Source organism: Streptomyces fragilis (genome assembly GCF_003112515.1).
Lineage (GTDB): Bacteria > Actinomycetota > Actinomycetes > Streptomycetales > Streptomycetaceae > Streptomyces > Streptomyces fragilis.
The window spans coordinates 57,672-115,342 of sequence record NZ_BEVZ01000009.1 but is presented as its reverse complement, the minus strand read 5'-3'; the positions used below and the strand labels follow the sequence as shown (position 1 = coordinate 115,342).

Here is a 57,671-nt window from a genome sequence, read left to right as displayed (position 1 = left end):
CTGCCAGTGCGCGGGCAGGAACTCGCGCCACCGGCCGAGCGCCTCCACCTGGTCCAGCACGCTGCCCGCGATGGTCAGGCCCACCGCCCCGCCCACCGCGCCCAGCGGCGCGTCGGTACGGGTGGAGAGCCAGAACGCCAGGCCGGCGGTCACCAGCTGGGACACGAACAGGTAGCCGACGACCACCGCCAGCCGCCACAGGGCGTCGGTGAGCGGCAGCGCGCCACCGGTGGGGATCCGCAGCGGGCCCCAGCCGTAGGCGACCGAGCCCACCGCGAGGGCGACCAGCGGCAGCCAGACCATCGCGGCCAGGCTCATGGCCAGCCCGACGGCCAGCTTGGACCACAGCAGCCGCATCCGGGGCACCGGAGCCGCCAGCAGGTAGCGCAGCGAGGACCAGTTGGCCTCCGAGGCCACCGTGTCGCCGCAGAACAGCGCCACCGGCACCACCAGCAGCAGGCTCGCAGAGACGAACAGGCAGGTCGCGGCGAAGTTGGCGCCCGAAGCGGTCGCCGTGTCCATCAGGTTGATCCGGCGGCCGGGCCCGTCCCCGTCGTCGCCGCCGATCGCGAAGGCCACCGCCATCACCACCGGGAGGAGCGTCAGCACGGCGCCCATGGCGAGCGTCCGGCCCCGCTTGAGCTGCCGGACGAACTCGACGCGCAGCGGAAGGGTCCGCCCCGGCCGGTAGCCCTCGGCGGTCGCGGTCGACGCCCCGCCGGTCGATGCCCCGCCGGTCGGCGCCCCGCCGGTCGACGCCCCGCCGGCCGTCGGCTCCGGGCCGGACCCGGCGAGCGTGCTCTGCGTGCTCATGCGGAGTCTCCGATCAGGGTGAGGAACGCGTCTTCCAGACGGCGGTGCGGACCCACCGACTCCACCGGGACGTCGAGCCGGACCAGCTCGGCGACCAGGCGCCCGGGGGCGGTCCCCGCCCGCAGCCGGATCACCAGCCCGTCGTCGGTGACCACCGCGGTGTCCACCTCGGGCAGCGCGGCGATCTTGTCGGCCAGCGGGGGCGCCACCGGCTCGCCGGTCCCGACCAGCAGGGTGTCGCCGGTGCCGACGATCTCCGCCACCGGACCGGCCTGCACCAGCCTGCCCTGGTCCATCACGACCAGATGCGTGCAGGTCTGCTCCACCTCGGAGAGCAGGTGGCTGGAGACGATCACGGTCCGGCCGGCGGCCGCGTACCGGATCATCACCTCGCGCATCTCACGGATCTGCGGCGGGTCGAGCCCGTTGGTGGGCTCGTCGAGGATCATCAGGTCGGGCAGCCCCAGCATGGCCTGGGCGATCGCCAGACGCTGCCGCATGCCCTGCGAGTAGGTGCGCACCGCGCGTTCCAGGGCTCCGCCGAGGCCGGCGATCTCCAGCGCCTCCTCCAGGTGGGCGTCCTCGGCCGGCCGGCCGGTGGCCCGCCAGTACAGCTCGAGGTTCTCCCGCCCCGACAGGTGCGGCAGGAAGCCGGCGCCCTCCACGAAGGCGCCCACCCGGGAGAGCACCGGTGCGCCCGGCCGGATCGCGTGGCCGAAGACCCGGACCTCTCCCTCGTCGGGCCGGATCAGCCCCATCAGCATCCGCAGCGTCGTGGTCTTGCCCGCCCCGTTGGGACCGAGCAGACCCAGCACCTGCCCCTTCTCCACGCGGAAGGAGAGGTCCCGCACCGCGTAGCGGTCGGTGGAGCCGGCGTACCGCTTGCTCAGCCCGCGGATCTCCAGCGGCACCTCGGACAGTTCGGGCGAGGGCGCCGGCACGGCCGTGCGGCGGCGGCCGGCGAACAGCAGCGCCAGCGCGATCAGCAGGCCCGCCAGCGGCAGCCACCAGACACGGGCCGGCAGCGGGGCCTCGGCCGCCCGCACGTCCTTCGCGGTCGGCACCATCAGGTCGCCCCGCAGGGAGACCGAGTACGTCGCCGGTGCGGCGGGCGAGGAGTAGGCGAGGTCCGTGGAGGCCAGGACCAGACGCAGCCGGTGCCCGGCGCTGACCTCGTGGTCGATGACCGGCAGAGAGATCCGGACGTCCTGCCCGGAGGGCACCCGCAGCGGGGTGACCAGCTGGGAGGGCAGGACCTGCCGGCGGCCGTCGGGGCCGACGTCGTAGACCTTGGCGAAGAGCACCGCGTCGTCGGTGCTGGACTCGACGTGCACGGTGGCGGTGGGGGAGCCGGTGATCCGCAGGTCCTTCGTCAGCGGCCGCGAATCGAACGCGGCGAACTGGCCGGGGATGTCCAGGGAGGTGTCGACGCCCAGCGAGGAGAGCTGGGCCATCCCGCCGCCCGCGGCCAGGCCGGGCAGCGAGGAGACGGCGGGCGGCGCGGCGCCCGCCGGGTTGTCGATGCGCTGCTGCTTCCCGGCGAGCGGGAACCGCAGGAGGCCGGCGTTCAGCCCCGGGTACTCCTCGCCCGTCGCCCCGGTGTACCGGACGTCGCCGTCCCGGGAGTCCACCCCGCCGGCGCGGGTGACACGGAAGGCGGGCCCGGTGTCCGTCTTCCGCTCGCCCTTGAGGTAGCGGTCGAACCAGGCCTCGGTGCGGGCCTGGACCCGCTCACCCTCCGCGCTGCCGCCGTCGTGCCCGCCGGCCAGCCAGTCCACGGCCACCGGAGCGCCGTTCGCCCGGATGGCCCGCGCGGCGGCGTCCGACTGGTCCAGCGGGAAGAGCGAGTCGCTCTGGCCCTGCATGAGGAGCGTCGGCGCCTCGATGCGGTCGGCCACCGTCACCGGACTGCGCCCCGCCAGCAGTTCCATGGCCTCGACGTCCGGCTTCCCGGACTGCGCGACCCGCTCGTACATGCGGCACAGCTCGTCCTCGAAGTGGGAGCAGCCGCCGCCCGAGCTGATGAAGGTGCCCGCCCACAGCTTCTTGAAGACGCCGTTGGGAAAGAACGCGTCGGACAGGTTCCAGTAGGTGATCGCCGGGGCCAGCGCGTCGACGCGGCCGTCGTGTCCGGCGGCCAGCAGGGCGATCGCCCCGCCGTAGGAGGCGCCGGCGGCGCCGACCCGGGGGTCGCCCTCGCCGTCCAGCTGCACCTCGGGGCGGGTGGCCAGCCAGTCGATCAGCCGGGAGACGTCGGCGACCTCGGCCTTCGGGTCGTTGATCCCGATCTTCCCGGTCGACCGGCCGAAGCCGCGGGCCGACCAGGTCAGCACCGCGTAGCCGTGCCGGGCGAAGTCCTCCGCCTGCGCGCGCACCTCTCCCTTGTCGCCGCCGAAGCCGTGCCCGAGGAGCACCGCGGGGCGGCGTTCGCCGGACGGGCCGGCGGTGTAGTAGGAGGTGTCGATCCGCACCCCGCCGTCCATCGTCATCATCCGCGCGGTGTGCCGCACCGGGGGCGCGTCGTCCCCGGAGGCCGTCGCCGCCGTTCCGACGGCCGCGGCGCCCGCCAGCACGACGGCGGCCGCGGCCGCCGCGGGCACACGCTTCCGTGGCCACCTGGGCAATCGAAGATCCATGCGGAACACCCTACGGGTGGTTTCCCCGCGCCCTGCCCGCACCCGGTCACCGGCCCCCGCGCCACGGGTCGTCGCGAGCCGTGGTGCACGGTGGCCGGCCCCGTGGTCCGTGGGCGCGATTACCCTCCACCCGTTCCCCACAAACCCCGCGAAGCCTGCGCGGAAGTTGGCGCACGGGCCATCTTCACCCGCGGGGATACCGGCGGTAACCTCCTGGCCCTGTCCCCGTCGGGAGGAGCTGCCGTGAGACGGCACACCCCACGCACCGCCCCTGACAGACGAGCCGCCCGCAGGCTTCCGGTCCTGCTCACCGGCGCGATGATCGGCGCCCTGCTGGCCCCCGCCTTCCCGTCCGCCGCCGCCCCCGCCGCCCCCGCCGCCCCCGCACCCGCCGCGGCCGCGGCGGTGGCCGACCACTGCGGCGACGGCTGCTCGGACATCCTGCCGCCCGGCGCGGACGGCACCGCCACCCTCGCGGAGATCCTGCTCGACCAGACCGTCAACACCGTCCCGGCGCACAGCGACGACCAGCTCGGCCCCTACGCGGACCTGGCCACCGGCTATCCGGAGCTGACCGAGTCCACCATCGGGAAGTTCTTCAACGACGCCTCCTTCGGCGTCCCCGCCGACCAGGTCGCCTCCACCAAGCGGCCCGCCGGACGCACCGACGTCACCATCGTCCGCGACAAGGCCACCGGCGTCCCCCACATCACCGGCACCACCCGCTACGGCACCGAGTTCGGCGCCGGGTACGCCGCCGCCGAGGACCGGCTGTGGCTGATGGACGTCTTCCGTCACGTCGGCCGGGGACAGCTCACCTCCTTCGCGGGCGGCGCCCCGGGCAACCAGGCGCTGGAGCAGGAGTTCTGGCGCTCGGCGCCCTACACCGAGGCCGAGCTCCAGGCCCAGATCGACCGGGTGGCCGCCGAGAACGGCGAACGCGGCCGCCAGGCCCTCGCGGACGCGCAGGCCTACGTGGACGGCATCAACGCCTACGTCACCGCCTCCGACAAGGGCCGCTACTTCCCCGGCGAGTACGTGCTCACCGGCCACAAGGACGCGATCCTCAACCTCGGGAAGATCCAGCCCTTCAAGCTGACCGACCTGGTGGCCCTGGCCTCCGTCGTCGGCGCGCTCTTCGGCTCCGGTGGCGGGGGCGAGGTCGACAACGCCCTCTCGCTGCTCGCCGCGCAGTCCCGCTACGGCGTCCAGGAGGGCACCCGCGTCTGGGAGTCCTTCCGCGAACGCGACGACCCGGAGGCGGCGGTCACCGTGCGCGGCGCCCGCTTCCCCTACGCCGGCAGGCCCGCCGACCCGCAGGGGACGGCGCTGCCCGACCCGGGCTCGGTGACCCGCGCCCCGCTGGTGTACGACCGCACCGGCAGCGCCGCCACGGCGAAGGCGGACGCCGCCGCCGAGGCCGCCGCCAAGGCCGCCGTCGGATCGGCCAGGCGCGGCATGTCCAACGCGCTGGTGGTCAGCGGCGAGCACACCGCGAGCGGCCGCCCCGTCGCCGTCTTCGGCCCGCAGACCGGCTACTTCGCGCCCCAGCTGCTGATGCTCCAGGAGATCCAGGGCCCGGGTCTCAGCGCCCGCGGCGCCTCCTTCGCCGGACTGTCGATGTACGTCCAGCTCGGCCGCGGCCAGGACTACGCCTGGTCCGCCACCACCTCGGCCCAGGACATCGTCGACACCTACGCCGTCGAACTGTGCCAGGACGACTACCACTACCTGTTCCACGGTCAGTGCGTGGCCATGGAGAAGGTGGAGCACACCAATTCCTGGAAGCCCACCGTCGCCGACTCCACCGCCGCCGGCTCCTACCGGATGCGCGCCTGGCTGACCAAGTACGGACCGGTCGAGTACCGGGCCACCGTCGGAGGCAAGAAGGTCGCCTACACCAGCCTGCGCACCTCCTACCGGCACGAGGTCGACTCGATCGTCGGCTTCCAGATGCTCAACGACCCCGGTCACGTCACCGGCCCGGAGACCTTCCAGCAGGCGGCGCAGCACATCAACTTCACCTTCAACTGGTTCTACGCCGACTCCACCCGCACCGCGTACTACAACAGCGGTGACAACCCCGTCCGGGCCACCGGCGTGGACCCGGACTTCCCCGCCTGGGCCGACGCCCGCTACGAGTGGCGGAACTGGAACGCGGAGGACAACCGGGCCTCCTACACCCCGCCGGCCCAGCACCCGCAGTCCCTCGACCAGGACTACTACATCTCCTGGAACAACAAACTGGCCCACGGCTACACCGCCGCCTCCTGGGGCAACGGCTCCGTCCACCGCGGCGACCTGCTCGACGACCGGGTCCGGGCACTCGTCCAGGCCGGGAACGTCACCCGGGCCTCGCTCACCCGCGCCATGGCGCAGGCCGGCCTCGCCGACCTGCGCGCCGAACAGGTGCTGCCCAAGCTCCTCAAGGTGCTCCGCAGCGGCCCCGTCGACGACCCGGCCGTCACCGACGCCGTCGCCAAGCTGTCCGCCTGGAACGCGGCCGGCTCCCTGCGCACCGAGACCTCACGCGGCTCGAAGCGGTACGCGCACGCCGAGGCGATCCGGATCCTGGACGCCTGGTGGCCGCTGCTGGTCAAGGCCGAGTTCGGGCCCGGCCTCGGGGACGACCTCTACGCGGCCCTCGAGGCCAACCTGCCCGTCGACGAACCGCCGGGCGCCTCGCACGGACCCACCGGCGGGCACGCGGGCAGCGCCTTCCAGTACGGCTGGTGGAGCTACGTCGACAAGGACGTCCGCGCCGTGCTCGGTGAGAAGGTGGAGGGCGGCCTGGCCCGCGCCTACTGCGGGGCCGGCGACCTCGCCGGGTGCCGGGGCGTGCTCGCCCGCACCCTCAAGGAGGCGGCCGGACGCACCGCCGCCCAGGTCTACCCGGGCGACGAGCACTGCGCCGCGGGGGACCAGTGGTGCGCCGACGCCGTGATCCACCGGGCGCTGGGCGGCATCACCCACGCCCCGATCAGCTGGCAGAACCGGCCCACCTACCAGCAGGTCGTCGAGTTCGCGTCCCACCGGTAGGAGGCGGGGCCGCACCGCCCTGGAGGACGTACCGACACCCGGGGGCGGCGGACCGTGGCCACTGCCCCGGCCCGCCGCCCCCGAGGATCAGGACTGGTACGGCTGCTGCTGCGAGCTGCCCTGGACCGGGTTGCCGTGCCCGCCCGCAGCGCCCGCCTGCAGCTGGTCCGCCTCCGCGCTGCTCAACCGCCGCTGCGCCCCGCAGAAGGTGCACTGCGTGGAGTACTTCACCGAGACGGGGAAGAGCGGCACGAAGAACAGGGTGAACTTCGTGACGTGCTTGCGCAGCGCGTGCGCGGAGGGGTTGCCGCAGTTCCCGCAGACCAGCGTCAGCATGGCCAGCTGGTACAGGTAGCCCTTGGTACCGAAAATGATCATCGTATGGTCCTTCCCCCTGGCGGCGTGCGCTCACAGTACCCGCAGTGGCCGAACGTGTCCCTGGGGCCGCCGGGTTCCCCCGCTCACGGGCCCGCCCGCCCTCCGCGTACACCTACCGGGTCACCGCGGGAGCTCCACCCATGCACGGGCATGGGCCTGCGGCGCTCGGTGGGGGAGGGTGGGCGCCATGACATCGATCATGACAAGCCGCACCGCCTACGACGTCGTCGTGGTCGGCGGCGGCCACAACGGGCTCGCCGCGGCCGCCTACCTCGCCCGGGCCGGACTCTCCGTCGCCGTGCTGGAGCGCCTGGACCGCACCGGCGGGGCCGCCGTCTCCGCCCAGGCCTTCACGGGGCGGCCCACCCGGCTGTCCCGGTACTCCTACCTGGTGTCCCTGATGCCCGAGCGGATCATGGAGGACCTGGGACTGGAGCTCGAGCTCGCCTCCCGCTCCACCGCCTCCTACACCCCGGTCCTGCGCGACGGGCGGCCCGGTGGACTGCTGGTGGAACGGCCCGAGGGACCGGCCACCCGCGAGAGCTTCCGCCGGCTGACCGGGTCGGACGCCGAGTACGAGGCGTGGAGCGACTTCTACACCCGCCTCGGCGGCCTCGCCGAGGTGCTGGCGCCCACCCTCACCGAACCGCTGCCGAGGGAGGGCGAGCTGCGGCGGCGCGTCGATCCCGGCCTCTGGGAGGAGATCGTGCGGCGGCCGCTCGGCGAGGCGCTGGAGCGGCGGTTCGCCGACGGCACCGTCCGCGGAGTGGTGGCCACCGACGCCCTGATCGGCACCTTCGCCGCCCTCGACGACCCCCGGCTGATCCAGAACCGCTGCTTCCTCTACCACCTGATCGGCAACGGCACCGGGGAGTGGCGCGTGCCGGTCGGCGGGATGGGCGCGGTCACCGAAGCCCTGGCCGCCTCGGCGCTGCGGGCCGGCGCCGAGCTGGTGACGGGCGCCGAGGTCACCGCCGTGCGGCCCGCGGCCGACGGCGCCGAGGTCGAGATCGCCGGAGGGGCCGTCCTGCGGGCGCGGTTCGTCCTCTCCAACGCAGCGCCCTGGGTGCTCGACGGGCTGCTCGGCGAGACGCGCGACCCGGCGGACAAGCCGGTGGGTTCCCAACTGAAGATCAACTTCCTGCTGGACCGGCTGCCGCGCCTGAAGTCCGGGGCCGATCCCCGCGTCGCCTTCGCGGGCACCCTCCACCTCGACGAGGACTGGGACGACCTGGAAGCCGCGCACGCCGAGGCCTCGGCCGGCCGGGTGCCGCGGCGGCTGCCCGGCGAGGTGTACTGCCACTCGCTCACCGACCCGTCGATCCTGGGCGACGTCCCCGAAGGCACCCACACCCTCACCTACTTCGGCCTCCACCTCCCGGCCACCCTCTTCGCCGACCCGGCCACCCGCGCCGAACGCAAGGCGGAGGCCGTACGCCGCGCCGTCGCCTCCCTCGACCAGCACCTGCTCGACCCGATCGAGTCGGTGGTCGCCCGCGACGGCGACGGGCGGCCCTGCGTGGAGGCCAAGATCCCGCAGGACGTCGAGGCGGACGTCGCCATGCCGGGCGGCCACATCTTCCACGGAGACCTGGCCTGGCCCTGGGCCGCGGACGACGCCGACCTGTCCACCCCGGCCGCCCGCTGGGGCGTGGCCACCCGCCACCCCTCGGTGCTGCTCTGCGGCTCCGGCGCGGTCCGCGGCGGTGCGGTCTCCGCACTCGGCGGCCACAACGCGGCGATGGCGGTGCTGGAGCAGGCCTGATCACGGCGCGGCGGGGACGGAGTTGGGCCGTTTTTCATGAGCACGTCATTCCCCGGGGCCTCCGGGACCGGCAGAGTGTCCTGTGCACGCGTCGCGCACCCACGGGTGCGTCACATCCCTTCTCCGGCCGACGAGTTGAGGAGACCGCCTTGCCAGGACGACGCCCTTCCCCGGTCAGATCCCGCTCCGCCCGCCCCCGCCGTCCCCGCCGCGCGGGGCGGGCGCTCGGCACCCTCGGCGGCGCCCTCGTGCTGCTGCTCGCCGTCGCCGGCCCCGCCCAGGCCGCCCCGCCCGCCGCCCTGCCGGTGAACGCCACGTCGCTCGAGCTGCGCTTCCAGCCCGCGCTGGACTACGACAAGGACGGCTGCTACTCCACCCCGGCCATCGGACCCGACGGCTCGCTCAACGGCGGCCTCAACCCCACCGGCGCCCTCAACGGCAACTGCCGCGACGACTTCGACCTGGGCAACACCAACGCCTACTCCCGGGCCACCTGCAACAACGGCTGGTGCGCGGTGCTCTACGGCCTCTACTTCGAGAAGGACCAGGCCCTGGCCGGCACCAGCATCGGCGGCCACCGGCACGACTGGGAACACATCGTGGTCTGGGTCGAGCAGGCCACCGACACCGCCCGCCACGTGGCCACGTCGAACCACGGCGACTTCACCGTGCACAGCCGGGACCGCATCCCCTGGGAGGGCGCCCACCCCAAGGTCGTCTACCACAAGGACGGCATCGGCACGCACTGCTTCCGGGCGGCCACGGCGAACGACGAGCCGCCGGAGAACCACCGGGGTGCCTGGCAGTACCCGGCGCTGGTCGGCTGGAACGGCTACCCGGCCGGGCTGCGCGACAAGCTCGCCCAGGCGAACTGGGGCAGCGCCAACTTCGGTTTGAAGGACAGCAGTTACCTCTCCCACCTGGAGAAGGCGAAGCCCGCGGGCATCCCCTTCGTGCCCGCCCTCTGACCGGCGGTCCGGTCCTGGACAGCGAGGGCGCCCGTCCGCGTGACCGTGGACGGGCGCCCTCGCGGCGTGGTGTCCTCGGCGGCGGACGGGACCGGGGTCCGGTCGCGGGCCCCGGGTGACGCCGGGCGGCGGGCCGCTCCCGGGTCACGGTTCGGCGGCCCCTCGTGCAAGCGCTCTCAGTCGGGCGACCGGAAGCGCCTATCCTGGTCCGCGCCGGGTGACCGGCGCGGCATCGGGCGAAGGAGCCCGCGGACGCAGACAAGGAGCCCACCGTTGCCCGAGCAGACCATGGGACCCCGTCCGACGCTCGAGGCGGTCGCGGCGCGCGCCGGAGTGTCCCGGGCGACGGTCTCCCGCGTGGTCAACGGCGCCGTGGGGGTGCGGCCGCCGCTCGTCGACAAGGTCCGCAAGGCGGTGGAGGAGCTGGGGTACGTCCCCAACCACGCCGCCCGGTCGCTGGTGACCCGGCGCACCGGCGCGGTCGCCGTGATCATCGCGGAACCCGAGTTCCGGGTGTTCTCCGACCCGTTCTTCGAGCAGCAGATCCGCGGCATCAGCCGCGAACTCAGCGCACACAGCGCCCAGTTGGTGCTGCTGTGGGTGGAGGGCGCCGGCGAGCACGAGCGGATCGCCCGCTACCTGGAGGGCGGCCACGTGGACGGCGCGCTCGCCTTCTCGCTGCACAAGGACGACCAACTGGCGTCACTGATAGCCCGTACCAGGATCCCGGCGGTCTTCGGAGGCCGCCCCGCCCCGGGCGCCGGTCCCCTCGCCCCGTTCGTCGACTGCGACAACCGCGGGGGCGCGCGGGAGGCGGTGCGCCACCTGGTGTCGCTGGGCCGCCGCCGGATCGCCCACATCGCCGGCCCGCGCGACAAGATCGCCGCCCTCGACCGGATCGACGGTTACCGGGACGTGCTGGTCGACGCCCCCGAAGAGCTCCTGTGGCAGGGCGACTTCACCGAGGAGAGCGGCGCCCGCGCGATGGCCGGCCTGCTGGACCGGTGCCCCGGTCTGGACGGGGTCTTCGTGGCCAACGACCTGATGGCCGCGGGCGCGCTGCGCACGCTGCGCGAGCGGGGCGTGCGGGTGCCGCAGGACGTGGCGGTGGTCGGGTTCGACGACATGGCCGCCGTCACCGGGGTCACCGACCCGCCGCTGACCACCGTGCGCCAGGACATCGAAGGGATGGGCCGGCTGATGGTCAGGCTGCTGATGCGGCTGCTGGACCGCCCGGGCGACGAGGCGCCGGCGTCCGTGATCACCCCGACCACCCTGGTCCGCCGGGCCACCGCCTGACCGGCCCGCGAGACCCCGGGGGACAGCGGCGGGCGGCGGTCACCGGCCGGAACCGGTGACCGCCGCCCTGAACGCCGCGGTCGTCTCGATCTTCTCGATCTTCGCGGTCGTCGCGGTGTCGCGGTCCTCGCGACCGCTGTGATCACCGCGCTCGTCGCGCCCGTCAGCTGAAGGGGATCACCACCACGGAGGTGTCGGTGCCCGTCTGCAGCCGGGAGTCGGCGTTGCCGATGGCGCTCCAGACCTCCAGCCGCACCGTGCCGTTGCGCAGGTTGCCCAGCGTGCCGGTGGCGGACTTCAGGCCGCGGGTCTGGTCGTAGCGCTCCCAGCCCGTCACCGGGTCGGTGGCGAAGTAGGTGTACGTCTCCGTCCGGTCGAAGGTGCCGTCACCGGTCAGGTCGTAGCTGACGCGGGCCTGTTGGCCGAGCCCCACCGAGGTGCCGGCGTCCACGGCCAGGCGGAAGGAGGTCGAACCGCCCGAGGTGTACGTGCCGTTGACGTTCTTGACCTCGTAGACCAGAGGCCGGTACGGCGTGCCGTCGTGGTTGGCGCCGCCGGCCGACGGGATCGTGTCACTGGCCGCCGAGCTGCCGGTCGCCGTGGTCAGCACGCCGCCGGTCCGCAGCTGGAAGGTGTTCCCCGAGGCCGGGGGAGTGCCCGGGTCGGTACCGCCGCCGGGCCCGGTGCCCGTCGCGGTGGACCGCGCCGGCACGCTGAGCGTCCGGCCGTCGGAGAAGGTGACCGTGCGCGCGGAGGACCCGTGGTTGTGCGCCACGTAGGTGCGGGTCCCGTTCTTGGAGAAGACGGCCGAGACGGGGATGTCGCCGGTCACCGAGGTGTCGGGCGCTCCCATCGAGTCCAGCCCCACGATCCAGTGGTAGGTGTGGGCCTTCGACTCGCCGGCCTCCGGGGTGTAGCCGGCGTTCCCCGCGTCCCACTTGGACTTCGCCGTCGCCGGGTCGGCCAGGGACTGGAACTCCCACAGGATGTCCCGCCACTCGACCGCGGGACCACCGTTCTCCCGCTCCATCTCGGCGATGTTGCGCCGGATCGCCGCCTTGTGCGCGCCCAGGTGCAGCGAGCCCCCCGCGGTGACCGGGAGGACGTTGATGCCGTGGATCTCCTCGGGGTTGGCCGTCCACCAGGTCGAGTAGGCGGCGCCGCTGCCCCAGACCATGCCGACGGTGTCGTGCGTGTAGGAGCCGGGGAAGACCTGCTGGTCCTTGTCGAACCAGTACTGGGCGATCGCCTCGCTCTCCGTGGTGAGCAGGTACGTGCCCAGGTCGCGCAGCGAGTTGTCCCCGGTCGCCGAGCCGTACAGCACCAGGGCCGCGCTGAGGTTGGTGGACTCCGAGGAGGACTCCTGGTTGTTGCCGGCCGCGAAGCCCTGGTGGCCGGAGGCCCAGCTGTGCCCGGCGTACACGTCGAAGCCGCGCAGGAAGGGGAAGGAGCTGTCGGTGCGGCTCGGGTTGGCGGTGTCGCGGACCAGCGCCTTGACCATGCCGCCCCAGGCGGAGTCCGCGGCCCACGACGGGTCGTACTGGGCGACGATCGCGGCGGCGTGGACGTAGTAGCCGTAGTGGAAGTGGTGGTCGTTGAGCTCGGCGTCGCTGCCGTAGGAGGCGGGGTAGCCGATCAGCGTCCGCCAGTCGCGGTCGTAGGAGAACTCGCTCGCGCCGCCGGCGGTGAACCACTCCTGGAGACGGCCCTTCAGCAGGGAGATCAGGCGGTCGCGGACCGCGGTCTCACCGATCTGGTCGGCGACCGGGACCAGTTGCGCGAGCTTCCCGAGCGCCTTGCCGGTCCAGTACGTGTCGGTCGCCCCGGAGAACGGATCGGAGGCGTTCACGACGTCGTTCAGGTAACCGCGCAGGCGGGCGTTGTCGATCGCGCTGCCGCGCGGGAGCTGGGGCAGCACCGGGGCGGAGCGCATGCTCGTCGTGAAGGAGGCGCCCTCACGGACCTTCATCGTGCCGCGCGGCGAGACGTAGGTGTACGAGGTGAGCGCGTCCGAGGTGTACAGCCACTGGTGCCGGTACAGGGCCTGCAGCGTGCCGCGCTCGGAGCCCTCCTTGGCCTCGGTGGTCAGCGCGTAGGTGGCCTTGACCGTGCCGGAGGCGTAGCTCCAGTCGACCTTCGACCCGGTGACGAAACTGAACGCGTACTTGCGGTACGTCGCCAGCGCGTCGGTCGAGGGGAGCACGGCGAGGGAGAAGTAGTCCTTGCCGGCGAGACCGGCGGTGATCTCCGTGCCGGAGACGTTCCAGTCGGCGCCGGTCGGCGCGAAGAGGGCGTAGTGGTGGCCCCCGACGGTGATGCCGAGGACGTTGCCCTGGTCGGAGAAGACGGTGGGCGTCGACGCGGTGCTGATCCGGGCGTTGCCGCCGGACCCCTGGGCGTACACGAAGGGCATGCCGTGGCCGATGGTGGTGCGCAGGGTGCGCGAGCCGTCGGACCAGTAGGGGGTGACGGTCCAGTCGGACCAGGAGTCCGCCTTGGTGTCGGGGGAGTTGAGTCCGGTCAGGCCGAGGGTCAGGTCGCGCTTGTGGGCGAACTCGTACTGCCGGCCTTCGCCGACGATCGCCGCGCTGGTCGGGTAGCCGACCTCCAGTCCGCCGGAGACGGCCTGGTAGGTGAGCGGGTGACCGTACATGGGGGTCGAGTACGGGTTGTCGCCGTACCGCTGGAAGGCGAGCGAGGACCACCAGTCGTTGGTGGGGACCGGCTTGCCCTGGGCGGCGGCGGTCACCTTGGGCTTGACGGCGGAGCCGGTGTTGGTGGTGGGGCCGGAGGTTCCGGCCGGCCGGGTGTCGGAATAACTTCCGGCGCCCACGGGAACGGTGGCGGCCGCCGCGGGGGCGGCGGCCGGACCGAGCCCGACGGCGGCCAGCGACGCGGCCACGACCAGCACGGACGCCGGTCGCAAGGCCCGCGGGGGCCGAAGGGGGAGGGCTGGCATGGGGGACACCTCTTGTCATGACGGGGGGATCGTCGGGACGTGCTGGAACGGGGGGAGGAACTGCTCCGCGGAGGTTCCGGGAACGCCCTAGAGAGCGCTCTCAGGAACGCGGGAAACGTAGGGCCCCCCGAGGTGGGTGTCAACACTTGACGCACAGTCAGGCACCGTCGCGGCGTTGTCCGATGATGGTCCGAGGCGGATCCGAGAGTTGTCTGAGAGCGCTCTCAGGCTGGTTCGGGGGTCATCGGGCCGGTTCGCCCGCCGCGTACTCCGGCAGGGCGATGTCCCCCGCCTTCGCGAACTGGGCGGCGAGCAGGTTCCGCATCGGCCACCGGGTCATCCGGCGCATGGACAGGTTCCGGAGCCTGATCCCCGTCCGGCTCGACGGCGCGAAGCCCGCTGCGCCGCCCGGCGGGAGCTGCTGGGCCCGGGCGACGTAGGGCCGCATCACCTCGTCGTACCGCCGGAACGCCGCGCGGTGGTCGCCTGCGGCCGCGGCGATCTCCCCGGCGAGGACGTAGGCGCCGACCAGGGCCAGGCTGGTCCCCAGGCCGGTGAGCGGGGAGGCGCAGTACCCGGCGTCGCCCAGCAGCACCACCCGGCCCCGTGACCAGCGGTCCAGGACCACCTGGTCCATGGAGTCGAGGAAGAAGTCCGGGGCCGTCCGCATGGCCCGCAGCAGACGGGGGGTCTGCCAGCCGACGCCGGCGAAGCGCCGTGCCACGATCTCCCGCTGCGCGGCGACGTCGCGGCGGTCGTAGGCGATGGGCGCGGAGCGGAAGCTGAGACCCGCCTTGACCTCGCCGGGGAGGCGGCCGGGCCGTGCGGAGGCCACCAGTCCGCCCGGCGCGTTGTGCATCAGGTACCAGCCGTCGAGGTCCAGACCCTCGTCGCCGGTGGTGAACCAGGCGTTGTAGAGCCCGAGCGGGCGGACGCACTCCCGCTCGGGGCCGAAGACCAGCCCGCGCGTCACGGAGTGCGGCCCGTCCGCGCCGACGACCAGGCCGAAGCGGCGCGGCGCGGCCTTCTCGAAGGTGACGTCCACGCCGTCCGCGTCCTGGGTGATGCCCGTGACGGTGTCGTCGAAGAGGTACTCCGTGCCGGGCAGGGTCGCGTCGTACAGCACGCGGGCGAGATCGCCGCGGAGGATCTCGATCTCGGAGACGATTCCCTCCCCGCCGAAGCTGTCGGCGGGGATCCGCACGGTGACGCGGCCGGAGCCGTCGACGTTGGCGATCCCGTGCTGCTCGACGCTCTCCGCCCTGGCCCGGTCCATCAGGCCCATCCGCTCGATCACGGTGCGGCCGGCGCCGCGCAGGTCCACGGTCTGTCCGCCCGGCCGGGGCTGTGGCGCGCGCTCCACCACGGTGACCGCGAAGCCCTGCTTGCGTAGCCAGTACGCCAGCGCGGGTCCTGCTATGCCGGCGCCGGAGATGAGTATCCCGTTGTTCGTCATGACGGTGAATGTACGGCGTACGCGTACGCTGCTGCAAGCGGGAAAAGGCGGGTAAATGCAGGTAGTGCAGATGAGTGCACTAGTGCGCTTAGGGGTTTCCGCGGGTGTTCGCGGACGACGCCCCTCGTCGCGGGCTAGGATGGCGCACACGTCAGGTGCACTAGTGCGGAGGGGTGGCGGGCGATGGGGGAGAACGCGGGACCGCGGTCCGGCCGGATCGTCGCCGAGCTGCGGCAGCGGATCGAGAGCGGGGAGCTGGCCCCGGGGGAGCGCGTCCCCTCGACCCGGGAGATCACCCGGCAGTGGGGTGTCGCCATGGCCACCGCGACCAAGGTGCTGGCCGAGCTGCGCCGTGCGGGACTGGTGCGTTCGGTTCCCGGTGTCGGGACGGTCGTGGAGGGCGGGGGCGGCCCCTCGCACCCGGCCCGCGCGGCCCGTCCGTCCGCCGCGCGGCGCCCCGGGACGCGGCCGGGGGCGGCGCCCCGGTCCCCTGGGACGGGCGCCTGGGCCGGGTCCGCGAGGTCCGCGGGGTCTGCGGGGCGGCCCGGGGCCGCCGGGGTCCCCGGACCGGCAGGGTCCACCGGGGGCGTGGGGCCGGCGGGTTCCGCCGGTGGGCTCACCCTGGAGCGGATCGTCGCCGCGGCCGTCGCGGTGGCCGACGAGGAAGGGCTGGCGGCGGTATCGATGCGCCGCGTCGCCGCCGAGCTGAAGGTGGCGACCATGTCGCTCTACCGGCACGTGGCCGACAAGGACGACCTGTTGACGCGGATGCTGGACGCCGCCATCGCCGGGCGACCGCTCCCCGCCGAACGGCCTGCCCACTGGCGTGCGGCGGTGGAGCTGGCGTCGCGGCAGCTGTGGGGTCTCTTCCGCCGTCACCCGTGGCTGGCTCCGGCGATGTCGGTGACCCGCCCGCAGATGGTCACCTCCGGGATGCAGTACAGCGAATGGATCCTGGGCGCGCTGCACGCCGAGGGACTGGACCTGCAGTCGGCCTTCACCGCGCACCTCACGCTGCTCAACCACGCCCGGGGCATCGCCGTCCACCTGGAGAGCGAGCGGGAGGCCGAGGCGCACAGCGGTCTCGACAGCGAGGAGTGGATGGACGGCCAGGAGCCCGCACTGCGGCGGGTACTTGCGGACGGCCGGCTCCCACTGCTCTCGCAGGTCGCCGAGGAAGGCTACGACCTGAACCTCGACGACCTGTTCGAGTTCGGGCTGCAGCGCCTGCTCGACGGTCTGGCCCTGCTCCTCGGGCGGACCCCGCCGGGCCGGCCGGCCGACGACGGCGGTCCGGGTCCGTCCTCTCCCGGGCGCGAGTAGGCGCGGCAGGAAGAGTGTCCGTCGGCACTCAGCCGCAGACGGGCGCTCCATGGGCCCTCTGGAGCCACTTCACCGCAGGCTCCGTTCCCGCACCGAAGCAGCCGTCCACCTCCTTCGGGCCCACCGAGTAGCCGTGGTGGTGGAGCAGCAGCGCCTGGACCTCCTTCACCCTGACCGCCGCGTCACCGCGGTGACAAAGCTGTCTCCGCACCGTTCGCGGAGGCGGTATTGCCGAGGGCCGCACGTCGTGAGGGGCGTGGCGCCCTTCGGCCCGTCCCGTCCGGGCCGGCGGCGGCACGCGGGGTTCTCTCGGGACTGCCTCGCAATTCTCGGCGTTCTCTCACACGACGCTGCTTCCGTATGCGGTGCCGGTCGAGGTCGACGGCACCGCACGACGAAGGAGGCACACGGTGGCAGAACCCCTGCACGTGGCCAGCAGGCTGCACGCGTTCAACCGGTTCGAGCTGAAGTACCTCGTGCCGGTCGAGGAGGCGGCCGGGATCAGGGACGAGCTGGCCGAGCGGATGGACCGGGACGCGCACAGCCCGGTCGGAGGCTACGGCGTGTGGAGTCTCTACTACGACACCCCTCAGCTGCGCTTCTACTGGGAGAAGATCGAAGGCCTGAAGTTCCGGCGCAAGCTGCGCATCCGGCACTACGGGGACCTCGACGGGGTGACTGACGAGTCCCCGGTGTGCGTGGAGATCAAGCAGCGGGTCAACCGGGTCACGCAGAAGCGCCGGATCACGCTGCCCTACGGGACGGCCCGGCGGCTGTGCGACGGACGGGAGCTCGTCGAGCACTCCGCCCAGGAGAGCGCCTTCGTCCAGGAGGTCCTCGAACTGGTCGTGCGGCTGAACCTGCGGCCCACCGCGATCACCGGTTACCAGCGCGAGGCGCTGGTGGGGCGTGATGCGGACACCGGACTGCGGGTGACCTTCGACCGGCGCGTCCGGGGCCGGGACCGTGACTTCGATTTCGGCCTCCCGAACCCGGAGAACCGTTTCACCATCCCGCCGCACCTGTCGGTGATGGAGATCAAGGTGAACGAGCGCACCCCGCACTGGATCACCGACCTGGCCGCGCGCCGGAACCTCGACCTCGTCCGGGTGTCCAAGTACGTGCAGTCCATCGAGGCGTTCGGCCTCGCACCTCGGTCCGTCTTCCACGTCCACGAGGCGGACTACCCGCCTCCCTCCGCCCCCTCGGCCCCGACCACCACCCCCACCAACGAGCCGCTGCCCGGGCAGCGGCCGGCGCCCGAGGCGCCGGTGAAAGCAGGAGCACAGTGAACTTCGATCTGCAGGAACTCAGCGGCACGTTCAGCGTCGCCGACGTCGTCGCGGCCATGGCGTTGTCGTTCGTGCTGAGCACGTTGATCGGCTACGTGTACCGGTACACCCACCGCAACGTCTCCTACAGCCAGTCCTACGTCCAGACGCTGGTCATCGTGGGCATGATCGTCGCCCTGATCATGCTGGTCGTCGGGTCCAACCTGGCCCGGGCGTTCTCCCTGGTCGGCGCCCTGTCCGTGGTCCGCTTCCGCAACGCGGTGAAGGAGACCAGGGACGTCGGCTTCATCTTCCTCGCGATGGCGATCGGCATGGCCTGCGGCGCCCGCTTCTACACGCTGGCCGCGGTCGGCGCGGTGGTGATCTGCGCGGTCGTCCTGGTCATGTTCAAGTTCAACTGGTTCGCGCTGAACGTCCAGCGTCAGGTGGTCAAGGTCCAGGTTCCGGCAGGCGAGGACTACGCGCCCGCGATCAGCGACGTGCTCATCAAGTACACCACCGAGTTCGAGCTGGTCAGCACCGAGACGATCAGGGGCGGCGCACTCACCGAGGTGTTCTACACGGTGCGGATGAAGAAGGGCGCCGAGCCCGGCGAGCTGGTGAGCGCGCTGCAGGAACGCACCTCCGGACAGCGGGTGACCGTGCTGACCGGTTACGACACGACCGACCTGTGATGGCCGGCGACGACAGGACCCGCGGACGCCGCCTGCGTGACCGCCTCCCGGTCCGGCTGCGGCACCACTGGAAGCCGGTGGGAGCGCTCTGCGCGGGGCTCGCGGTCATGGTCTACGGCTTCGGTGACGCCCGGGTCTCGCCGTACGTCACCTCCGCCTCCGCGGCGGAGGGCGACCCCGTCACCGAGAACGTCAGGGGCACGATCGGCCTGTACGACACCTCGGTCGCCCACTCCGTCCGACTCGCGTACGACCAGACCGAGTTCGACAAGATGATGAAGGAGTTCACGGAGGACGGGAACAAGGAGTACGTCAAGGCGGACCTCACGATCGACGGGGTCCACCTCGAGGACGTCGGCATCCGCCTCAAGGGCAACTCGACCCTGATGTCCCTGCGCGGCGGCGGCGCCGGAATGCCCGGCGGCGGCCGGACCGCGCCGGAGGGAGCCGCGGCCGGACAGGACGCCCCCGCGAGGGCCGGCGGGGGCAGGGGCGGCGGCATGACGCAGTACGACCTGTCCGCGGAAAAGCCGGAGGAGCTGCCCTGGCTGATCAAGATCGACGAGTACGTCGAGGGCCGCGCCTACCAGGGGGAGCGGGAGATCTCGTTGCGCCCCGGCAGCGGGGAGGAGGTGCCGGTCAACGAAGCCCTCGCGCTGAGCCTGATGGACTCCAGCGGCCTGAAGAACGAGCGCTACTCGTTCACCGCGTTCCAGGTCAACGACCGGCCCGTCACCACGCGGCTGATGGTCGAGAACCCCGACACCGAGTACGCCGAATCCGCCGGCGACGGCAACGGAGTGATGTACAAGGCGCGGGCCGGCAGCAGCTTCACCTACCGGGGCGACGACCCGACCGACTACGAGAACTCCTTCAAGCAGCTCAACAAGGTCGGCAGCCAGGACCTCGAACCCGTCATGAAGCTGATCAAGTGGGTCGACCAGGCGTCGGACGAGGAGTTCGAGAAGGAACTCGACCGGTACGTCGACGTCGAGTCCCTCGCCACGTACGTCGCGGCGCAGAACCTGCTGCTGAACTTCGACGACATGTCCGGGCCGGGCAAGAACTACCTGCTCCGGTACGACCTGGACATCCGGAAGTTCACGGTGCTGGGATGGGACTACAACCTCACCTTCTCCGGCGACGCGACGGCGGGGCCCGACGACGAGATCGGCATGGGCGGCGGCATGCCCGGGGGAGGGGCACCGGCGGGGGACACGGCCGAGGGCACGACTGAGGGCACGGCCGAGGGCGGTCCGCCGGAGGGGATGCCCGAAGGGTTCCCCGGCGAGCTGCCCGAGGGCTTCCCCGAAGGGCCGCCCGGCGGCGGCGCGGCAGGGCAGGGTCAGGGAGCCGACGCGGGCCAGGACGGCCAGGGCCAGGACGGTCGGGGCGGTAGGGGCGGCGGGCTCTCGGGCCACGCGCTCAAGGACCGGTTCCTGGAGTCCGACGCGTTCGACGCCGTCTACAAGAAGGCGTACCAGGAGCTGTACGAGAAGTTCTACGGCTCGGGCGCCGCGACCACGACCCTCGACCGCGTCGCCGACGCGGCGCGCGAGGCGGGCGCCGACGGCACGGGCCTGGACACCGCCGTCAAGGCACTCCGCACGACCGTCACCGCACGCACCGAGGCGCTGGCGAAGGACGAGGAGATCGCCGGGTGAGGCCGGGCGTCCGGACGGACCCCTCCCCGAGGGGGGCCGTTCGGACGCCCGGCGTTTCTCCCGTACCCGTCCCCTCCGCCGGGGCCTGCGCCGGGAGACATGCCCACCGCCGGCACCCTCCGCGGACACCTCCCGCGACCGGCCGCGGGTAACGTCCGGTACGGCCCACGCCCGGCACGCCGTGGACCTCAGCGAAAGAACGGATCGCACAGCACGATGACCGAGCACTCCGAGGCGGAGCCGAGGCACCGGCTCCTCGTCGTCGAGGACGAGCCCAGCATCCGCACCCTGCTCGAGTCGACCCTGCGGCTCACCGGGTACCGGGTGAGCAGCGTCGACTCCGGCCGGGCGGCCCTGACCGAGGCCGAGCGCCTGCAGCCGGACCTGGTGCTGCTGGACGTGATGCTCCCCGACCTGGACGGCTACGAGGTGACCCGCCGGCTGCGCGAGAGCGGGAACCAGGTGCCGGTGCTGTTCCTGACCGCCCGCACCGGCGTCGACGACCGCATCGAGGGCCTCAGCGCCGGCGCCGACGACTACGTGGCCAAGCCCTTCAACATCGAGGAGGTGCTGCTGCGCATCCAGGCCATCCTGCGGCGCACCCTCGGCACCGAGGCCCTGCTGCCGGACACCGTGCTGCGCTACGCCGACCTGGAACTGGACGAGACGGCGCACGAGGTGCGCAGGGCGGGGGAGTACCTGCAGCTGTCCCCGACGGAGTTCAAGCTGCTCGCGTACCTGATGGACAACCCCGGCCGGGTGCTCAGCAAGACGCGGATCCTGGACCACGTGTGGGGCTACGACTTCGCGGGCGACACGCGGGTCGTCGAGACCTACGTCAGGTACCTGCGCAAGAAGGTCGACCGGTTCGACCCGCCGCTCATCCACACCGTCCGGGGCGTCGGCTACTGCCTGCGCCTGCCCCGCCCGCACGAGGGGACCACGGACCGGTGAAGCGGCCCCTCACCCCGACGTCACGCTCCCTGGCCCCCCGGACCGCCCGTCGTCTCGCGCCGCGGTCGCTGCGCGGCCGGCTCGTCCTCGGCGTCACCGTGCTGGCCACGGTGGCCGTCCTGGCCTCCGAGCTGGTCGGCTTCCTCGTCCTGCGGTCCTGGCTCCTGGACCGCGTCGACCAGCAGCTCGCCCAGTTCGAACCGCGGCCGCCGTCCTTCCGCGACGCCCGCAGGCCCGACGGCCCGCCGCCCGTCCAGGGCCCCGGTTCGCTGCCGTCGGACTTCCGCGTCTACTTCTACAACGACTCCGGTGACCGTCTGGAGTACTCCCTCGGCTCCAACGACCGGCCCGGACCGCGGCTGCCCGACACGCTGGAGGACCTCGGGCTGACGGAGGGACACCCCGAGACCGTGGAGGCGGAGTCGGGCGACGGCAACTGGCGGGTGCTGCTGAGGACCGGCCCCCAGGGCATGGGCGCCGTGGTCGCGCTGCCGCTCGACACCGTCGACGGGGCGACCTCGAAGATCCTCTGGATGGACGCCCTGCTGCTCGCCGCCACCGTCGCCGCGCTGCTGGCCCTGGCCCGCGGAGTGGTCCGGCTGGGGCTCCTGCCGCTGACCCGGATGGAGCGCGCCGCCGGAACCATCACCGCGGGACAGCTCGACCGGCGGCTGCCCGACACCGATCCCGGGACCGAGATCGGACGGCTGGGCACCGTGCTCAACACGATGCTCGACCGCCTGCAGAAGGCGCTGCAGGAACGTCAGGCCTCGGAGGACCGCATGCGGCAGTTCGTCGCCGACGCCGGACACGAACTGCGCACGCCGCTGACCGCCATCCAGGGCTTCGCCCAGCTCGCGCTCCGGCCCGGCGCCCGCTCCGCACAGGAGCGGCGGGAGGCCGACCGGCTCGTGGCGCAGAACGCGGAACGGATGGCGCTGCTCGTCGACGACCTCCAGCTGCTCGCCACGCTGGACCGGGGACCCGCCTACCAGCGCGAGAGCGTGGACCTGCTCTCGGTGGCGGCGGACGCCGTGAGCACCGCCGTCATGCAGAGGCGGAGCCATCCGGTGGACCTGGAGCCGCTCGGCGGCGGCCCCGGCGGTGACGGCGGCCCCGGCGGCCGCGAGCTGGACGTCGTGGAGACCATGGGGGACCCGCACCGCCTGCGGCAGATCGTCGAGAACCTGCTGACGAACGCGCACGTGCACACCCCGGCCGGCACCCGCATCCACGTAAGGGTCGGCGAGGGCCTGGCCGGCCCCGGCGTCGGGGGGACGGACGCGCCCGGACGGGTCAGCACCACCCGGCCGTTCCTGCCCGGCACACGGGTCGCCGTCGTCGAGGTGGCCGACGACGGCCCGGGGCTGACGGCGGAGGAGGCCGAGCACGTCTTCGAGCGCTTCTACCGGGCCGACCGGTCGCGCTCGCGCGCCCAGGGCGGTTCGGGACTCGGCCTGGCCATCGCGGCGGCCATCGCCGAGGGGCACGGAGGCCGCCTGGAGCTCGACCCGGGTCCGGGCCGCGGGGCCACCTTCCGGCTGGTCCTGCCGAGGTCCTAGCCAGGGCGGGGCAGGACGGGGCGGGGTGGGGTGAGGAGGGGCCGGGTGGGATCGGGTGGGTCCTCGGCCCCGGCCGCCCGGACCCTGGGCCGGTACTCTCCCGCCATGTCACCGGGCCGGTACCCTCCGGCCATGTCCACTCCTTCCCCGGCGTCCGCCAACGGCCCGCTCGCCCGGTACCGGCCGCACGGTCACCGGGTGGAACCCGCGGAGCACCTGCTCGACACGCCCGGGTTCTGGCCCGCCTACCTGGGATGGACCCTCGTCGTGGAGGGCGTCGACCCGGAGCTCTTCGGCGCGGACCTCGCCGACCTGGACGCGGCGCTCGAGGCGGTCGGGGCGACGGAGGTGTGGCCCGCCTTCCGCGTGCCGCTGTCCGACGGCCGGGTGCACCACGTCGTCCCGTACAACCTCCCCGACGACTACGGCAGCACGGAGTTCCTGCTCGAGGTCCCGGGCGCCGACACCCTGCGCACGCTTGGGGTGATGGACCCGCACGACTTCCACGGCGGCGGCCTCACCTGGCGGGAGACCGTCGAGGCCGCCGACGCGGTGCCCTCCGGCGACGGCGGCCACCGGCACGGCGTGCTGGACCCCGACCACCGGCTGCTGCTCCTGCTCCCCGCCTGGGGCGGCGTCGACACCCCGGCGGAGGAGGCGCTCACCCGGATCGCACACGCCCTCGCGGCGGTCGGCGTGCCCGACGCCTCGGCGGCCGCCCTGGCGGAGCACCTGGTCGACGCCCGCGCCTGGGGCCTGTCCACCTGACCACCGCGTTCGCCGCATGGCACCGCCGTACGACCGATGCGCCGACGGCCGGGTGCGGCCGGGTGTGCGACAGTCCCGTCACGCTGATCGTCGGACCGCCTCGGGAACGGCGCCGATAAATGAGGTGAGAGGAGTGCGTCGTCCGGTCTACGTTGCTCCTGTTCGAAAGGGGGGACGCAATGGCGAAGCTCAACCAGATCATCGCTGTCGAAAAGGGCGTCAAGAACAAGTCGTTCCAGGACATCACCGCCGCGCACCACAAGGTGCAGAAGCCCGCGTTGCTGGCCGGCATCTCGAGGACGTACCAGCCGAAGGACGAGGAGGGCGAGCAGCTGCCGCCCGAGTCCACGCGGGTGCAGGTCAAGGCGGAGGACGTGCTGCGGGAGACGGCCGCGTCCCTCACCCGGCTCTTCGACGTCACGGCGACCAAGGACTGGGCCAACTGCACCGCGCGCGCCGACGTCACGGTGGACGGCCGGACCGTCGTCGCCGACGTCCCCGTCGGCTACCTGCTGTTCCTCGAGAAGCAGCTCGCCGACCTGCACACCTTCGTCAAGAAGCTCCCCGTGCTCGACGCCGCGGAGTCCTGGTCCCTCGACCCGTCCACGGACTGGTGGAAGACCGACGCGGTGCGCACGATCCGCACCAAGAAGGTGCCGCGCAACCACGTGAAGGCGGAAGCCACCGAGAAGCACCCGGCGCAGGTCGAGGTGTACTACGAGGACGTGCCGATCGGCTACTGGACCACGGTGAAGTTCTCCGGGGCGCTGCCCGCACGACGGGTGAACGAGCTGCTGGAGCGGGTCGAGAAGCTGCAGCAGGCGGTCAAGTTCGCCCGCGAGGAGGCCAACTCCACCGAGGTCACCGACCGGCGGGTCGGCGACGCGGTGTTCGGCTACCTGTTCGCCTGAGACCCGCGGACAACCCCATGATCGCCCCCGCGTGCGAGCGCGGGGGTGCGTGACAGGGGCGGGCCGGACATGAGGACCGGTCCGCTCCCCGAGCGCAAGCTGAAACTGAACGGAATCAGCCTGAAGAAGCGGCGACGGTGAAGGTTCGAATCCTTCCCCCGGCACCACACGCCGGGGTGGCCCAATCGGCAGAGGCACGCCGCCTGAAACTCAGACTCTCGCTCAAGCTTCAGCATCGCCACCGATCGCCGGATCGACCGAGGAGGGACTACGCCCTTGGGGTGCGAGTTCGACTCTCGTCTGCGCCTCTCCGCGGCGCGGTAGTTCAACGGAAGAACACGAGGGATAAGCCTGATCCCTCCTCTTGAAACGCCATCGGCGTGCCCAACGGGTGGCATCCCCAGGGACCCGGGAGCCGGATACCGCTCCCGGGTCCCGCCACGTCCGGGGCCGGTCACGTCCGGCGCCGGGTTCCATCATGAGGGTCAGGGCACCACCTCGTCGTCGGGCTTCGCCGTGGCTCCGCTGTCGCGGCCGGGCTCGCCGGAGCGCGGTGACGGCATCATGGCGGAGGCGCCGTGGAACTGACGGGCCTGCACGTCGTAGGCCTCACGGAAGAAGCCCCGACCTGTTTCGGGGTGCATCAGCTGCTCGAAGGTGCCGTGCTCGACGACGCGGCCCTCCTCCAGGACGTAGATCAGGTCGGCGTGGCGGACGCTGTGCAGCCGGTGGGTGATCAGGACGGTGGTCTGGCCGTGGCCCGCGAGGCGGTGGATCTGGTCGAAGACCTTCTGCTCCGCGGCCGGGTCGAGCGCGCTGGTCGGCTCGTCCACGATCAGGACCTGCCCGTCGCGGAACCGGGCCCGGGCCAGGCCGATCTTCTGCCACTGCCCGCCGGAGATCTCCCGCCCGCCCCGGAAGCCGCGCACCAGCAGGGTGTCCTTGCCGCGGGGGAGGGACCCGATGATCTCGTCGGCCCCCGAGTACGCCGCCGCCGCGTCGACCGCGGCCTCGTCGTGCAGGGCGGAGGACCGGCCGATGCCGATGTTGACCCGGGCCGTGAACGGCCAGCGGTGGAAGTCCTGCGCCACCATGGCGACCCGGGAGAAGATCTGCGCCCGGTCCGCCTCCGCGGTGTCCACGCCGCCCCAGGTGACGCGGCCGTGGTCGGGGAGGTAGAGACCGGACAGGAGCTTGGTCAGCGTCGTCTTGCCCGAGCCGTTCCGGCCGACCAGCGCCACCGTCCGGCCCGCCGGGACGACCAGGCTCACGTCGCGCAGAGAAGGCTCGTCACTGCCGTGGTAGGTGAACGTGACGTTGTCGAAGCGGATCTCCCCGCAGTGCTCCGGCAGGTCCTTGCCGCCCGCCGGGATGGCGCGCCGCTCCGCCTCCTCGCACAGGGCCTCGAGGTCGGCGACGAACAGCGACTCCTCCTGCACGTCGGTCACGGTCAGCACCAGGTCGTTGATCCCGGCGGAGCCGGACCGGATGGCGAGCACGGCGGTGGCCCCGACGGCGAACTCCATCGAACCGCTCCACAGCAGCAGCCCGAGGACCCCGTACGTCGCCACCGTGGCCACGCCCCGGGCGGAGTCCGCGATCAGACCGGTGCGGGCGCCGAGCCAGGCCAGCCGGGTCTGCTCCTTCTCGCTCGTCTCGGCCATCCCGCGGAAGTGCGTCAGCAGGAAGGGGCCGACCTCGTGCACCCGCACCTCGCCGGCGGCCTGCTGGTTGATCAGCAACTGGCTGATCAGATGGGCGGCCCGGACGTGCTGGATGAACCGGTGGCGGCTCACGTACTGCTGCCGTGCCATCGTCAGCGAACCCCAGGCACTGGGCAGCGCCATGACGATCAGCAGCGGCAACAGGGCGGGGTGGAGCACCGCCAGCACCCCCGCCGCGGCGACCAGTGAGATGCAGGAGGTGGCCACGGCGGTGCACAGACGGACCATGCGGCGGGCCGACTCCGCACCCCACTGCGCCGAGTCCATCAGCTTGTGGAACGCGTCGTCCTCGATCGCGCTCATCTCCACGCGCGCCACCAGGCCGAGGTAGCGCTCCGTCGCCACACGCGACACCTTGGGCTCCAGGATGCCCGTCGCGGCCATCGACGCGGACCGCAGCACGGCGCCCAGCAAGGTCACCAGTGCGACGAGCAGGAGCGCGGGCAGTGCGGCCCGCAGCCGCTCCGCGTTGGACCCGGGCGCGAAGAGCTCCCCCAGCAGCGCGCTGACCGCCACCAGCGACACCGCCTGGCTGATGCCGCGGCCGAGTTCGCAGAGGCCGACGACGAGGAGGGAGCGCGGGTCGGCCTGGCGGGCCAGCCGGACGGCGATACCGATGTGACGGGGCAGGGCGGCCGCCATGGTCCGCAGGCCGAGGCGCAGCCAGGCGCCGTTGTGCTGGTTCCAGCCCTGCTCATAGGTGAGTTCGCCGCCGAAGAGCAGTTTCTCCGAGGACGACGGCTCGCCCATGGCGCTCGCCCCGCCCGGGTCGGTTCCTTCGGCTTCGGCAGCCGGGCCGCCGGGAGGACCGGTGGGTGCCGGGGAGTCCGGCCCGGTGGAGGTCACGCCGCCCACCGCGTGCCGGCCGGTGCCACGGACAGGGCTTGTTCGAATGTGCCTGGGTTGCTCGGGCTTGCGGGAGTCAGGTGCACGGATTCCTCCGGACGGACGACGCAGGGGCACTGGTGCTCCAATAACGTCGCCGGAGCGCCGCTTGTCACGGTTCCGGAGCGGCTATTTCAGGACAATTGTTCCATCGCGGGGTGACGGGTTCTGGGGGTGGCCGGGGCGGTGGTGGCGCATGGTGTTCGAACAGGACTGGTCGTTCGGCGGGAGTGTGGCCGGGATGATCCGGGGTGATCCGGGGAGTGGCGAGCCGACCGTGTCGGACAGTCATATAACAGCAAGAAGCGCGGCACAGCGGCGGGAAAGCCGCAGGTGGTCGCTGTCAGTGGCGTGTGCCAGGCTGGCGCACATGATGGAGATGCTCGTGATGACGGAGCCCGGCGAGCGGGTGGTGCGCCCCACAGCCGGTGAACTCGCCGCGCTGGTGCGAAGGATCGGTGCGGCCGGCGACGGTTTCCTGGTCGCCCAGCGAGTGCCGGATCTTCCGGACGAGTACATACAGGTGGCGCACCGGGCCGGCGGCGACTACCAGCTGGAGTACCGGGACGGCTCCCACGACCGTCACTTCCAGACCTTCGTCGCCGACCCCGGCACCGTCGCCGACGCCATGACCGGCTGGGCGTGCCGGGAGCAGGACTGGAGCCGGGAGTTCGAGTGGGTCCTGCTCGACATGGACGAGCCCGAGTCGGTGCCGCCGCTGGAACTGTCCGCCGAGGACCGGCAGACGCTGGAGGAGCGGCTGCGCCTGTCGCTCGCCTGCGGGTACGTGGACCGGGCGGCGCTGGCCGAGATCGCGGAGGAGTACCTGGTCACCGCGGAGTGCCGCCCGCTCACCCGCGGGCAGGCCCGGCGGCTGGCCGACGCCTTGTGGCTGGAGAGGGTCGGCGAGCAGGCCGGCTGGCAGGGTGAGACCGATCCCGAGCGGCTGAGCCGGGCCTTCGCCCGGCTGCGGGAGCACGGGATCGTGGCGCGTGAGGACTTCGCCTGCTGCCGTACCTGCGGAGACGCCGAGATAGGCGCCGAATCGCAGCCGGGGGACCGGGGTTTCGTCTACTTCCACTCGCAGTGCACCGAGGGCGCCGCGCTGGGGCAGGGGCTCCACCTGCTCTACGGGACCTTCGACGACGCGGGTTCGGAGGCCACGGTGGCCGTCGGCCGGGAGGTCGCCGAAGCGGTGCGCGCGGCCGGTCTGACGGTGCGTTGGGACGGGGATCCGGCCCGGGCGATCGTGGTGACCCCGCTCGACTGGCGGAGACGACTGGTCGGCTGAGCGCCCGAGTCGACACCTTGGCGCGGCTCGTCCGGTGCGGCCCGCGCCGGCGAGGGTTCGACTCAGTCGACGGAGGAACGGGTTCGTGTCACGCACGGTGCACGCCGACCCGAAACTGCGGGTGGAGTACTGCTCCAGGCCGCGGAGCGACTGGGTGAGCGCCTTCGGGGAGACGCGGCCCAGCGGCACGCGGAGTTCGGAGTATCTTCGCGGGCCGTCTTCCAGGCACCGGATGACCAGGGGTGCCCATTTGTCCGGACGCACACGCGGGAAGGCCGTGATCCGCATCTGAAGCGGGGGCATCGGGCTGACAAGGCCGGGCCCCGGCAGGCGGGTGGCGGGCAGGCGGGACAGGGAAGTTGGACGAGGTTGTGTGACGGCTGTTGACAGCGGATGACAGTGCTGGCTTCATGAAACATACGGGTGGGAGCGCTCCCACTCACTCGTGTGTACGTCCTCTTTCGTCATGCGGCAAGAGGAAGCGGTATATACCCGGGCATAGCGGCCTCGCTGCCTGTGGGCTCTCACAGCGGTAGTCGTGGGAGCCGGAGGGCACCGAGGCCTCACAGCACGGTGTCACCCCGCACCACCGCACGTCCCGTACCGACGCTCGCCCCGCACACCGCATCGTCGCTCGCCCCGCACCACGGGCCGAACCGCACCACCGGAACCGTCAGCGCCGGAACGCACGGATGGCGCCGACCGCAAACGAAGCGCACCGACCGCACCCGACCGCACCGACCGCACCCCGCAACACCCGCAAGGCACGCTGCAGCACGGTCCCGCCGTCCTTCCCCACGGCGGGACCGGCCCCCACGGGGCAGGCACGTGGCCGGCGCCGGTGCCGGGCCGCCGCCCGGCACCGGCGCCGTACCCGCGTCGCCTGCCCGCCCGACGCACGGCGGGGACACCCCAGCCCCACCCCGCCCCACCGCTCGACCACCGCTCCCGCGAACCCGGAGGGCCCGTTCATGAGACCACCGACCCGCCGTGGCCGGCTGACAGCCGCACTGTCCGTCGCCGCCGCCCTCATCACCCTCGCCGGGTCGACGAGCGCGCAGCCCTCCGTCGCCGCGGAGGCCCCCGTGGCGGCCGCCGCCCTGCCGTACCAGGACGCCTCGCTCCCGGTGGCGGACCGCGTGAACGACCTGCTCGGCCGGATGACGCTGGACGACAAGATCGGCCAGATGACGCAGGCGGACAAGGACTCGATCGTCCCCCAGTCCGACATCAACACCTACCGTCTCGGCTCCGTCCTGTCCGGCGGTGACGGCACCGTCTCCCCGAACAACGCCACCACCTGGGCCGACACGTACGACGCGCTGCAGCGCCAGGCCATCGGCACGCCGCTGGCCATCCCGATGATCTACGGCATCGACGCGGTGCACGGCGCCAACGCGGTCCGCGGCGCGACGATCTTCCCCCACAACATCGGTCTGGGCGCGACGCGCGACCCGGCGCTCGTCCAGCGGATCGGCCGCGCCGTCGCCGAGGAGGTCTCCGGCACGGGCGTCGACTGGACCTTCGCGCCCTGCCTGTGCGTGGCCCGCAACGACCGCTGGGGCCGGACCTACGAGTCGTTCGGCGAGACTCCCGAACTGGTCTCCTCCATGTCGACCATCGTCGACGGCTTCCAGGGCGCGGGCGGCGCGGGATCGACCGCCGCCTCGGTCCTCGCCACCGCGAAGCACTACATCGGTGACGGCGGGACGACGAACGGCACCGACCAGGGCAACACCCAGCTGACCGAGGCCGAACTGCGGGCCGTCCACCTGCCGCCGTTCAAGTCCGCGGTGGACAGGGGCGTCGGTTCGGTGATGCTGTCGTACAGCAGCTGGAACGGCGTCAAGGTGCACGGCCACAAGTTCCTCGTCACCGACCTGCTCAAGGGCGAGCTCGGCTTCAAGGGCTTCGTGGTGTCCGACTGGGCCGCCGTCGACCAGCTCGACGGGCAGACCGGTTTCACCGCCGACGAGGTGAGCAAGGCGATCAACGCCGGCGTCGACATGGTGATGGTGCCGTACGACTACAAGAAGTTCATCAGCACGCTGCGCGCCGAGGTCGACAACGGCCACGTGGCGATGTCCCGCATCGACGACGCCAACCGGCGCATCCTCACCAAGAAGTTCGAACTGGGCCTGTTCGAGAAGCCGCTGACCGACCGGGCGTACACCTCGACGGTCGGCTCCGCCGAACACCGCACGCTGGCCCGCCAGGCCGTGCGCGAGTCGCAGGTGCTGCTGAAGAACGACGGTGGCGTGCTGCCGCTGGCCAAGTCGGCCAAGCTGTTCGTCGCGGGCAAGTCGGCCGACGACATCGGGAACATGAGCGGTGGCTGGACGATGAGCTGGCAGGGTAGGAGTGGTGCCATCACCCCCGGCACGACGGTGCTCGGCGGCATCAGGGCCGCCGCCACGGACTCCTCGCGGGTGACCTACGAGCGGTACGGCAACGGCATCGACAGCAGCTACACCGCCGCCGTCGCCGTGGTCGGCGAGACCCCGTACGCCGAGGGCAAGGGCGACCGGACCGGCGCGATGGGCCTGGACCAGGAGGACCTGCAGACCCTGGCGAAGCTGAAGGCCAGCGGCGTGCCGGTGGTGGTCGTGCTGGTCTCCGGGCGCCCGCTGGACATCGCCGCCCAACTGCCCGACTGGAAGGCGCTGGTCGCCGCCTGGCTGCCGGGCACCGAGGGCGGCGGCGTCGCCGACGTCCTGTTCGGCGACTACAAGCCGACCGGCAAGCTGCCCATGACCTGGATGCGCAGCGTCTCCCAGCAGCCGATCAACCAGGGTGACGGCAAGGACGCCCTGTTCCCCTACGGACACGGGCTGACCTACGGCACCGGCACCGAACCCGACCCGACGCCCACGCCGACCCCCACCCCGACGCCGGGCGCCGGCTCCTGCACGGCGACGACCAAGGTCACCAACAGCTGGTCCGGCGGCTACCAGGCCGACGTGACGGTGCGCAACACCGGCACCGTCGCGCTGACCGGCTGGGCGGCGAGCTGGGACCTCGGCAACCGGACCGTCACCAACGTGTGGAACGGCACGCTGACGACCAGCGGCGGCCGCGCCACCGTGCGCAACACGCAGTGGAACGGCTCGTTGGCCGCCGGCGGCACGGTGACCTTCGGCTACACCGCGAACGGCTCCGCCGACGGCCTTACGGTACCGGCCTGCTCCGGTACGACGGGAGCCTGACCGCGGAGGTCCCCCCACACGGACCCGGTGTCCGGCGCCGCGGCGCCGGACACCGGGTCCCGTCCTGCCGCATGGCGGCCGTGGCGGGGGGTACGTCCCTCCGTGCGGGCGCCGCCGGGGCGGCCGAGGACTTCGAGGAGTGCGGCAGATGATCCGGAAACTGCAGGCGGTCGCTCTGGACTGCGACGACCCGGTGATGCTCGCCGCGTTCTACGCGGAACTGCTCGGGGGCCACGTCGTCACGGAGTCCGCTGAAGCGGACTGGGTCGAGGTGCACGGGTTCGAAGGCGTGCCGCTGGCCTGCCAGCGGGTCGAGGGGTACCGGCCGCCCGCGTGGCCGGGTCAGGACCGCCCGCAGCAGCTCCACCTAGACTTCGACGTCGACGACCTCGAGGCCGAGGAGAGGCGTGCGCTCGCCCTCGGGGCGACGGTGCTGGAGCGGACCGACCAGGTCCGGCCCGGCGCCAACTGGCGGGTCTACGCCGACCCGGCCGGCCACCCCTTCTGCCTCTGCCGGCACTGAGGCCGACGGGCTCGGCCCCCGGGTGCCCGGAACCGCCGGCCCTCCCAGCCGAGGCGGGACGCCGGTCACGGCCCCGGGTGCCAGGCGATACACCTAGGCCATGGCCTCGGCCACGGTGGAAGCCGAGGGCGCGGGCCGGGGAGCTCCCCGGGTGAGCAGCACCACCCCGCGGGCGGCGACGAGCGCCCCGCCCCCGGCCAGCAGGGCGCCGAAGGCCCCGCCCTGGAAGCCTTCACCGAGCAGGCACAGGCCGATGCACGCCGCCGTCACGGGGTTGGCCAGCGTGGAAGTCGCCAGCGGGGCGCCGAGACCCCCGCGGTAGGCCGACTGCGCCAGCAGCAGCCCGCCGACCGCGAACGCGGCGACCAAGGCGCCCAGCAGTGCCGTCTGTCCCCACGCCGCTGCGGCCGGACCGCCGTCGCCCGTCAGGGTCACCGTCATGGTCTGCGTCAGCGCCGACGCCACCCCGGAGGCCACCCCGGACGCGGCGGCGCGGCACAGGCCGGAAGCGTCGGCCGGCCGGCACAGCGCGGCCAGCAGCACCGCCGCACCACCGGCGACCGCGAGCGCGGAGCCCGGTGACAGCGCCCTCTCCCGGACCGGGCCGGACACGGTGAGCAGCAGTGCGGCGAGGCCCAGCAGGGTCAGCGCGGTGCCGCGCCACTCGCTCTCGCGCACCCGGCGCCGCGCCACCCGGGCGCCCAGCGGCACCGCGACGACGAGGGTGAGCGCGCCCAGGGGCTGCACGACGGTCAGCGGTCCGTAGCGCAGGGCGACGACGTGCAGCAGCGAGCCCGTGAGGTTCAGGCCGGTCGAGGCCCACCAGGCCCCCGTGTCGAGGAGCGAACGCAGCGGGGCGCCGGGACGGGCCCGGGCGACGATGCGTTCCTGCGCCACGGCGGCGGAGGCGTAGGCGACCGCCGAGGCGAGGGACAGGGCGACGGCGGGCGCGGTGGCGTTCACCGGCCGGCCACGGTCTGCGCGGGAGGGTGCGCGGGGGTGCGCCCGGTGGGCGCGGGACGGGCTCTCATCTTCAGCCCTTCGTGCGGACGGACGTCGCGGGTGACGCCGGGCGCGGCCGGCCGCCGCGATCATCGAAACGGTTCAGTATCGGTACGGTAGAGTACCGGTACTGGTTGGTATCGATACGATCGGGTGTCGGTACGGATAGGGTGAGGGGCAGGTGCGGCCGAGGCGCGGGCCAGGTGGCGGAGGAAGGGGAATGGTCATGGTGCAGGTGGAGAGTGGAGCCCGGCCGGAATCCGCGTCGCGTCGCTCGAAGATCACACCGGAGCGTGAGCGGGAGTTCTTCGACGCCGTGCTGGACCTGATCCGTGAGAGCGGCTACGAGACCGTGACCATGGACGGCGTGGCGGCCGTCACCCGGTGCAGCAAGTCCACGCTGTACCGGCAGTGGAAGACCAAGCCCCAGTTCGTGGCCGCCGCGTTGCGGGCGAACCGCCGGGGCGGGCTCGCCGACATCGACACCGGCTCGCTCGCCGGTGACCTCACGGAGGTCGCCCGCTCCCTCGGGGCGGTGTCGGACCGGGACACCCGGCTCTTCCAGGCGCTGGCACACGCCATCACGGTGGACGCCGACCTGCGCAGCGCGCTGCGGGAGGCGCTGGTCGATCCGGAGCTCGTCGCGCTGGAGGCGATCCTGCGCCGGGGGATCGAGCGGGGCGACGTCGCCGCCGGCCATCCGGCGCTGCCGTTCGTGCCGGACATGCTGTTCGGTGTGATGCGGATCCGGCCGGTGCTGTCCGGCCGGTACGCGGACCCGGACCACATGGTGCGGTTCGTGGAGTCGGCCGTGCTGCCCGCCCTCGGACTCGACTGAAAGACCCGGACCGGCCGCCCGTGGGATGAGGCGGACGGTCCGAGCGTGCCGCACGTGGGGACGGCGTGGCACGCGAGCCGGGGCCGGACGGGGCGCCTCTTGAGCGGAGAGGCGCCCCGTCCGGCCCCCTTGGCTTTTTCCCCGCCCGGCGGGCCCGGCCGGCTGCGGCCCCCGCCCGTGGCGCCGCCCGGTGAGGTTCCCGGGCGGCGCCACGGGGGATCAGCGGCCTCCCCGGCTCCTCACCAGGAGCCACAGGAAGTACGGCGTGCCGATCAGCGCGGTCATCAGACCCGCGCCCAGCTGGGCCGGGGCGATGACCGTGCGGCCGAGGAGGTCCGCGGCGCAGACCAGCACCGCGCCGAGGAGGACGGCGACCGGCACCACCCGCACGTGGCGGCGGCCGACCAGGGCCCGGGCGGCGTGCGGGGCGACCAGGCCGACGAAGCCGATGGTGCCCGCCGCCGCCACCGCCGTCGCGGTGAGCAGCACGCTCAGCACCAGCAGCGCGAGACGTTCGCGGGACAGGCCGATGCCCAGCAGCCTGGGGGTGTCCTCGTCCAGGGAGACCAGGTCGAGCTCCGTGCGCCGGGCCACGGCCACGACGACGCCCGCGGCCAGCACGACGGCCAGTGGCACCAGGTCCGGGAAGGTGCGCCCGTAGGTCGAGCCGGAGAGCCAGGTCAGCGCCTTGGTCGCGTTGTACGGGTCGGTGAGCACGATGACCAGGCTGATCAGCGCCGTCGCCGCGGTGGCGACGCCCATGCCGACCAGCACCAGCCGGTTCTGGCGGAAGCCGCCCTTGGCCGCGAGCCCGAAGACCACCACGGAGGACACCCCCGCTCCCGCGAACGCGGCGCCCGCCACGCCCCAGGAACCGGCGAGCGGGACCGAGGTCACCAGCAGCACCGCGCCCAGCGCGGCGCCGTTCGAGACGCCCAGCACCGCGGGCTCGGCGAGCGGGTTGCGGGTGACCGCCTGTACCAGCGTGCCCGCCAGCGCGAGGGCGGCGCCCGCCAGCAGCGCCGCGCCCACCCGTGGGACACGGGTGTCGAGGACGAAGGTGACGGCGCGGCCGGACCTGCCCTGCGCCCAGTTGGCGACGTCGCCGAGGAGCAGCTTGGCGTCGCCCAGCAGCACCGCGGCGACGACCACGCCCACCAGCAGCACCACCAGCGCGGACAGCACCGTGACGAACACCCGGCGGCCGCGCGGTCTCAGACGGTCCGGCGCGGCGGACTCGGCGCTGTCGCGCAGCCGGGTCGCGGCCGCCACCAGGAAGACCGCGCCGACGAGGCTGGTGACCACCCCGGTCGGCACCGCGACCGAGAGGTCGTCGGGGACCAGGGCGCGCAGCACCACGTCCGACCCGAGGACCAGCGCGGCGCCGGTGAGCCCGGCGAGCGGCACGGCCCCGCGCAGCCGGGTGAAGGCCCGCACGCGGCGGGCCAGCTGCCGCACCAGCGCCGGGGCGCACAGGCCGACGAAGCCGATCGGTCCGGCCAGGGTGACGGCCGCCGCGGACAGCAGGGAGGCCAGCACCACCACGGTGACCCGGGTGGTGCGGACGTCGACGCCGAGTCCGCGGGCGGCGTCGTCGCCGAGTGCCAGCGCGTCGACGCGGCGGGCCGTCAGCAGCAGTCCGGCGAGGCCCACGGCGGCGATCGGCAGCATCTGCACGACGCCGTCGAAGCCGTTCTGGGCGATGGAGCCCTGGTTCCAGGCGTAGAGGCCCTCGGTCCGCTCGGGGAAGAGCAGCAGCAGGCCCTGGGTGACGGCGGTCAGGCCCAGCGTCAGGGCGCTGCCGGCCAGGACCAGGCGGACGGTGCCCGCGCCGAGCCCCGACAGCGACAGCACCACGGCCGCCGCTGCCAGGCCGCCGGCGAAGGCGATGCCGGACGACGCCAGCAGCGGGAGGGAGACGCCGGTGACGGCGGCCACGCCGAGGGCCAGGTAGGAACCGGCGTTGACCGCCAGGGTGTCGGGGGAGGCCAGCACGTTGCGGCTGACGGCCTGGAGGGCGAGACCCGCCATGCCGAGCAGGGCGCCGACCAGCAGGCCGGCCGCCATGCGCGGCAGCCGCGAGGCGACCACCACGGAGGCGTCGCCGGGGTCGGCGGCGCCGGTGAGCGCCTTCCACAGCTCGGGCGCGCCCGCCGTGGCGGTGCCCTGGGTGACGTCGACCGCCGCGAGGACGGCGACCAGCAGGGCCAGTGCGGCCGTCACCGCGGCCGCGGCCGGGGTGGCTGTTCTGGTTGCGGTGACGGCCACGGCGTTACTTCTTCGTCAGCGCCTCGACGAGGGCGTCGACGTACGCCTCCATCGAGCCGGGGCCGCCGAACATCCAGATGCCGTCGTCGAGACGGTGCACGTCACCGGACTCGACGAACGGGAGCGACTTCCACACGGCGTTGTCCTCGAGTACGCCGCCCTTGGCGAAGGGGGTGCTGTTCTCGTCGCCGTCGCTGCCGATGTAGGCGAAGCGGGTGTCCTTCGGGAGCTTGGTGAGACCCTCGACGTCGGTGGCGGCCAGGCCGTAGGACTCGTCGCCCTTCATCTTCCAGGTGTTCCTCAGGCCCAGCTCGGTGTTGACCTCGCCGATGAGGGAGGTGGCCGTGTAGGGGCGGACCGAGACCTGGTTGGACGTCACGTAGCCGTCGGCGAAGGCTATGCCCTCGCCGGCCAGGCCGGCCTCGTCCAGCGCCTTCTTCCCCTCCTCGAGCTTGGCGTCGAACCGCTCGCGCACCTGCCCGGCCTTGTCCTCGGTGCCGGTGGCCTTGGCGATGAGGTCGACGTTCTCCAGCATCTGGTCGATCTGGCCGGCGCCGTCGGCCGAGCGGACCTGGAGGACCGGGGCGACGTCCCGCAGCTGCTTGACGGCGGCCTCCGGAAGGTCGGTGGTGGCGACGATCAGGTCGGGCGCCAGCGCGGCGACGGTGTCCATGCTGGGCTCGCCGCGGGTGCCGATGTCCTTGGGCTCGCCCTTGAGGGGCACGGCGGTGTTCCACAGCTGGTAGCCCTTGACGTCGGCGACGCCGGCCGGCTGGACGCCGAGCGAGAGCAGGCTCTCGACGACGTTCCACTCGGTGCCGACGACCTTGGTGGCCGGTCCGTCGAGCTTCACCTCGGCGCCGGAGGCGTCGGTGAGGGTGACGGCCTTCGTCTTCCCGGAGTCCTGGGCGCCCTTGGCGTCGGCGGCGGGCTCGGTGGTGCCGCAGGCGGTCAGCGAGAGGGCGGCGGCGGCCGTGGCCGCGACGAGGAGGTGACGCTTCGCGAGGTGCTTCATGAGGAGGGGATGAGCCTTTCGGGCGTGGTGCGGGTGTGGTGCCGGCCCACCGCGCGGGTGCGCAGGTGGCCGGTGAGGGGGTCGGTGTCGACCTCGATGCGGATGCCGTAGGCCGCGGTCAGCCGCTGCGGGGTGAGCACCTCGGCGGGCGCGCCGTCCGCGACGATCCGGCCGTCGTGCAGGAGCACCACCCGGTCGGCGACGGCGGCGGTCTGGTCGAGGTCGTGCAGGACGACGCCGACGGCGATGCCGTGGTCGTCCGCCAGATCGCGTATCAGGTCGAGGAGTTCGACCTGGTAGCGGAGATCGAGGTAGGTGGTGGGCTCGTCGAGCAGCAGCACGCCGGTCTCCTGGGCCAGGCAGCCGGCCAGCCAGACGCGCTGGAGCTGGCCGCCGGAGAGGTGCTCGGCGCCGCGGTCCGCGAGGCCGGTGGTGCCGGTGAGGGCCAGCGCCCGGTCGACGGCGGCCGGGCCGGCCGGGTCGGCCTTGCCCCAGCGGCCCCGGTACGGGTAGCGGCCGAACTCGACCACGTCCCGGACGGTGAGTCCGGAGGGGGTGGGGCGCGCCTGCGTCAGCAGGGCGACCCGGCAGGAGAACTCCCGGGCCGTCAGGGCGAGGGCGTCCGTCTCCCGCGCGCCGTCGGTGTGGTCGTCGGAGAGGGTGAGACTGCCGCCGCGGGCCTGCTGCAGGCGGGCCATGGTGCGCAACAGCGTGGACTTGCCGCTGCCGTTGGGCCCGGCCAGGACGGTCACCTCGCCCGGCCGCAGGGTCACGTCGGCCTGGTGGACGACGGGGGTGCCGTCGTAGGCCACGGTGACGTCCGTCGCCGTGAGTCGGTGCCCACGCGGGGGTCTGACCTGGGAGGTCTCTTCGGCTCTCACGCCCTTAGGTTAGCCTAACCTAAGGGCGCTTTCGACAACGGCCCGGTGACGTTCCTGGCGCTCGAGGTCCCGCGGCAGGGTGAGGGCAAGGTCAAAGTCCGGTCGGCGTCGGCCAAGATCTCCGGTCACGGAACTGTGCACGCGTCATATGCCTTTCGTTCCGGCCTGTCAGGTGCCGGACGTCTTCAGGCCGCTGCCGGTGGCCGGCCGGTGCGGCGCGCGCGGACGACTCCTCGCTGCTCGGAGGGCCTTTGCCGGGGCCGGGTGCCGCGCGGGGGGCCTGGCCGGGCGCGCGGCCGGAGTCCGGCGGGGGTCATGGAACGGCGGCGGCGGGGCATACGGACGATTGCATACGGTCAAAGCATGGGCTGATTTACACACCACGGTCAGTGTCTGGATATGTATGGCCCGTAATCACTAGTTAGGAGACAGAAAGCGAGACTTGTGCTTAGTCTCTGTCTCGGCCTTGGAGGCCGGTCCCCCCGGGCCGGCTTCGCGCAGTACCGTCGCGAACGTGCGGCGCACGTCCCCAGCCGTCCGGATCCGTCCCCGTTCCGGTCGGTGCGTCATCAACAGAGCACGACTTCCCAGGAGGCCCCGCTCCATGCCGCACGTGCCCCCTACACACTTAGCCGACGGGCGCCCCACCCTCGGCCGCAGCACGCTGCAGAACCGCCTCGACGAACTGGCCCGCGCGCACGGAGTGCCGGGCGCCCAGCTCGCCGTCCACACCGGCGCCGAGGTGATCGGCGTCCACACCGGCACCGCCGACGCCGCCACCGGCGTCCCCTTCACTCCCGACACGGTCGTGCCGACCGGTTCGGTGACCAAGCTCTGCACGGCGGCCGCCGTCGCGGTGCTCGCCGACGACGGCGACATCGATCTGGACGAGCCGGCCGCCGCGTCGCTGCCCGAACTGCGGGCGATACCCGAGGTGACCGTGCGTCACCTGCTCAGCCACACCTCCGGCCTGCCGACCGGGCCGGACTCCGACACCGCCGCCGGGCTCACCGCGCCGCGGCTCCTCGCCTCGGTCTGCTCCCCGCGCGACCTGCTGTTCGCGCCGGGCAGCGGCTTCTCCTACTCCAACGCCGGCTACGTGGCCGCCGGCCGCCTGGTCGAGGAGGTCACCGGCATGACCTGGCGGGAGGCGGTACGGGCCCTGCTGCTCGAACCGCTGGGCATACGCCCGGTCCTCCTCCAGGACCCTCCGTCCGACCGGCCCGTCGCCGCCGGTCACGCCCGCAACACCGCCTCCGGCCGCCTGGTGCCCGTCGGGCAGAACCTCGCCGCCGTCGAGGCCCCGGCCGGCGCCCTGCTGGCGAGCGCGCTGGACCTGCTGGCCATAGGCCGGGCGCTCGCCGGCCACTCCGGCGCCCTGCCGCCCGCCGCGGCCGAGGCGATGCGCCGCCCGGCCCCCGGCGCGCGCCCGGGCGCCCTGGCCGACGGCTGGGGTGCCGGCGCGGCCCTGTTCCGGGGCGAGGACCGCTGGTGGTGCGGCCACGACGGCAACGCCCAGGGAACCTCCTGCCACCTGCGCGTCGACCCGCTGTCCGGAGTGGTCGTCGCCTTCACCGGCAACGCGAGCTCCGCGACCGCCCTGTGGCGCGACCTGGCCGGCGAACTCGGCGCGCTCACCGGATCGGTGGCGCCCGCCGCGATCGGCCCCGGGCACGGCCGCGGCCCCGTCCCGCTGCCCGCCGACTGCGTGGGCGTCTACCGCAACGGCACGGTCGAGTACCAGGTGGGCCTGGACGCCTCCGGCCGGCCGTTCCTCTCCGTCGACGGCGACGCGCAGTTGCCGCTGGTGTGCCACTCCGACCTCGAGTTCGACCTGGCCGACCCGGAGAGCGGCCGCCGGCAGCCCGGCGGGCACTTCCACCGCGACCCCCTGACGGGGACCGTCGACCGGGTGCAGGTCTCCGGGCGCACCGCCCGCAGGGTGAAGGGCGCCGAGCCGGAGGCCCGCCCGGCGGACCTCCAGGGCGCGGGCCTGCACGCCCCGCGTCACCCCGGTGCGGCGGCCAAGTCCGTCCGCCTGACGGCCGGTTCGCACCTGCGCGGTCACGCGCCCGTCCCCGCGTCCTCCGTGCGGGCCGAGGCGGCGACGGGCCCGTCCCCGAGGCCCGCGCACACCCCCGGGTACCGCAGCGCCCCGCCGTCCCCGCGGTAACTCCGGCGCGCATCCCCGCAGCACTTCCCCACATCCGAACGCGGCCACGCCGCGCCGCCCCGCCGTGCCCCGGCCGCATCCCAGGCCAGGGCCCGGCGGTGCCGCGCGCCGTTCCGTTCCGCTCCGAAGGACTGCACTCATGACGGTTCCGCACGACCTGCCGACCCCTGCGTCGTCCTCCTCGCCGGCCGGGAGCGCCGGCCCGGCCCCGCACCCCGGGACGACGGGCACCTCGATCGGCGAGCTGTTCACCGCGTGGGCGGCGCGTACGCCCGAGGCTCCCGCTCTGACCGACGGGCGGCGCACCTGGTCCTACCGCGAGCTCGAGGCACGGGCCCGGCGCCTCGCGGGCGACCTGGTGCGGCGCGGAGCCGGACCGGAGCGCACGGTGGCGCTGGTCCTGCCGCGCTCCCTGGAACTGATCGCCGCGGAACTGGCCACGGCCCTCACCGGCGCCGCCTTCCTGCCCGTCGACCCCGGCTACCCGCGGGAGCGGCGCGCCCTGATGCTCGCCGACGCCGCGCCGGCCGTCGTCCTCGACGACCTGACGGCCGTGCGACAGGCGCTGGACCCGGGGACGGACACCGACGCGGGGGAGGCCCCGCCGCACGGCGACGCGGGACCGGCCGCATGGGCGCAACCGGCTGCCGCGGCGGGACCGGCTGCCGCGGCGGGACCGGGCACCGGAACGGAACCGGCTGCCGGGGCGGACCCCGTCCCGGTGCCGCGGGGCGGTGTGCCCGTCGGCGCCGACCACGCGGCCTACCTGATCTACACCTCCGGCTCCACCGGCGTGCCGAAGGGCGTCACGGTCACCCACCGGGGAGTGCGCGGCTTCGTCGAGGCCGCCGCCGAGCGGTACGCGGTGGGTCCCGGCGACCGGGTGCTCCAGTTCTCCTCGCCGAGCTTCGACGCCTCCGTCCTCGAGGTGTTCATCTCCGTCCTCGCCGGGGCGACGCTGGTGGTACCCCCGGGCGGACCGTGGCTGGGGGACGAACTCGCCTCCGTGCTGGACGAGTTCCGCATCAGCCACACGCTGATCCCGCCGGCCGCGCTGGCCACGCTGCCCGACCCCGGACCGGACGGCGCGCCGCACCTGCGGACGCTGATCGTCGGGGCCGAGGCGTGCCCGGCCGCCCTCGTGGACCGGTGGGCGCCCGGACGGCGGATGATCAACTCCTACGGGCCCACCGAGGCCACCATCGTCGCCAGCTGGACCGGCCCGCTGCGCGCCGGGTCCGGCGCCCCGACGATCGGCGCTCCGCTGCCCGGCGTCCGCGCCCACGTCCTCGACGCCGCGATGCGCGAGGTCCCCGCCGGCGCGGACGGCGAACTGTACGTCGGCGGGGACGGCGTGGCACGCGGCTACCTGGGCCGCCCCGGCCTGACCGCCGCCCGCTTCGTCGCCGACCCCTGGGGACCGCCGGGGGCCCGGCTCTACCGCACCGGCGACCGGGCGAGGCGGCGGGCCGACGGCGAGCTGGAGTTCCTCGGCCGGGCCGACCGGCAGGTGAAGGTCCGCGGCTTCCGCATCGAGCCGGGAGAGATCGAGGCCGCCCTGCTGCGGGACCCGGCCGTCCGCGAGGCCGTGGTCGTGGCCCGCGAGGACGAGCCGGGCCGACGGCGGCTGGTCGGCTACGTCACGCCCGCCGACCCCGCCCGCGCTCCCGTCCCCGCGACGCTGCGGACCACGCTCGCAGCCTCGCTGCCGGCGCACCTGGTGCCCTCCGCGGTGGTCGTCCTGGACGCCCTGCCGCTGACCCCGCAGAACAAGATCGACCACCGGGCCCTGCCCGCCCCGGCACACACCCCGGACGCCGGTCACACGCCGCCCCGCACGCCCGCCGAGAGGGCGCTGGCCGCCGTCTGGAGCGAGGTGCTCGGGGTCGATCCGGTCGGCGTCGAGGACGACTTCTTCGACCTGGGCGGTGACTCCGTCCTCGCCGCGCGCACCCTCAGCCGGATCCGCGACGAACTGGGCGTCGCGCTGTCCGTGCGCGACGTGTTCACCGCCCGCACGATCGCCCGGCTCGCCCCGCTGCTCGACGACCCGTCCGCCGCCGCCCCGGCGGAACCGATCCCGCCCGCCCCGCGGGAGGCGCCCCTGCCGCTGTCCGCGGCACAGCGGCGACTGTGGTTCCTGTACGACCTCGACCCGGACGGCGCCGAGTACAACACGGGCGTCGCCCTGCGGCTGCGCGGCGCCCTCGACACCGGAGCCCTGCGGCGCGCCCTGGACCGGCTGGCCGGCCGCCACGACTCCCTGCGCACCGTGTTCGCCGAGATCGACGGACAGGTCACGCAACGGGTCGTCCCCGAACCCCGGCTCGCGCTGCGCATCGCGGAGCTGCCCCCGGTGCCGGCCGGGCGCCGGGACGAGGAGACGGAGCGTGCGCTCGCCGAGGAACTGCGCCGGCCCTTCGACCTGACGGCCGGTCCGCCGGCCCGGGCGCTGCTGGTGCGCCGCGCCGAGGACGACCACGTCCTGCTGCTCGCCCAGCACCACATCGTGACCGACGGATGGTCGGTCGGCGTGCTCGTCCGCGAACTGACCGCCCTGTACCGGGCGGAGGCGTCCGGCGAACCCGACGCGCTGCCCGAACCCCGCCTCCAGTACCCGGACTTCGCCGCCTGGGAGCACGCGCGCGGGCCGGCCGGACCCGAGGGCCTGGCCTACTGGCGGCGCCGGCTGGCCGGACTGCAGCAGCTCGACCTGCCCACGGACAGGCCGCGGCCGGCCGTCCGCACCACCGCCGGCGCCGCCCACCGGCACCGGATCCCCGCCGAACTCGTCGACCAGTTGCGGCGGTTGGCGGGACGCCGCAGCACCACCCTGTTCACCCTGTTCGCCGGCGCGGCCGCCGTGCTGTTCTCCCGGTACACCGGGCAGCGCGACGTCGCCTTCGGCACCGTCACCGACGGACGGGTGAGGCGGGACCTGGAGGAGGTCACCGGGTTCTTCGCCAACACCGTGGTGCTGCGCGGCGAGGTCGACGACACCCTCACCGTCAACCGGCTGGTGGAGTCCATGCGGACGACCGTGCTGGACGCCTTCGCCCACGCCGACGTGCCCTTCGACCAGGTGGTCGAGGAGCTGGCCCCGCGCCGGGACCCCAGCCGCACGCCCCTGGTGCAGGTCCTCGTCGTCCAGCAGACGCCGCTCGCGCACCCGCCCCGGGCGGCGGGCCTGCGCGTCGAGGAGCACCCGCTGCCCCGGCCCGCGGCCCGCTTCGACCTCGTCCTGGAGTTCACGCCCACCTCCGACGGGGGCTGCGACCTCACCGTCGAGTACAACACCGACCTGTTCGAGGCGAGCACCGCCGCCCGGTACGGCCGCCACCTGCACCGGCTGCTCGAGGGCATGGCCGACGCGCCGCACCGCACCGTCGCCCAGCTGCCGCTGCTCACCGACGACGAGCGGGGCACCCTGCTCGGTGCCGGCGAGGCCCCGCTCGACGCGGACGGGGCGGACGGCGGCCCCACCCTGCCCGAGCTGTTCGCGGCACAGGCCGCCCGCACCCCCGGGCGGACCGCCGTGGTGTGCGGCGACACCCGCCTGGACTACGCCGAGGTCGACCGCCGCTCCACCCTGCTCGCCCGGCGGCTCGTGGCGCACGGCGCGCGCCCGGAGACGCTGGTCGCCCTGTGCCTGCCCCGCACCGCCGACCTGCTCCCGGCGATCTGGGCGGTCTGGAAGGCCGGCGCGGCCTACCTGCCGGTCGACCCCGGCTACCCGGCCGAACGCATCCGCCTCATGCTCGGCGACGCCGACCCGACCCTCGTCCTGGCCACCCGGGACACCGCGGACGCCCTGCCCCCGGACCGCCCGGTGCTGTTCCTGGAGGACCACCCGGCCGACGAGGACGACGACGCGGGTCAGCCCCTCGCCGCCCCCGGGCGCCCCCAGGACCCGCGGCAGCCCGCGTACGTCATCTACACCTCCGGCTCCACCGGCCGCCCCAAGGGCGTCGTCGTCACCCACCGCAGCGTGGCCCACCTGGCCGACTGGGCCGCCCGGCGGTTCGCCGGACGCCTGGACCACGTCATCGCCAGCACCTCCCTCAACTTCGACGTCTCCGTCTTCGAGCTGCTGTGCCCGCTGGTCGCGGGAGGCACCGTGGAGATCGTCCCCGACCTGCCCGCCCTCGCCGACGCCGCCGAGCCGCGGCGGGCGGGGCTGGTCAGCGGCGTGCCCTCGGTGCTGTCGCGGATGCTCACCGGCGGCGGCCCGGCGGTGAGCGCGGACACCGTCGTCCTGGCGGGGGAGGCGCTGCCCGCGCAGACCGTGCGGGACCTGCGCCAGGCCATGCCGGGCTGCGCCGTCGCCAACCTCTACGGGCCCACCGAGGCCACCGTCTACGCGACCGCCTGGTTCGCCGGCGACGAGGACCCGGGCCAGGCGCCGCCGATCGGCCGGCCGGTGGCCCGCACCCGCGCCTACGTCCTCGACCGCAAGCTGCGCCTGCAGCCGGCGGGCGTCCCGGGCGAGCTGTACCTCGGCGGCGACGGACTGGCCCGCGGCTACCTGCGCCGCCCCGGCCTGACCGCCGCCCGGTTCGTCGCCGACCCGTTCGGCGCGCCGGGAGGCCGCATGTACCGCACGGGCGACCTGGTGCGGTGGAGCGCCGACGGCGAACTGGAGTACCTGGGCCGCACCGACGAGCAGGTCAAGGTGCGCGGCTTCCGCATCGAGCCGGGCGAGGTCGAGGAGGCGCTGCGCGGCTGTCCCGGCGTCGCCGAGGCCGCGGCCGCGGCCCGGGCCGACGGCGGCCACCAGCGGCTGGTCGGCTACGTCGTGCCGGAGCCCGGCGCCACCGTCGATCCCGAGGCGGTGCGCCGCACGCTCGGCGGCACCCTGCCCGACCACATGGTCCCGTCGGTGGTCATGGTGCTGGACGAGCTGCCGCTGAACGTCAACGGGAAGCTGGACCGCGGCCGGCTGCCCGACCCCGGCCCCGCCCGCCGCACCGCGCGCCACGTGGCCCCGCGGACGCCCACCGAGCGGATCCTCGCCGCCATCTGGGCCAAGGCGCTTGGCGTCGCCCGGGTCGGCACGGACGACAACTTCTTCTCCCTCGGCGGCGACTCCATCCTCAGCATCCAGGTCGTCGCCGAGGCCCGGCAGGCGGGCCTCGCGGTCACCTCCCGCGACGTCTACCGCCACCAGACCGTCGCCGCCCTCGCCCGCCGCGCCGACGCCGCCGCGAGCCGGCGCCCCGCCGCACCCGGCGCCGTGTCCGCCACCGGAAGCGCCCCGCTGACGCCCATCCAGCGGTGGCTGTTCGACAGCGCGGGCGAGCACGCGGGCCACTTCTCCCAGACCGTCTCCCTGGAGGTGGGCGACGACGTCGACGCGGCGGCGCTGGAGGACGCCCTCAACGACCTCCTCGCCCACCACGACGCCCTGCGCTCCCGCTTCACGCCCGAGGAGGGCACGGACGGCGCCACGGTCCGCTGGCACATCGACGCGACCGCGCCCCGCCTCGTGCTCGCCCGCCACCACGGTCCCGCCACCGACGCCCCGCACCACGGCCCCTTCGACCTCGCCCGTGGCCCGCTGCTGCGCGCCGTGCTGCACGAGAGAGGGCCGGGCCGTCCGCCCGTCCTGCACCTCGCCGTGCACCACCTGGTGGTCGACGGCGTCTCCTGGCGCGTCCTCCTCGAGGACCTCGACCACGCCTACCGGGCCCGTCACGCCGGCCAGGACGGGGCGGCCGCCCTGCCGCCGAAGACCTCGCCGCTGCGCCACTGGGCCGAGCGCCTGAACCGCTTCACGGCGGACGGCGGCTTCGACGAGGAGCGCGCGTACTGGGAGCGGGCCGCGTCCGGCGCCGGCACCACCCTGCCCGCGGACCGCGAGGGCGCCGACACCTACGGCTCGGCGGGCGAGGTCACCGTCCGGCTGGCCCCCGACGTCACGGCGGCCCTGCTGCGCACCCTGCAGGACACCTACCGCACGCGGGCCAACGACGCGCTGCTCACCGCGCTCGGCCGCGCCCTGTGCGACTGGAGCGGCCACGAGCGGGTCCTGGTCGACATCGAGGGACACGGCAGGGAGGACCTGTTCGACGACGTCGACACCGGCCGCACGGTCGGCTGGTTCACCACCCGGCACCCGGTCGCCCTCGCGGTGGCCCCGGACGCGGACTGGGACACGGCGCTCAAGCAGGTGAAGGAGCAGCTGCGGGCGGTGCCGCGGCACGGCATCGGTCACGACGCGCTGCGCCACCTCGCCGCACCCGGCACCCTGCCCGAGGCGCCGGCCGCCGGGATCAGCTTCAACTACCTGGGCCGGTTCGCCTCGCCGGGCGGAGCGGACGGCCTGTACCGCGCCGCGTCCCGCCCGCTCGCCCTGGACGCGGACCCCCGCTGCGCCCGCCCGCACCCCCTGGAGGTGGTCGGCCGGCTCGACGGGGAGCAGCTGGAGTTCACCTTCCACCACTCCCGCGCCACGCACGACGAGGCGACCGTCGCCGGCCTCGCCGAGCGCTACGCCGACGCGCTCACCGACCTCGCGCGGCACGCCGCCCGCCCGGGCGCCGCCGGCCGCACCCCCTCCGACTTCCCGCTCGCCCGGCTCGACCAGGCGGCCGTGGACCGGATCACCGGCGACGACCCCGCCGCCGTGGAGGACGTCCACCCCCTCACGCCCACCCAGGCGGGCATGCTCTTCCACGGCCTGTCCCAGGAGGACAGCGGCGTCTACTTCCACCAGCTCTCCTTCGTCCTCGACGGGGTGAGCGACCCGGCCGCCCTCGCGGCTGCCTGGCAGCGGGTCACGGACCGCACCCCGGTGCTGCGCGCCCACGCCGTCTGGCAGGACGTGCCCGAACCCCTGCTGGTGGTGCGGCGCGACGTCACCGTGCCGGTCGCCCAGCTGGACTGGCGCGAGCTCGGCGAGGCCGAACGCGAGGAGCGGCTGCGGGAGTTGCTGCGCAGCGAGCGGGAGCGGGGCATCGACCTGACCCGGGCGCCGCTGCAGCGGCTGACCCTGGTCCGGCTCCCCGGCGGCGGCCTGCGCGTGGTGTGGTCCTTCCACCACCTGGTGCTCGACGGCTGGAGCCTGTTCCACGTGCTGGCGGACGTCCTCGCCTGCGTCGCCGCGCCGGACGCCGCCGAGCTGCCCCACCGCCGGCCCTTCCGCGACTACGTGGCCTGGCTGGCCGAACGCGACCGCCCCGAGGCCGAACGCCACTGGCGCGAGAGGCTGGACGGCCTCGCCGAGCCCACCCCGCTGCCCTACGACCGCGAACCGCGCGAGAGCCACCGCGCCGAGTCCCGCGAGGCGGTGCGCGCCGTGCTGCCGGCCGCCGCGACCCGCGCGCTGCAGGACCGCGCCAGGGGCGCCGGGCTGACCCTCGGCACCCTGGTGCAGGGCGCCTGGGCGGTCCTGCTGAGCCGCCACGCGGGCCGTGACGAGGTCGTCTTCGGCACCACCGTCTCCGGCCGGCCGCCGGAGCTGGACGGTGCGGAGGCCATGACCGGCCTGTTCATCGCGACCCTGCCCACCCGGGTCACCGTGCCCCGCACCGGCACGACGGCCGACTGGCTGCACCGCCTCCAGCAGGACCAGGGCGAGGACCGGCGCTTCGACTTCGTCCCGCTGACCCGGATGAAGGCCCTCACCCGGCTTCCCGAGCGGGCGGGCCTGTTCGACAGCATCGTCGTCTTCGAGAACTACCCGGTGGACGACGCCACGGCCGCCTCCCACGGCCTGCGGCTGAGCGGGCTCGAGGGCGTCGAGACCACCAACTACCCGCTGAGCCTGGTCGTCGAGCCGGGGTCGGAACTCTCCCTCAGCCTCGGCTACGACCCCGAACTCTTCGACGCCGCCACCGCCGAACTGCTGACGGAGTACCTGCTGGTCCTCCTCGAGACCATGGCCGGCGGCCTCGACGCCGCACCCGGACGCCTGCCGCTGCTCACGCCCGCCCGCCGCGACCAGGTGCTGCACGCCTGGAACGACACCGCCGCCGGCGCGCCGGTGACGACCACGGCCGAACTCTTCGCCGCGCAGGTGCGCCGCACGCCCGACGCCGTGGCGCTGGAGGCGGGCGCGCACCGGCTCACCTACCGGGAGCTCGACGACCGGGCGGCCGCGCTGGCCGCCCGCCTCACCGCGCTCGGCGTGTGCGCCGAGCGGCCGGTGGCCGTGCTGATGGACCGTTCCGTGCCGCTCGTCCTCGCCCAGCTCGCCCTGGTGCGCACCGGCGGCGTGTACGTCCCGCTGGACGGCCGGGCGCCGCGCGAACGGCTGCGGCGGACGCTCGCCGAGGCCGGGGCGGACCTGCTGCTCACCGACGCCGCGGGCGAGGAGACGGCGCGCGCCGTCCTGCCCGGCGGGCGGGTCGTCCGGGCGGACGACACCGACGACGCGCAGGACCTGACCGCCGCGCCCGCCCCGCTGCCGCCGGTCCACCCCGACAACGCGCAGTACCTGATGTTCACCTCGGGCTCCACCGGCACGCCCAAGGGCGTCGCCGTGCGGCAGCGCGACGTCGCCGCGCTCGCCCTCGACCGGGCCTTCGCCGGGCACGAACGGGTCCTGGTGCACTCGCCGCAGGCCTTCGACGCCTCCACCTACGAGCTGTGGGTGCCGCTGCTGCGCGGCGGCACCGCCGTGCTCGCGCCGCCCGCCGAGGTGGACGCCGCCGTGGTGCGCCGCGCCGTGACCGAGCAGGGGGTGCGCCACCTGTGGCTGACGGCCGGACTGTTCCGGCTGATCGCCCAGGAGGACCCCGGCTGCCTGCGCGGCGCGTGCGAGGTGTGGACCGGCGGCGAGGCCGTGCCGGGCGCGGTGGTCCGGCGTGTCCTGGACGCCTGCCCCGGCCTGACCGTCGTGGACGGCTACGGCCCCACCGAGACCACCACCTTCGCCACCCGGCGCCCCTTCACCGCCGCCGACCGGCTGCCCGCCGTGCTGCCCATCGGCCGCCCGCTCGACGACACCCGCGCCTACGTGCTCGACGACGCCCTCCAGCCGCAGCCGCCCGGGGTGCCCGGCGAGCTGTACATCGCCGGCGCCGGAGTGGCCCGCGGGTACGCCGGACGACCGGGGGCGACCGCCGCCCGCTACCTCGCCGACCCGTACGGGCCGCCCGGCGGCCGGATGTACCGCACCGGCGACATCGTGCGCCGCAGCGCGGACGGCGAACTGTGCTTCGTGGGCCGCGCCGACGACCAGATCAAGATCCGGGGCTTCCGCGTCGAGCCCGCCGAGATCGAGGCCCGCCTCACCGCCCACCCGGCGGTCGCCGAGGCCGTCGTGTCGCTGTACGAGCACGCCGGGGTCAAGCGGCTCGCCGCCCACCTGGTGCCCGCCCCGCGCACGGACGCACCGCGCACCGACCCGCCGACCGCGGACGCCCCGCACGCGGACGCGCCGACCGCGGCCGTGCCGACCGCGGCCGAGCTGCGCGAGCACCTCTCGGCGAGCCTGCCCGACTACATGCTGCCCGCGGCGTTCGTCGCCGTCCCCGAACTGCCGCTGACCGCCAACGGCAAGGTGGACCGCCGCCGGCTGCCGGTGCCGGACTGGTCGGCGCCCGGCGACTCCTACCGCGAGCCCCGCGAGGGGGCCGAGCGGATCCTCGCCGGCATCTGGGCCGACCTGCTCGGCGTCGAACGGGTCGGCGCGGACGACAACTTCTTCATGCTCGGCGGCGACTCGATCCTCGGCATCCAGGTCGTCTCCCGGGCCCGCACCGCCGGGCTGACGCTCACCCCCCGCGACCTGTTCCGGCACCCCACGGTCGCCGCCCTGGCCGCCGCCCGCGCGACGCAGGGCGCCACCACGGTCGCCGGCACCGCGCCGGTCACCGGGGAGGTCGGCCTCACCCCGGTCCAGCACTGGTTCCTCGACGCCGCACCGCGCCGCCCCGAGATCTTCGACCAGTGCGTGGTCGTCGAGACCCCGGCCGACGTCGACCCGGACGCCCTGCACCGGGCACTGCGCGCCCTGTGGGACCACCACGACGCCCTGCGCTCCCGCTTCACCCGGCGGTACGACGGCTCGTGGTCGCAGTGGTGCGCCGCCCCGGGCGAGGAGCCGGAGCTGCTGCGCACGCACGACCTCGGCGGCCTGGACGAGGCGGCCGCGCGCGAGGAGGAGGCCAGGGTCACCGCCGAGGCGCACGCCGCCTTCCGGCTCGACAACGGACCGCTGCTCGCCGCCCGCCTGTTCACCGGCCTCCCGGCCCCCCGGCTGCTGATCGCCGTCCACCACCTGGTGGTCGACGGAGTCTCCTGGCGCATCCTCCTGGAGGACCTGGAGAGCGCCTACGCCCAGGCCCGCGCCGGCGAACCGGTCCGGCTGCCGGAGCGCACCACCTCGGTGCGGGAGTGGGCCCGCCGGCTGCGCGAGCACGCCGAGGCGGGCGGCTTCGCCGCGGAACGCGACCACTGGGAGACGGTGGCCCGGCACTGCGCCGCGCCCCTGCCGGTGGACGCCGACGGCGGCAACACCGTCGCCGACACCGAAGCGGTCACCGTACGGCTCGACCGCGCCCGCACCGACGCCCTGCTGCGCGAGGTGCCGGCCGTCTACCGCACCCGCGTCGACGACGTCCTGCTCACCGCCCTCGGCCGGGTCCTGGCCGACTGGACCGGACGGGACACGGTGGCCGTCACCCTGGAGGGCCACGGCCGGGAGGACGCCCTCTTCGAGGACGTCGACCTGTCCCGCACGGTCGGCTGGTTCACCAGCGTCCACCCGGTGGCGCTGACGGTGCCGCGGGACGACTGGGGCGCCGCCCTGAAATCCGTCAAGGAACAACTGCGGGCCATCCCCGGCCGCGGCATCGGCCACGGCGCGCTCACCCGCCTCACCCGCGAGCTCCCGGCCCACCCGGCGCCCGCGATCAGCTTCAACTACCTGGGCCGCTTCGACTGGAGCGCGGAGGGCGGCGCCCTGGTGCGCGCCGTGCCCGGCGGCCTGGACGGCGCGGACGCCCCCGAGGCGAGTCGCCCGCACCTGCTGGACGTCGTCGCCCGGGTCGGCGAGGACGGCGAGCTGGAGATCTCCTGGCACCACAGCCGCGGCGTGCACCGGCGGGAGACCGTGACCCGCCTCGCCGAGGAGACGGTGCGGGCGCTGGAGGCCGTCGTCGAACACTGCGCCCGCCCGGACGCCGGCGGACGCACCCCGTCGGACTTCCCGCTGGCCCGCCTCGACCAGGCGGCCGTGGACCGGGTCGCCGGGGACGGCCGTGCGGTCGCCGACGTGTACCCGCTGACGCCGATGCAGGCGGGCATGCTCTTCCACGGCCTGCTGGACCCCGACAGCCGCACCTACGTCAACCAGGTGCAGTTCACGCTCTCCGGCGTCACCGACCCGCACGCCCTCGCCGAGGCATGGCAGCGCACCGCGGACGCCAACGCCGTGCTGCGCACCCGCCTGGTGTGGCAGGAGACCGCCGAACCGCTGCAGGTCGTCCAGCACCACGCCACCGTGCCCGTCACCCACCACGACTGGAGCGGCCGCGACGCGTCGGAGTGCGCGGCGGACCTCGACCGGCTCCTCGACGAGGACCGGCGGGCCGGCATCGACCTCGCCGCCGCCCCGCTGATGCGGCTGACGCTGATCCGCCTCGCGCCCGACCGGGTGCGCGTGGTGTGGACGTTCCACCACGTGCTGCTCGACGGCTGGAGCGCCGCGCAGGTCTTCGACGAGGTCTGCGAACGGTACGCGGCCCTCACCCGGGGCGGCCGTCCCCGGGTGCCCGGGCGGGCGCCGTTCGCCGACTACCTGGGCTGGCTGGCCGGTCAGGACACGGACGCCGCGGAACGCCACTGGCGCGAGACGCTGGCCGGCTTCACCGCGCCGACCGAACTGCCCCGGGACCGCCGCCCCGCCGGGGTGCACCGCGCCTCCTCCGTGGAGACGGTGCGCGTCACGCTCGACGCCGAGGTCTCGGCCCGGCTCCGGGAGACCGCGCAGCGGTCCGGGCTGACCCTCAACACCGTGCTCCAGGGCGCCTGGGCGCTGCTGCTGTCGCGCTTCGGCGGCGGCGACGACGTGGTGTTCGGGACGACCGTCTCCGGCCGGCCCGCCGACCTGCCCGGCGTCACCACCATGGTCGGGCTGTTCATCAACACCCTGCCGACCCGGGTCACCGTCGACGGGAGGCGCCCCCTGCTGGAGTGGCTGGGCGAGCTGCAGGCCGCCCAGTCGGAGGCGCGGCGGCACGAGTTCGTCTCCCTGGCCCAGCTGCAGACGTGGAGCGAGGTGCCCGGCGGGACCAGCCTCTTCGACAGCATCGTCGTCTTCGAGAACTACCCGTTCGACGAGGACGCCCTCGGGCGGCTCGGCCTGACCCTCACCCAGGAACGCGACGTCGAACCGACCAGCTACCCGCTGAGCGTGGTCGTCGCCCCCGGCGACACCCTCGCCGTCTCCCTCGACCACGACCCGGCCGTCTTCGACCGGGCCACCGTGGAGAGCCTGGGCGCGAGCCTGCGCACCCTGCTGGGAGCGATGGCCGCGGACCCCGGCCGCCGCCTGGACGACCTGCCGCTGCTCGACCCCGCCGAGGGCCGCGCGCTGCTCGAGAGGTACGCGGGGGCTCCGGCGGCGGACGCCCAGGCCGCCTCGCCCGCGGCGTCCGCCGACGCGGCGACGCGCCCCGGCACCCTGCCCGCCGCGTTCGCCGCGCAGGCCGCCCGGACCCCCGACGCCCCGGCCGTCGTCGCCGGGGACGAGGAGCTGACCTACCGGCAGCTCGACGAGCGCTCCAACCGGCTGGCCCGGCTGCTGATCGAGGCCGGCGCGGGACCCGAACGCTTCGTCGCGCTCGCCCTGCCCCGCACCGCCGACCTCGTCGTGGCCCTGCTCGCGGTGCTCAAGAGCGGCGCCGGCTACCTGCCGGTCGACCCCGGCCACCCGGCCGAACGCGTCGCCTTCCTCTTCGAGGACGTGCGGCCCGCCGCCGTGGTGACCGCCGCCGCCACCGCCGGCCGGCTGCCCGACGGGCCGACGGCGCACGCCTGCCCGCGCCTGACCCTCGACGCCCCGGAGACCGCGGCGCGCCTGGCCGCCGCGTCCCCCGCACCCGTCGCCGACGGCGAGCGGCACGCGGCGCTGCTGCCCGAGCACCCGGCGTACGTCATCCACACCTCCGGATCGACGGGCCGGCCCAAGGGCGTGGTCGTCGCCCACGCCCCGGTGCTCACGCTGACCGACTGGGCCGCCGCCGAGTTCACCGGCCGGGGCCTGGAGCACGTGGTGGCGTCCACCTCGCTCAACTTCGACGTGTCGGTGTTCGAGATCTTCTCGCCGCTGCTGACCGGCGGCCGGGTGGAACTCGTCCGCGACCTGCTCGCCCTCGCCGAGCGGACCGGACCGTGGCGGGCCGGGCTGCTCAGCGCCGTGCCCTCCGCGCTGGGACGGCTGCTCGCCGAGGACGCCGTCCACCTCGACGCCGGCACCCTCGTCCTCGCCGGTGAGGCACTGCCCGCGCGGACCGTGCGCCAGGTGCGCGCGGCGGCGCCCGGCTGCCGGGTGCTGAACGTCTACGGACCCACCGAGGCCACCGTCTACGCCACCGCCTTCGTCTGCGACCCCGCCGACCCCGACCGGGACCCGCCCATCGGCCGCCCCGTCGGCGGCGCCCGCGCCTACGTCCTGGACGCCCGGCTGCGCCCGGTGCCCGTCGGCGCCCCCGGCGAGCTGTACCTCGCCGGAACCGGCGTCGCCCGCGGCTACCTGGGCCGGCCCGGCCTGACCGCCTCCCGCTTCCCCGCCGACCCCTACGGGCCGCCCGGCGGCCGGATGTACCGCACCGGCGACCTGGTGCGCCGCACCGCCGACGGCGACCTGGTCTACCTCGGCCGGTCGGACGACCAGGTCAAGGTGCGGGGCTTCCGCATCGAACTCGGCGAGGTGGAGGCGGCGCTGGCCCGGCACCCGCGGGTGGCCGCGGCGGCCGCGCGCGTGGTGGAGCACGAGGGCCACCGGCGGCTCGTCGCCTACGCCGTGCCCCGCGGGTCCGGGAGCTTCGACGCGGCCGAGCTGCGCGACTTCCTCGCCCGCGCCCTCCCCGGCCACCTCGTCCCGTCGCTGGTGACCGAGCTGGACCGGCTGCCGCTGGGCGCCACCGGAAAGCTGGACCGGCGGGCCCTGCCCGAGCCGGTGTGGTCCGCACCCGGCGCGGCCGGCTCCCGCCCCCCGCGGCCCGGCGCCGAGCAGACGCTCGCCGCCATCTGGTCCGAGGTGCTCCAGGTCTCCGGGATCGGCGCCGACGACAACTACTTCGCCCTCGGCGGCGACTCCGTTCTCGGCATCCGCATCGTGTCGGCGGCCCGCCGCGCCGGGCTGCACCTGACGCCCCGCCACCTGTTCAGCCACCAGACCGTCGCCGAACTCGCCACCGTGGCGCAGCGCCCGCCCGCCCTCCCGGACACCGCCGAGGAGGACGACGCGACCGTCGAGGCGCCGCTCACCCCCGTGCAGCACTGGCTGCTCGACACCCTCACCGGCGACCCGGCGCACTTCAGCCAGTCGGTCGCCCACCACGTCGACCCCGACACCGACCCCGATCTGCTGCGCACCGCCCTCGCGGCGGTCACCGACCACCACGACGCGCTGCGCCTGCGCTACGCACCCGGCGACGACGGGCACGGCGTGCGGCAGCGGGCCGCCGCGCCGGGCGCGCCCCCGCACCTCGAACTGCACGACGCGCCGCCCGAGGAGGTCGCCGGGACCCTGGCCGCCGGATTCGACCTGCGCGAGGGCCCGTTGCTGCGCGCCGCGCTGTGCCGCCCCGAGGGCGGACGGCCCGTGCTGGTCCTCGCCGCCCACCACCTGGTGGTGGACGCCGTCTCCTGGCGGGTGGTCCTGGAGGACCTGGACGCCGCCTACCGGGCGCTGCGCGCCGGGGAGCCGGTCGACCTGGGCCCGAGGACGACGTCCTTCCGCAGCTGGGCGACCCGCCTGGCCGCCCACACCGCCGCCGGCGGCTTCGACGCCGAACTGCCCTACTGGCAGGGCGTCGAGAGCACCCCCCTGCCGACCGACCTGGACGGCGGGAACACCGTCGCCCACGAGGAGTCGCTGACCGCGGTCCTGGACGACGAGGGCACCCGCCGCCTGCTCCAGGAGGTGCCCGAGGCGTACCGGACCCGCGTCAACGACGTGCTGCTGTGCGCCCTGGGGCGGGTCCTGGCCCGCTGGACGGGACGCGACCGGGTGACGGTGGCGCTGGAGGGCCACGGCCGCGAGGAGCTGTTCGAGGGGGTCGACCTCTCCCGCACCGTCGGGTGGTTCACCGCGATGTACCCCGTCGCCCTGGACGTGCCGCGCTCCGCGGACACCGGGACCGTGCTGAAGTCCGTCAAGGAGAACCTGCGGGCCGTCCCGCACGGCGGCCTCGGCCACGGCGCCCTGCGCCACCTGCGCGCCCAGGACGGCGGAACCGCCGCACCGGACCTGCCGCAGGCGCCGCAGATCGCCTTCAACTACCTGGGCCGGCAGGACTGGCAGAACGCCCCCGGCAGCCTGCTGCAGGCCCCCTACGGAGGGCTGACCGGCGGCATGGACCCGGCCGCCCGCCGGCCGCACCTCATCGACGTGCTCGGCCAGGTCACCGACAAGCGGCTGGAGTTCACCTGGTCCTTCTCGCGCGAGGTCCACCACCGCGACACCGTCGCCCGGCTCGCCGCCGAGACCCTGGACGAACTGCGCGCGATCGTCCGGCACTGCGCCGAGCCCGGCGCCGGCGGGCGCACCCCGTCGGACTTCCCGCTGGCCCGCCTCGACCAGGCCGCCGTGGACCGCCTGGCGGGCGCCGGCCGGGACGTCGCCGACATCTACCCGCTCACCCCGACCCAGGCCGGCATGGTCGTGCACGCCCTCGACGAGCCCGGTCAGGGCCTGTACGTCGAGCAGATCACCTTCGTCATGGACGGGGTGAGCGACCTGGGCACGGCGGCCGCCGCCTGGCAGCACGTCGTCGACCGCACGCCCGTCCTGCGTACCGCCGTCGTCCTCGACGACGTGCCGGAGCCCCTGCAGGTGGTGCGCCGGGCGGCCCGGCTGCCCGTCACCGAGCTGGACTGGTCGCGGCTGGCCCCCGAGGAGCGGGCCGAGCGGCTCGAGCGGCTGCTGGCCGAGGACCGGGCCCGCGGCATGGCCCTGGACCGGGCGCCGCTGCTGCGGATCGCGCTGATCCGCCTCGGCCCCGACGAGGTCCGGGTGGTGTGGACCTTCCACCACCTGCTGCTGGACGGCTGGAGCGTCTTCCACGTGCTCGGCGACGTCCTGACCGCGCACGCCGCGCTCTCCCGCGGCGAGGAGCCGCGCCTGCCGGACCGGCGCCCGTTCGCGGACCACGCCGCCTGGCTCGCCGCCCGCGACACCGCGGGCGCCGAGGAGCACTGGCGCGCCGTCCTCGGCGACCTCGCCGCGCCCACCCCGTTGCCCTACGACACCCGGCCCGCGCCCGGCGCCGCCACCCGCTCGGACGCCTGGCTGTCCCACCGGCTCGGCGCCGAGGAGACCGGGAGGCTGCGGGAGTTCGCCCGCAGGCACCGGCTCACCCTCAACACCGTCGTCCAGGGCGCGTGGGCGCTGCTGCTGTCCCGGCTCGGCGCCACCTCCGACGTGTGCTTCGGCACCACCGTCTCCGGCCGCCCCGCGGACCTGCCCGGCGCCGACACCATCACCGGGCTGTTCATCACCACCCTGCCCGCACGGGTGCGCGTCGACGGGCGGGCCAGGTGCGCCGACTGGCTCCGCGAGACGCAGCGGGCGCGCGCCGAGGACCGCCGGTTCGAGCACCTGCCGCTGCCCCGGCTGCAGGCCCTGAGCGCGTTGCCCGAGGGCACCTCCCTCTTCGACAGCCTGCTGGTGCTGGAGAACTACCCGGTGGCCGACACCACGGCCGGCGCCCAGGGCGTCCGGGTCCGGGAACTGGACGCCCGCGAGGCCACCAACTACCCCCTCACCGTGGTCGTCTCGCCCGGCGAGCGGCTCTCGGTCGAACTCGGCCACGACCCGCGCTGCTTCGAGGAGGGAACCGCCCGCTCCCTGGCCGACCGGCTGCTGCACACCCTGCGCCGGCTGGCCGACGCCGACGAGGACACCCGCCTCGACGACCTCGACGTGCTGCCCCCCGAGGAACGCGCACGCCTCCTCGCCGGGCCCACCCGGCCCGACACGCCGCAGGTCGCCCCGGCGCCCCTGGCCGCGCTGGTCGAGGCTGCGGTGGACCGGTGGCCCGACGCCCCCGCCCTCACCGCCCCCGGCCTCGAGCTCACCTTCGCCCAGGTCGAGGAACGGGCCAACCGCCTCGCCCACCGGCTGATCGCGCGCGGCGCGGGGCCCGGCACGCTGGTCGGACTCCTGCTGCCCCGCTCGGCGCACATGGTGGTCGCGCAGCTCGCGGTGGCCAAGGCGGGCGCCGCCTTC

The 57,671-nt window shown here is 74.3% G+C and carries 29 protein-coding genes and 1 pseudogene (2 of these 30 cut by a window edge); 18 read left to right on the top strand and 12 right to left on the bottom strand.

Annotation, left to right across the window (positions count from 1 at the left end):
- Together Sfr03f_RS26585 and Sfr03f_RS26580 are read right to left on the bottom strand one after the other, a co-directional pair.
- Positions 1–813, bottom strand: the 5' portion of a protein-coding gene (locus Sfr03f_RS26585) for an ABC transporter permease (RefSeq protein WP_108956721.1). The gene continues 138 nt to the left of window position 1, outside the view; 813 of the gene's 951 nt are visible here — the first part of the coding sequence; its start codon is at positions 811–813; its stop codon lies beyond the left edge, outside the window.
- A complete protein-coding gene (locus Sfr03f_RS26580) occupies positions 810–3,449 on the bottom strand; it encodes an alpha/beta fold hydrolase (RefSeq protein ID WP_170145166.1) in 2,640 nt (879 codons plus the stop codon). Before Sfr03f_RS26580 ends, Sfr03f_RS26585 begins: the two co-directional genes overlap by 4 nt.
- Before the next feature lie 243 nt (positions 3,450–3,692).
- Here Sfr03f_RS26580 and Sfr03f_RS26575 point away from each other — a divergent pair, with 243 nt between their 5' ends.
- Positions 3,693–6,488: a penicillin acylase family protein gene (locus tag Sfr03f_RS26575; protein WP_108956719.1), complete on the top strand. Its 2,796-nt coding sequence runs from the start codon at positions 3,693–3,695 to the stop codon at positions 6,486–6,488.
- Between the two features lie 87 nt (positions 6,489–6,575).
- Here Sfr03f_RS26575 and Sfr03f_RS26570 read toward each other — a convergent pair whose 3' ends face one another.
- The gene (locus Sfr03f_RS26570) at positions 6,576–6,866 is read right to left on the bottom strand and encodes a zinc-ribbon domain-containing protein (protein WP_108956718.1); all 291 of its coding nucleotides are present in this window, start codon (positions 6,864–6,866) and stop codon (positions 6,576–6,578) included.
- A gap of 199 nt (positions 6,867–7,065) precedes the next feature.
- Between Sfr03f_RS26570 and Sfr03f_RS26565 the strand changes: the two genes are divergently transcribed.
- The 3 genes from Sfr03f_RS26565 to Sfr03f_RS26555 all read left to right on the top strand — a co-directional run bounded on the left by Sfr03f_RS26565 (position 7,066) and on the right by Sfr03f_RS26555 (position 10,898).
- On the top strand, positions 7,066–8,631 hold the full coding sequence (locus Sfr03f_RS26565) for a phytoene desaturase family protein (protein WP_108956717.1): 1,566 nt from the start codon (positions 7,066–7,068) through the stop codon (positions 8,629–8,631).
- 248 nt (positions 8,632–8,879) lie between these two features.
- Positions 8,880–9,599, top strand: a complete 720-nt coding sequence (locus Sfr03f_RS26560; protein ID WP_245967789.1) for an NPP1 family protein — start codon at positions 8,880–8,882, stop codon at positions 9,597–9,599.
- Positions 9,600–9,887: 288 nt separating this feature from the next.
- A complete protein-coding gene (locus tag Sfr03f_RS26555) occupies positions 9,888–10,898 on the top strand; it encodes a LacI family DNA-binding transcriptional regulator (protein ID WP_170145170.1) in 1,011 nt (336 codons plus the stop codon).
- A gap of 163 nt (positions 10,899–11,061) precedes the next feature.
- Here Sfr03f_RS26555 and Sfr03f_RS26550 read toward each other — a convergent pair whose 3' ends face one another.
- Together Sfr03f_RS26550 and Sfr03f_RS26545 are read right to left on the bottom strand one after the other, a co-directional pair.
- Positions 11,062–13,857 carry a glycosyl hydrolase gene (locus Sfr03f_RS26550; RefSeq protein ID WP_108956714.1) on the bottom strand — a complete coding sequence of 932 codons (2,796 nt, stop codon included), beginning with the start codon at positions 13,855–13,857 and terminating at the stop codon, positions 11,062–11,064.
- A gap of 241 nt (positions 13,858–14,098) precedes the next feature.
- Complete coding sequence (locus Sfr03f_RS26545; RefSeq protein ID WP_108956713.1) at positions 14,099–15,313, bottom strand: FAD-dependent monooxygenase; 1,215 nt, start codon at positions 15,311–15,313, stop codon at positions 14,099–14,101.
- A gap of 183 nt (positions 15,314–15,496) precedes the next feature.
- Between Sfr03f_RS26545 and Sfr03f_RS26540 the strand changes: the two genes are divergently transcribed.
- Positions 15,497–16,636, top strand: coding sequence for a TetR/AcrR family transcriptional regulator C-terminal domain-containing protein (locus Sfr03f_RS26540; protein WP_108956712.1), 1,140 nt, complete (start codon positions 15,497–15,499; stop codon positions 16,634–16,636).
- A gap of 28 nt (positions 16,637–16,664) precedes the next feature.
- On the opposite strand, the gene Sfr03f_RS30420 is transcribed toward Sfr03f_RS26540, so the two are convergent.
- Entirely contained in the window at positions 16,665–16,805 is a 141-nt protein-coding gene (locus tag Sfr03f_RS30420) for a peptidoglycan-binding domain-containing protein (protein WP_159105741.1), read from the bottom strand.
- A gap of 259 nt (positions 16,806–17,064) precedes the next feature.
- Here Sfr03f_RS30420 and Sfr03f_RS26530 point away from each other — a divergent pair, with 259 nt between their 5' ends.
- From Sfr03f_RS26530 to Sfr03f_RS26500, 7 genes are all read left to right on the top strand, one after another.
- The gene (locus Sfr03f_RS26530) at positions 17,065–17,928 is read left to right on the top strand and encodes a polyphosphate polymerase domain-containing protein (RefSeq protein ID WP_108956897.1); all 864 of its coding nucleotides are present in this window, start codon (positions 17,065–17,067) and stop codon (positions 17,926–17,928) included.
- Complete coding sequence (locus tag Sfr03f_RS26525) at positions 17,925–18,602, top strand: DUF4956 domain-containing protein (RefSeq protein ID WP_108956710.1); 678 nt, start codon at positions 17,925–17,927, stop codon at positions 18,600–18,602. Before Sfr03f_RS26530 ends, Sfr03f_RS26525 begins: the two co-directional genes overlap by 4 nt.
- Positions 18,602–20,266, top strand: a complete 1,665-nt coding sequence (locus tag Sfr03f_RS26520) for a CotH kinase family protein (RefSeq protein ID WP_108956709.1) — start codon at positions 18,602–18,604, stop codon at positions 20,264–20,266. Before Sfr03f_RS26525 ends, Sfr03f_RS26520 begins: the two co-directional genes overlap by 1 nt.
- A gap of 216 nt (positions 20,267–20,482) precedes the next feature.
- A complete protein-coding gene (locus Sfr03f_RS26515) occupies positions 20,483–21,220 on the top strand; it encodes a response regulator transcription factor (RefSeq protein WP_108956708.1) in 738 nt (245 codons plus the stop codon).
- A gap of 29 nt (positions 21,221–21,249) precedes the next feature.
- Positions 21,250–22,782 carry a sensor histidine kinase gene (locus Sfr03f_RS26510; protein WP_245967788.1) on the top strand — a complete coding sequence of 511 codons (1,533 nt, stop codon included), beginning with the start codon at positions 21,250–21,252 and terminating at the stop codon, positions 22,780–22,782.
- A 132-nt stretch (positions 22,783–22,914) separates the two neighbouring features.
- Positions 22,915–23,550, top strand: coding sequence for a hypothetical protein (locus tag Sfr03f_RS26505; protein WP_108956707.1), 636 nt, complete (start codon positions 22,915–22,917; stop codon positions 23,548–23,550).
- Between the two features lie 179 nt (positions 23,551–23,729).
- Complete coding sequence (locus tag Sfr03f_RS26500) at positions 23,730–24,461, top strand: DUF7873 family protein (protein ID WP_108956706.1); 732 nt, start codon at positions 23,730–23,732, stop codon at positions 24,459–24,461.
- A 485-nt stretch (positions 24,462–24,946) separates the two neighbouring features.
- On the opposite strand, the gene Sfr03f_RS26495 is transcribed toward Sfr03f_RS26500, so the two are convergent.
- Positions 24,947–26,935: an ABC transporter ATP-binding protein gene (locus Sfr03f_RS26495; RefSeq protein WP_108956705.1), complete on the bottom strand. Its 1,989-nt coding sequence runs from the start codon at positions 26,933–26,935 to the stop codon at positions 24,947–24,949.
- 505 nt (positions 26,936–27,440) lie between these two features.
- Between Sfr03f_RS26495 and Sfr03f_RS26490 the strand changes: the two genes are divergently transcribed.
- On the top strand, positions 27,441–28,361 hold the full coding sequence (locus Sfr03f_RS26490) for a DUF6891 domain-containing protein (protein ID WP_108956704.1): 921 nt from the start codon (positions 27,441–27,443) through the stop codon (positions 28,359–28,361).
- 129 nt (positions 28,362–28,490) lie between these two features.
- Here the strand turns inward: Sfr03f_RS26490 and Sfr03f_RS26485 are convergent.
- Positions 28,491–28,616, bottom strand: a pseudogene (locus tag Sfr03f_RS26485) (winged helix-turn-helix transcriptional regulator); the annotation flags it as partial.
- Positions 28,617–29,332: 716 nt separating this feature from the next.
- Between Sfr03f_RS26485 and Sfr03f_RS26480 the strand changes: the two are divergent.
- Both Sfr03f_RS26480 and Sfr03f_RS26475 read left to right on the top strand, forming a co-directional pair.
- Positions 29,333–31,567: a glycoside hydrolase family 3 N-terminal domain-containing protein gene (locus Sfr03f_RS26480; protein ID WP_108956703.1), complete on the top strand. Its 2,235-nt coding sequence runs from the start codon at positions 29,333–29,335 to the stop codon at positions 31,565–31,567.
- Positions 31,568–31,715: 148 nt separating this feature from the next.
- Positions 31,716–32,090 (top strand): VOC family protein, encoded by a 375-nt coding sequence (locus tag Sfr03f_RS26475; protein ID WP_108956702.1) that lies wholly within the window; start codon positions 31,716–31,718, stop codon positions 32,088–32,090.
- 93 nt (positions 32,091–32,183) lie between these two features.
- On the opposite strand, the gene Sfr03f_RS26470 is transcribed toward Sfr03f_RS26475, so the two are convergent.
- On the bottom strand, positions 32,184–33,053 hold the full coding sequence (locus tag Sfr03f_RS26470; protein WP_108956701.1) for a DMT family transporter: 870 nt from the start codon (positions 33,051–33,053) through the stop codon (positions 32,184–32,186).
- A gap of 265 nt (positions 33,054–33,318) precedes the next feature.
- Here Sfr03f_RS26470 and Sfr03f_RS26465 point away from each other — a divergent pair, with 265 nt between their 5' ends.
- Positions 33,319–33,930: a TetR/AcrR family transcriptional regulator gene (locus tag Sfr03f_RS26465; protein ID WP_108956895.1), complete on the top strand. Its 612-nt coding sequence runs from the start codon at positions 33,319–33,321 to the stop codon at positions 33,928–33,930.
- 219 nt (positions 33,931–34,149) lie between these two features.
- Here Sfr03f_RS26465 and Sfr03f_RS26460 read toward each other — a convergent pair whose 3' ends face one another.
- The 3 genes from Sfr03f_RS26460 to Sfr03f_RS26450 are packed head-to-tail and all read right to left on the bottom strand — an operon-like array spanning position 34,150 to position 38,094.
- Positions 34,150–36,198 (bottom strand): iron ABC transporter permease, encoded by a 2,049-nt coding sequence (locus tag Sfr03f_RS26460; protein WP_108956700.1) that lies wholly within the window; start codon positions 36,196–36,198, stop codon positions 34,150–34,152.
- 4 nt (positions 36,199–36,202) lie between these two features.
- A complete protein-coding gene (locus Sfr03f_RS26455) occupies positions 36,203–37,213 on the bottom strand; it encodes an iron-siderophore ABC transporter substrate-binding protein (protein ID WP_108956699.1) in 1,011 nt (336 codons plus the stop codon).
- Positions 37,210–38,094 (bottom strand): ABC transporter ATP-binding protein, encoded by an 885-nt coding sequence (locus Sfr03f_RS26450; RefSeq protein ID WP_108956698.1) that lies wholly within the window; start codon positions 38,092–38,094, stop codon positions 37,210–37,212. The genes Sfr03f_RS26455 and Sfr03f_RS26450 overlap by 4 nt, the downstream gene beginning before the upstream one ends.
- Positions 38,095–38,698: 604 nt before the next feature.
- Here Sfr03f_RS26450 and Sfr03f_RS26445 point away from each other — a divergent pair.
- Together Sfr03f_RS26445 and Sfr03f_RS26440 are read left to right on the top strand one after the other, a co-directional pair.
- Positions 38,699–40,267 carry a serine hydrolase domain-containing protein gene (locus tag Sfr03f_RS26445; RefSeq protein WP_108956697.1) on the top strand — a complete coding sequence of 523 codons (1,569 nt, stop codon included), beginning with the start codon at positions 38,699–38,701 and terminating at the stop codon, positions 40,265–40,267.
- A gap of 139 nt (positions 40,268–40,406) precedes the next feature.
- A protein-coding gene (locus Sfr03f_RS26440; RefSeq protein WP_108956696.1) for a non-ribosomal peptide synthetase crosses the window boundary here: on the top strand, positions 40,407–57,671 show its 5' portion. It continues 1,569 nt past the right edge of the window; 17,265 of the gene's 18,834 nt are visible here — the first part of the coding sequence; it begins with the start codon at positions 40,407–40,409; its stop codon lies off the right edge, out of view.

Excerpts from the sequence above, each read along its gene's own strand:
- Sfr03f_RS26580 (WP_170145166.1), bottom strand. The coding sequence starts at position 3,449 with ATGGATCTTCGATTGCCCAGGTGGCCACGGAAGCGTGTGCCCGCGGCG.
- Sfr03f_RS26570 (WP_108956718.1), bottom strand. The coding sequence starts at position 6,866 with ATGATCATTTTCGGTACCAAGGGCTACCTGTACCAGCTGGCCATGCTG.
- Sfr03f_RS26565 (WP_108956717.1), top strand. The coding sequence starts at position 7,066 with ATGACAAGCCGCACCGCCTACGACGTCGTCGTGGTCGGCGGCGGCCAC.
- Sfr03f_RS26555 (WP_170145170.1), top strand. The coding sequence starts at position 9,888 with ATGGGACCCCGTCCGACGCTCGAGGCGGTCGCGGCGCGCGCCGGAGTG.
- Sfr03f_RS26550 (WP_108956714.1), bottom strand. The coding sequence starts at position 13,857 with ATGCCAGCCCTCCCCCTTCGGCCCCCGCGGGCCTTGCGACCGGCGTCC.
- Sfr03f_RS26545 (WP_108956713.1), bottom strand. The coding sequence starts at position 15,313 with ATGACGAACAACGGGATACTCATCTCCGGCGCCGGCATAGCAGGACCC.
- Sfr03f_RS26540 (WP_108956712.1), top strand. The coding sequence starts at position 15,497 with ATGGGGGAGAACGCGGGACCGCGGTCCGGCCGGATCGTCGCCGAGCTG.
- Sfr03f_RS26520 (WP_108956709.1), top strand. The coding sequence starts at position 18,602 with ATGGCCGGCGACGACAGGACCCGCGGACGCCGCCTGCGTGACCGCCTC.
- Sfr03f_RS26515 (WP_108956708.1), top strand. The coding sequence starts at position 20,483 with ATGACCGAGCACTCCGAGGCGGAGCCGAGGCACCGGCTCCTCGTCGTC.
- Sfr03f_RS26505 (WP_108956707.1), top strand. The coding sequence starts at position 22,915 with ATGTCCACTCCTTCCCCGGCGTCCGCCAACGGCCCGCTCGCCCGGTAC.
- Sfr03f_RS26500 (WP_108956706.1), top strand. The coding sequence starts at position 23,730 with ATGGCGAAGCTCAACCAGATCATCGCTGTCGAAAAGGGCGTCAAGAAC.
- Sfr03f_RS26495 (WP_108956705.1), bottom strand. The coding sequence starts at position 26,935 with ATGGGCGAGCCGTCGTCCTCGGAGAAACTGCTCTTCGGCGGCGAACTC.
- Sfr03f_RS26490 (WP_108956704.1), top strand. The coding sequence starts at position 27,441 with ATGATGGAGATGCTCGTGATGACGGAGCCCGGCGAGCGGGTGGTGCGC.
- Sfr03f_RS26480 (WP_108956703.1), top strand. The coding sequence starts at position 29,333 with ATGAGACCACCGACCCGCCGTGGCCGGCTGACAGCCGCACTGTCCGTC.
- Sfr03f_RS26475 (WP_108956702.1), top strand. The coding sequence starts at position 31,716 with ATGATCCGGAAACTGCAGGCGGTCGCTCTGGACTGCGACGACCCGGTG.
- Sfr03f_RS26465 (WP_108956895.1), top strand. The coding sequence starts at position 33,319 with ATGGTGCAGGTGGAGAGTGGAGCCCGGCCGGAATCCGCGTCGCGTCGC.
- Sfr03f_RS26455 (WP_108956699.1), bottom strand. The coding sequence starts at position 37,213 with ATGAAGCACCTCGCGAAGCGTCACCTCCTCGTCGCGGCCACGGCCGCC.
- Sfr03f_RS26445 (WP_108956697.1), top strand. The coding sequence starts at position 38,699 with ATGCCGCACGTGCCCCCTACACACTTAGCCGACGGGCGCCCCACCCTC.